This window comes from Micromonospora sp. DT4 (assembly GCF_049841675.1).
Taxonomy (GTDB): domain Bacteria; phylum Actinomycetota; class Actinomycetes; order Mycobacteriales; family Micromonosporaceae; genus Micromonospora.
In genome coordinates this window covers 1-57,671 of sequence record NZ_JBNCKT010000019.1, presented here as the reverse complement: position 1 = coordinate 57,671, position 57,671 = coordinate 1, and the positions used below count along the sequence as shown (strand labels likewise).

General features: G+C 70.1%; 38 protein-coding genes and 4 pseudogenes. 22 read left to right on the top strand and 20 right to left on the bottom strand.

Annotation, left to right across the window (positions count from 1 at the left end; all coding sequences use genetic code 11):
• The first annotated feature begins 51 nt into the window (after nt 1-51).
• Nucleotides 52-4,122, top strand: coding sequence for an ATP-dependent RNA helicase HrpA (gene hrpA / locus ACLQ24_RS08865; protein ID WP_425890296.1), 4,071 nt, complete (start codon nt 52-54; stop codon nt 4,120-4,122).
• A gap of 50 nt (nt 4,123-4,172) precedes the next feature.
• Here hrpA and ACLQ24_RS08860 read toward each other — a convergent pair whose 3' ends face one another.
• Complete coding sequence (locus ACLQ24_RS08860) at nt 4,173-5,105, bottom strand: LysR family transcriptional regulator (RefSeq protein ID WP_425890294.1); 933 nt, start codon at nt 5,103-5,105, stop codon at nt 4,173-4,175.
• Nucleotides 5,106-5,188: 83 nt separating this feature from the next.
• On the opposite strand from ACLQ24_RS08860, the gene ACLQ24_RS08855 reads away from it, so the two are divergent.
• From ACLQ24_RS08855 to ACLQ24_RS08825, 7 genes and pseudogenes are all read left to right on the top strand, one after another.
• A complete protein-coding gene (locus ACLQ24_RS08855) occupies nt 5,189-5,872 on the top strand; it encodes a succinate dehydrogenase cytochrome b subunit (protein ID WP_425890293.1) in 684 nt (227 codons plus the stop codon).
• Nucleotide 5,873: 1 nt separating this feature from the next.
• Nucleotides 5,874-7,811 (top strand): fumarate reductase/succinate dehydrogenase flavoprotein subunit, encoded by a 1,938-nt coding sequence (locus ACLQ24_RS08850; RefSeq protein WP_425890291.1) that lies wholly within the window; start codon nt 5,874-5,876, stop codon nt 7,809-7,811.
• A complete protein-coding gene (locus ACLQ24_RS08845) occupies nt 7,808-8,569 on the top strand; it encodes a succinate dehydrogenase/fumarate reductase iron-sulfur subunit (RefSeq protein WP_425890289.1) in 762 nt (253 codons plus the stop codon). Before ACLQ24_RS08850 ends, ACLQ24_RS08845 begins: the two co-directional genes overlap by 4 nt.
• Before the next feature lie 218 nt (nt 8,570-8,787).
• Complete coding sequence (locus ACLQ24_RS08840) at nt 8,788-9,972, top strand: zinc-dependent alcohol dehydrogenase (RefSeq protein ID WP_425890287.1); 1,185 nt, start codon at nt 8,788-8,790, stop codon at nt 9,970-9,972.
• Nucleotides 9,973-10,236: 264 nt separating this feature from the next.
• Nucleotides 10,237-10,875, top strand: a pseudogene (locus tag ACLQ24_RS08835) (serine hydrolase); the annotation flags it as partial.
• 115 nt (nt 10,876-10,990) lie between these two features.
• A complete protein-coding gene (locus ACLQ24_RS08830) occupies nt 10,991-11,299 on the top strand; it encodes a hypothetical protein (RefSeq protein WP_425890285.1) in 309 nt (102 codons plus the stop codon).
• A gap of 117 nt (nt 11,300-11,416) precedes the next feature.
• Nucleotides 11,417-12,514, top strand: coding sequence for an MBL fold metallo-hydrolase (locus ACLQ24_RS08825; RefSeq protein WP_425890284.1), 1,098 nt, complete (start codon nt 11,417-11,419; stop codon nt 12,512-12,514).
• Between the two features lie 20 nt (nt 12,515-12,534).
• Here the strand turns inward: ACLQ24_RS08825 and ACLQ24_RS08820 are convergent, their stop codons facing one another.
• Nucleotides 12,535-14,046: a deoxyguanosinetriphosphate triphosphohydrolase family protein gene (locus ACLQ24_RS08820; protein ID WP_425890283.1), complete on the bottom strand. Its 1,512-nt coding sequence runs from the start codon at nt 14,044-14,046 to the stop codon at nt 12,535-12,537.
• Nucleotides 14,047-14,211: 165 nt separating this feature from the next.
• On the opposite strand from ACLQ24_RS08820, the gene ACLQ24_RS08815 reads away from it, so the two are divergent.
• The 7 genes from ACLQ24_RS08815 to ACLQ24_RS08785 all read left to right on the top strand — a co-directional run bounded on the left by ACLQ24_RS08815 (nt 14,212) and on the right by ACLQ24_RS08785 (nt 23,453).
• The gene (locus tag ACLQ24_RS08815; RefSeq protein ID WP_425890282.1) at nt 14,212-16,767 is read left to right on the top strand and encodes a Tex family protein; all 2,556 of its coding nucleotides are present in this window, start codon (nt 14,212-14,214) and stop codon (nt 16,765-16,767) included.
• Between the two features lie 406 nt (nt 16,768-17,173).
• On the top strand, nt 17,174-17,527 hold the full coding sequence (locus ACLQ24_RS08810; RefSeq protein WP_425890281.1) for a hypothetical protein: 354 nt from the start codon (nt 17,174-17,176) through the stop codon (nt 17,525-17,527).
• A 349-nt stretch (nt 17,528-17,876) separates the two neighbouring features.
• A complete protein-coding gene (locus tag ACLQ24_RS08805) occupies nt 17,877-19,004 on the top strand; it encodes a DegT/DnrJ/EryC1/StrS family aminotransferase (RefSeq protein WP_425890279.1) in 1,128 nt (375 codons plus the stop codon).
• Nucleotides 19,001-20,056, top strand: a complete 1,056-nt coding sequence (locus ACLQ24_RS08800; protein ID WP_425890277.1) for a lipid II:glycine glycyltransferase FemX — start codon at nt 19,001-19,003, stop codon at nt 20,054-20,056. Before ACLQ24_RS08805 ends, ACLQ24_RS08800 begins: the two co-directional genes overlap by 4 nt.
• Nucleotides 20,053-20,685 (top strand): sugar transferase, encoded by a 633-nt coding sequence (locus ACLQ24_RS08795; protein WP_425890275.1) that lies wholly within the window; start codon nt 20,053-20,055, stop codon nt 20,683-20,685. The genes ACLQ24_RS08800 and ACLQ24_RS08795 overlap by 4 nt, the downstream gene beginning before the upstream one ends.
• Nucleotides 20,682-21,455 carry a GNAT family N-acetyltransferase gene (locus tag ACLQ24_RS08790; RefSeq protein WP_425890273.1) on the top strand — a complete coding sequence of 258 codons (774 nt, stop codon included), beginning with the start codon at nt 20,682-20,684 and terminating at the stop codon, nt 21,453-21,455. Before ACLQ24_RS08795 ends, ACLQ24_RS08790 begins: the two co-directional genes overlap by 4 nt.
• A gap of 183 nt (nt 21,456-21,638) precedes the next feature.
• On the top strand, nt 21,639-23,453 hold the full coding sequence (locus tag ACLQ24_RS08785; RefSeq protein ID WP_425890272.1) for a polysaccharide biosynthesis protein: 1,815 nt from the start codon (nt 21,639-21,641) through the stop codon (nt 23,451-23,453).
• Between the two features lie 119 nt (nt 23,454-23,572).
• Here ACLQ24_RS08785 and wecB read toward each other — a convergent pair whose 3' ends face one another.
• The 7 genes from wecB to ACLQ24_RS08750 all read right to left on the bottom strand — a co-directional run bounded on the left by wecB (nt 23,573) and on the right by ACLQ24_RS08750 (nt 32,450).
• Nucleotides 23,573-24,697: a non-hydrolyzing UDP-N-acetylglucosamine 2-epimerase gene (gene wecB / locus ACLQ24_RS08780; RefSeq protein WP_425890270.1), complete on the bottom strand. Its 1,125-nt coding sequence runs from the start codon at nt 24,695-24,697 to the stop codon at nt 23,573-23,575.
• A complete protein-coding gene (locus tag ACLQ24_RS08775) occupies nt 24,694-25,932 on the bottom strand; it encodes a glycosyltransferase family 4 protein (RefSeq protein WP_425890268.1) in 1,239 nt (412 codons plus the stop codon). The genes wecB and ACLQ24_RS08775 overlap by 4 nt, the downstream gene beginning before the upstream one ends.
• Nucleotides 25,929-27,056 carry a capsular biosynthesis protein gene (locus ACLQ24_RS08770; protein ID WP_425890267.1) on the bottom strand — a complete coding sequence of 376 codons (1,128 nt, stop codon included), beginning with the start codon at nt 27,054-27,056 and terminating at the stop codon, nt 25,929-25,931. Before ACLQ24_RS08770 ends, ACLQ24_RS08775 begins: the two co-directional genes overlap by 4 nt.
• A complete protein-coding gene (locus ACLQ24_RS08765) occupies nt 27,050-28,090 on the bottom strand; it encodes an SDR family NAD(P)-dependent oxidoreductase (RefSeq protein ID WP_425890266.1) in 1,041 nt (346 codons plus the stop codon). Before ACLQ24_RS08765 ends, ACLQ24_RS08770 begins: the two co-directional genes overlap by 7 nt.
• 309 nt (nt 28,091-28,399) lie before the next feature.
• Nucleotides 28,400-29,677 (bottom strand): O-antigen ligase family protein, encoded by a 1,278-nt coding sequence (locus ACLQ24_RS08760; protein ID WP_425890264.1) that lies wholly within the window; start codon nt 29,675-29,677, stop codon nt 28,400-28,402.
• Between the two features lie 365 nt (nt 29,678-30,042).
• Nucleotides 30,043-31,323 carry a glycosyltransferase gene (locus ACLQ24_RS08755; protein ID WP_425890263.1) on the bottom strand — a complete coding sequence of 427 codons (1,281 nt, stop codon included), beginning with the start codon at nt 31,321-31,323 and terminating at the stop codon, nt 30,043-30,045.
• Nucleotides 31,320-32,450, bottom strand: a complete 1,131-nt coding sequence (locus ACLQ24_RS08750) for a glycosyltransferase (RefSeq protein WP_425890261.1) — start codon at nt 32,448-32,450, stop codon at nt 31,320-31,322. Before ACLQ24_RS08750 ends, ACLQ24_RS08755 begins: the two co-directional genes overlap by 4 nt.
• Nucleotides 32,451-32,577: 127 nt before the next feature.
• Here ACLQ24_RS08750 and ACLQ24_RS08745 point away from each other — a divergent pair, with 127 nt between their 5' ends.
• Nucleotides 32,578-33,873 (top strand): glycosyltransferase family 4 protein, encoded by a 1,296-nt coding sequence (locus ACLQ24_RS08745; protein WP_425890260.1) that lies wholly within the window; start codon nt 32,578-32,580, stop codon nt 33,871-33,873.
• Between the two features lie 11 nt (nt 33,874-33,884).
• Here the strand turns inward: ACLQ24_RS08745 and ACLQ24_RS08740 are convergent, their stop codons facing one another.
• From ACLQ24_RS08740 to ACLQ24_RS08725, 4 genes are all read right to left on the bottom strand, one after another.
• Nucleotides 33,885-34,484: a DapH/DapD/GlmU-related protein gene (locus ACLQ24_RS08740; RefSeq protein WP_425890258.1), complete on the bottom strand. Its 600-nt coding sequence runs from the start codon at nt 34,482-34,484 to the stop codon at nt 33,885-33,887.
• Complete coding sequence (locus ACLQ24_RS08735) at nt 34,456-35,958, bottom strand: lipopolysaccharide biosynthesis protein (protein WP_425890257.1); 1,503 nt, start codon at nt 35,956-35,958, stop codon at nt 34,456-34,458. The genes ACLQ24_RS08740 and ACLQ24_RS08735 overlap by 29 nt, the downstream gene beginning before the upstream one ends.
• Complete coding sequence (locus ACLQ24_RS08730; RefSeq protein ID WP_425890255.1) at nt 35,958-36,938, bottom strand: NAD-dependent epimerase/dehydratase family protein; 981 nt, start codon at nt 36,936-36,938, stop codon at nt 35,958-35,960. The genes ACLQ24_RS08735 and ACLQ24_RS08730 overlap by 1 nt, the downstream gene beginning before the upstream one ends.
• An 84-nt stretch (nt 36,939-37,022) precedes the next feature.
• Entirely contained in the window at nt 37,023-37,667 is a 645-nt protein-coding gene (locus ACLQ24_RS08725) for an acyltransferase (protein ID WP_425890253.1), read from the bottom strand.
• Between the two features lie 383 nt (nt 37,668-38,050).
• On the opposite strand from ACLQ24_RS08725, the gene ACLQ24_RS08720 reads away from it, so the two are divergent.
• The gene (locus tag ACLQ24_RS08720) at nt 38,051-41,152 is read left to right on the top strand and encodes a M14 family zinc carboxypeptidase (protein WP_425890251.1); all 3,102 of its coding nucleotides are present in this window, start codon (nt 38,051-38,053) and stop codon (nt 41,150-41,152) included.
• A gap of 90 nt (nt 41,153-41,242) precedes the next feature.
• A pseudogene (locus ACLQ24_RS08715) lies at nt 41,243-41,885 on the top strand (NAD(+)/NADH kinase); the annotation flags it as partial.
• A 109-nt stretch (nt 41,886-41,994) separates the two neighbouring features.
• On the opposite strand, the gene pgm reads toward ACLQ24_RS08715, so the two are convergent.
• Nucleotides 41,995-43,641 carry a phosphoglucomutase (alpha-D-glucose-1,6-bisphosphate-dependent) gene (gene pgm / locus ACLQ24_RS08710; protein ID WP_425890249.1) on the bottom strand — a complete coding sequence of 549 codons (1,647 nt, stop codon included), beginning with the start codon at nt 43,639-43,641 and terminating at the stop codon, nt 41,995-41,997.
• A gap of 31 nt (nt 43,642-43,672) precedes the next feature.
• Nucleotides 43,673-44,905 (bottom strand): glucose-1-phosphate adenylyltransferase, encoded by a 1,233-nt coding sequence (gene glgC, locus ACLQ24_RS08705; protein ID WP_278138510.1) that lies wholly within the window; start codon nt 44,903-44,905, stop codon nt 43,673-43,675.
• Nucleotides 44,906-44,977: 72 nt separating this feature from the next.
• Here glgC and glgA point away from each other — a divergent pair, with 72 nt between their 5' ends.
• Nucleotides 44,978-46,183 (top strand): glycogen synthase, encoded by a 1,206-nt coding sequence (glgA, locus tag ACLQ24_RS08700; RefSeq protein ID WP_425890247.1) that lies wholly within the window; start codon nt 44,978-44,980, stop codon nt 46,181-46,183.
• A gap of 256 nt (nt 46,184-46,439) precedes the next feature.
• Here glgA and ACLQ24_RS08695 read toward each other — a convergent pair.
• Together ACLQ24_RS08695 and ACLQ24_RS08690 are read right to left on the bottom strand one after the other, a co-directional pair.
• Nucleotides 46,440-47,051: pseudogene (locus ACLQ24_RS08695) on the bottom strand (IS5 family transposase); the annotation flags it as partial.
• Between the two features lie 420 nt (nt 47,052-47,471).
• Nucleotides 47,472-48,695 (bottom strand): helix-turn-helix domain-containing protein, encoded by a 1,224-nt coding sequence (locus ACLQ24_RS08690; protein WP_425890245.1) that lies wholly within the window; start codon nt 48,693-48,695, stop codon nt 47,472-47,474.
• A gap of 469 nt (nt 48,696-49,164) precedes the next feature.
• Here ACLQ24_RS08690 and ACLQ24_RS08685 point away from each other — a divergent pair, with 469 nt between their 5' ends.
• Nucleotides 49,165-49,377 (top strand): winged helix-turn-helix domain-containing protein, encoded by a 213-nt coding sequence (locus ACLQ24_RS08685; RefSeq protein ID WP_425890244.1) that lies wholly within the window; start codon nt 49,165-49,167, stop codon nt 49,375-49,377.
• A 309-nt stretch (nt 49,378-49,686) separates the two neighbouring features.
• Here the strand turns inward: ACLQ24_RS08685 and ACLQ24_RS08680 are convergent.
• A pseudogene (locus ACLQ24_RS08680) lies at nt 49,687-49,872 on the bottom strand (ACP synthase); the annotation flags it as partial.
• Between the two features lie 2 nt (nt 49,873-49,874).
• Between ACLQ24_RS08680 and ACLQ24_RS08675 the strand changes: the two are divergent.
• A complete protein-coding gene (locus ACLQ24_RS08675) occupies nt 49,875-50,180 on the top strand; it encodes an alpha amylase C-terminal domain-containing protein (RefSeq protein ID WP_425890243.1) in 306 nt (101 codons plus the stop codon).
• Here ACLQ24_RS08675 and ACLQ24_RS08670 read toward each other — a convergent pair.
• Nucleotides 50,075-50,635 carry a hypothetical protein gene (locus ACLQ24_RS08670; protein ID WP_425890308.1) on the bottom strand — a complete coding sequence of 187 codons (561 nt, stop codon included), beginning with the start codon at nt 50,633-50,635 and terminating at the stop codon, nt 50,075-50,077. The genes ACLQ24_RS08675 and ACLQ24_RS08670 overlap by 106 nt on opposite strands.
• A 42-nt stretch (nt 50,636-50,677) precedes the next feature.
• Nucleotides 50,678-56,788: an RHS repeat-associated core domain-containing protein gene (locus ACLQ24_RS08665; RefSeq protein WP_425890242.1), complete on the bottom strand. Its 6,111-nt coding sequence runs from the start codon at nt 56,786-56,788 to the stop codon at nt 50,678-50,680.
• A gap of 676 nt (nt 56,789-57,464) precedes the next feature.
• Between ACLQ24_RS08665 and ACLQ24_RS08660 the strand changes: the two genes are divergently transcribed.
• Complete coding sequence (locus ACLQ24_RS08660) at nt 57,465-57,617, top strand: hypothetical protein (RefSeq protein WP_425890241.1); 153 nt, start codon at nt 57,465-57,467, stop codon at nt 57,615-57,617.
• Nucleotides 57,618-57,671 lie beyond the last annotated feature (54 nt).

Genomic DNA, 57,671 nt, shown 5'->3' with positions numbered 1-57,671 from the left:
GCGGTAACCCAGGGGCGGCCCGCCGCCGGGCTGCCTATCCTTGGGCACGACATGCAGAATCCAGCCTCCTCCGCCGCGACCGATCCCGTCCGCGACCTGCACCGCCGCCTCAGTCCCCTGATGTTCCGTGACCAGCGCCGGCTCCAGCGGCGGCTGGACGGTGCCCGCAAGCTGCGTGACCCGCAGCGCCGGGAGGCGGCCCTGACCGAGATCACCGCCGAGCTGGCCCGGGCCGAGCAGCGGCTGGCCGCCCGGCAGGCGGCGGTGCCGGTGATCACGTACCCGGCGGGTTTGCCGGTCAGTGAGCGCAAGGACGACATCGCCGCCGCCATCCGCGATCACCAGGTGGTGATCGTGGCCGGCGAGACCGGTTCCGGTAAGACGACCCAGCTCCCCAAGATCTGCCTGGAGCTGGGGCGCGGCATCAACGGCCTGATCGGGCACACCCAGCCCCGGCGGCTGGCCGCCCGGACGGTGGCCGACCGCATCGCCGACGAGCTGGGCACCGAGCTGGGTGACGTGGTCGGCTACAAGGTGCGCTTCACCGACCAGGTGAGCGAGCGCAGCCTGGTCAAGCTGATGACCGACGGCATCCTGCTGGCTGAGTTGCAGACCGACCGGATGCTGCGCCAGTACGACACGCTGATCATCGACGAGGCGCACGAGCGCAGCCTCAACATCGACTTCATCCTCGGGTACCTGCGGGAGCTGCTGCCCCGGCGACCGGACCTCAAGGTGATCATCACCTCGGCGACCATCGAGACCGACCGCTTCGCCCGGCACTTCGCCGGGCCGCCCACGGCGGACGAGCCGGCGGGCGTACCGGCGCCGGTCGTCGAGGTCTCCGGACGCACCTACCCCGTGGAGGTGCGCTACCGGCCGCTGGTCGAGGTGGCCGAGGGTGAGGAGGACGGCGACGCCGACGAGGAGAACGTCCGCGACCAGATCCAGGCGATCGGCGACGCCGTCGAGGAGTTGTCGGCCGAGGGGCCGGGCGACATCCTGGTCTTCCTCAGTGGTGAACGGGAGATCCGCGACACCGCCGACGCCCTCGGCAAGCTGGTGCAGAAGAAGCGGTCCCTGCTCGGCACCGAGATCCTGCCGCTGTACGCGCGGTTGTCCTCCGCCGAGCAGCACCGCGTCTTCGCCGCGCACAGCTCGCGCCGGGTGGTGCTCGCCACCAACGTCGCGGAGACCTCGCTGACCGTGCCGGGGATCAAGTACGTGGTGGACCCGGGCACCGCCCGCATCTCCCGCTACTCCAGCCGGCTCAAGGTGCAGCGGCTGCCGATCGAGCCGGTCTCGCAGGCGTCGGCCAACCAGCGCAAGGGACGCTGCGGTCGTACCTCGGACGGCATCTGCATCCGCCTCTACGACGAGCAGGACTTCCTGTCCCGGCCCGAGTTCACCGACCCGGAGATCCTGCGCACCAACCTGGCGTCGGTCATCCTCCAGATGACCGCGATCGGGCTGGGCGACCTGGCCGCGTTCCCGTTCATCGACCCGCCGGACAAGCGCAACATCACCGACGGCGTCAGCCTGCTGCACGAGCTGGGCGCGCTGGACCCGACCGAGGCCGACCCGGCGAAGCGCCTCACCGCGCTGGGCCGGCGGCTGGCCCAGCTACCGGTCGACCCGCGGTTGGCCCGGATGGTGGTCGAGGGCGAGCGCAACGGCTGCGCCACCGAGATCCTGGTGATCGCCGCCGCGCTCTCCATCCAGGACCCCCGCGAGCGCCCGGCGGAGAAGCAGGCCCAGGCCGACCAGGCGCACGCCCGGTTCGCCGACAAGGAGTCCGACTTTGTCGCGTACCTCAATCTGTGGCGTTACCTGCGGGAGCAGCAGCGGGAGCTGTCCTCCAGCGCGTTCCGCCGGATGTGCAGGGCGGAGTACCTGAACTACCTGCGGATTCGCGAGTGGCAGGACATCGTCAGCCAACTGCGCCAGGTGCTGCGTACCCCGGCCGAGGGCGACCGACGCGGTGGGCGGCCGGCGCGCGACTCCTCGGCCGACGCGGACGCCGGCGGGAGTGCGGGCCGCCGAGGTGGCGCGGACCTGCCGGAGGAGATCGACATCCCGAATGTGCACCAGTCCCTGCTGCCCGGCCTGCTGTCGCACATCGGCCTCAAGGACGCCCAGAAGCACGAGTACCTGGGCGCGCGGGGCGCGAAGTTCGCACTGTTCCCCGGCTCGGCGCTGTTCAAGAAGCCGCCGCGCTGGGTGATGGCCGCCGAACTGGTGGAGACCTCCCGGCTGTGGGGACGCATCGCCGGGCGGGTCGAGCCGGAGTGGGTCGAACCGCTCGCGCAGCACCTGGTCAAGCGCAGCTACAGCGAGCCGCACTGGGAGAAGACGCAGGCTGCGGTGATGGCCTACGAGAAGGTCACCCTGTACGGCATCCCGCTGGTCAGCTCTCGGAAGGTCAACTTCGGGCGGATCGACCCGACGCTGAGCCGGGAACTGTTCATCCGGCACGCCCTCGTCGAGGGCGACTGGCAGACCCACCACCGGTTCTGGGTCGACAACAAGCGGCTGCTGGGCGAGATCGAGGAGTTGGAGAGCCGGGCCCGCCGCCGGGACATCCTGGTCGACGACGAAACCATCTTCGGCTTCTACGATCAGCGGATCCCCGCCGACGTGGTCTCCGGCCGGCACTTCGACACCTGGTGGAAGACGACCCGCCGGGAGCAGCCCGACCTGCTCACCTTCACCCGCGACGTGCTGATCAACGACGGCCGGGCCGGGGTGGACGAGAGCGACTACCCCGACGAGTGGCGGGCCGACGGGGTGCGTCTGCCGCTGACCTACCGCTTCGAGCCGGGGACGCCGACCGACGGCGTCACCGTGGACATCCCGCTGCCGCTGCTCAACCAGGTGCCGGCCGAGAGCTTCGACTGGCAGGTGCCGGGGCTGCGCGAGGAGACGGTGATCGCGCTGATCCGCTCGCTGCCCAAGGCGATCCGACGCAACTTCGTGCCGGTGCCGGACTACGCGCGGGCCGCGCTCGCCGCGATCACCCCCGGGGAGACGTCGCTGTTGGACGCGCTCACCCGTGAGTTGCGGCGGATGACCGGGGTCACCGTGCCCCGCGACGCGTGGGAGCCGGGCAAGCTACCGGCGCACCTGCGGGTGACCTTCCGAATCCTCGGCGACGACGAGAAGCCGGTCGCCGAGGGCAAGGATCTGCCGGCCCTGCAACGTCAACTACGTCAGGAGGTACGCCAGGTCGTGGCGGCCGCCGCGCCCGAGGTCGCCCGCACCGGCCTGCGTGAGTGGAGCATCGGCACGCTGCCCCGGACCATCGAGCAGGTCCGCGCCGGCTACGCGGTGACCGCGTACCCGGCGCTGGTCGACGAGGGTGCCACGGTCGGGGTGAAGATCTTCGACTCCCCCGCCGAGGCGGAGGCGGCGCACTGGGCGGGCACCCGCCGGCTCCTGCGGCTCACCGTGCCGTCCCCGGCCCGGTTCCTGCAGAGGCGGTTGAGCAACGAGGCGAAGCTCGCGCTGAGCCGCAACCCGCACGGCGGCGTGCAGGAGTTGATCGAGGACGCGGCCGGCGCGGCCATCGACCGGCTCATCGACGCCGCCGGTGGGCCGGCGTGGGACGCCGACGGCTTCGCCGCGCTGCGCGAGAAGGTCCGTGCCGACCTGGTCGACACCGTCGTCGAGGTGATGGACCGGGTCCGCAGGGTCCTCGCCGCCGCGTACGCGGTGGAGCAGCGGCTCGGCGCGACACGTAACCTGGCCGTGGTGGCGGCGCTGGCCGACATCCGCAAGCAGCTCGCCGGCCTGGTGCACGCCGGTTTCATCACCGAGACCGGGTACGCCCGCCTGCCCGACCTGCTCCGCTACCTCACCGCCGTCGAACGCCGACTCGACCGCCTCGGCGGCAACCCGCAGCGGGACCGTCAACAGCAGGACCGGATCGCGGTGGTGCAGAAGGAGTACGACGACCTGCTCGCCGCCCTGCCGTCCGCGCGTCGACAGGAGGCAGCCGTACGACAGATCCGCTGGATGATCGAGGAGTTGCGGGTGAACGTCTTCGCCCAGGCGGTGGGCACCCCGTACCCCGTCTCGGAGCAGCGGATCTACCGGGCGATGGACGACGCCGAGGGGCGCTGAGCCGGCACGACGTGGCCCGGTCGCAGCGGCAGCCGGGCCCTGGGGCTGGCTCAGCCCAGTGGCTCCACGCCGGGCGGCAGCTCGCCCCGGTCGCTCGCGGACTGGACGTAGTCGAGCAGGATGCGCCGGAGTTCCCGGCCGGCGTGCGTCGGCACGACGTCGCGGCGGCGGGCCACCGCGATGGTCCGCCGCACCCCGGGGGGCGCCAGCGGCGTGATGCGGACGCCGGGCCGGCGGGCCAGCACGATGCCCGGCACCAGGGCGATGCCGAGCCCCGCCTCGACGAAGCTGAGGACGGCGTCCATCTCGCCGCCGTCCACCGCGAAGCTCGGTTCGAAGCCCGCCGCCCGGCACGCCTGGATGGTGGCGTCGCGCAGGTCGTAGCCCTCCCGGAACATCACCATCGGCTGGTCCCGCAGGTCGGTGATGCGCAGCTCCCCGGTGCTCGACGCGGTCGGCACCTCGCCCACCGAGGCCACCACCAGGCTCTCGCGCAGGATCGGGTCGACACGCAGGCCCGGGTCGGCGCCCTGCGACGGCATGATGATCAGGGCCAGGTCGAGGTCACCGCGCAGCAGGTTACGGACGAGATCCTGGGATCCACCCTCCTCGACGCGGAGGTCGACGGTGGGGTGCGCGTCGCGGAACCGGCGCAGCACCGGCGGGGCGAGCGAGGTGGCCAGGCTCGGGGTGGCCCCGAGCCGTACCCGCCCTCGGCGCAGCCCGACCAGCTCCTGCACCTCCCGGGTCGCGGTCTCCACGTCGGCGAGGATCCGGGTCGCCAACGGCAGGAGCACCTCCCCGGCTGCGGTGAGGGCGATGTTGCCCCTTAGCCGTTCGAACAGCGGGGCGCCGAGGTCGGTCTCCAAGGCGTGAATTTGCTTACTCAATGAGGGCTGGGTTATGCCAACGATGTCGGCGGCTTGGGTGAAATGTCGTACTTCGGCCACCGCGACGAAGTACCGGAGCTGATGGAGCTGCATCTACATAGCCTACGGCTATCAACGCTACGAGTTCGATGCATTGGACGACTGATCAAAGTGCTCCTAGCGTCGGTTCCGTGGTAATGACGAAAACTCGGTCGCCCATCCGCTCGAACGTCGGCCTCAAGGCCGTCATGGCGGTGACGGGCATCCTGCTGGTGCTGTTCCTGATCGCGCACATGCTCGGGAACCTGAAGGTGTTCACGGGGGAGACCTCGTTCGACCACTATGCGCACTGGCTGCGCGACATCGGCAAGCCGCTGCTGCCCGGCGTCTGGTTCCTGTGGATCCTGCGCACCGTCCTCGTGGTGGCCGTCGTCGCCCACATCTGGGCCGCCACCGTGCTGGCGCTGCGGGCCCGCGCCGCCCGCCCGGTGAAGTACGCCCACCGCAAGAAGGTCCGGGGCAGCTACGCGGCCCGCACCATGCGCTGGGGTGGCGTGATCATCCTGCTGTTCGTGATCTACCACCTCCTGGACCTGACCACCGGCACGCTCAACCCGGTCGGCACCGAGGGCAAGCCCTACGGCAACGTCGTCGCCGACTTCGCGCCGGAGCGCTGGTACGTCACGCTCTTCTACGCCCTGGCGATCGTCACGCTCGGCTTCCACCTGCGGCACGGCGCGTTCAGCGCGTTCCGCAGCCTCGGCCAGCAGACGCCCCGGGGCGAGCGCCGGGCGCGCAGCGCCGCGCTCGTCTTCGCCGTGGCGCTCTGCGCCGGATACCTGGTGGTCCCGTTCGCCGTACTCACCGGATTGGTGTCCTGACATGGAACTCTTCACCGAAGGCGACCCGATCGCCGACACGAAGGCGCCCACCGGCCCGGTCGAGAAGCGCTGGGAGACCCGGCGCTTCGAGGCCAAGCTGGTCAACCCGGCCAACCGCCGCAAGATGACGGTGATCGTGGTCGGCACCGGCCTGGCCGGCGGATCGGCCGCGGCGACACTGGCCGAGCAGGGCTACCACGTCAAGTCCTACTGCTACCAGGACAGCCCGCGCCGGGCGCACTCGATCGCCGCGCAGGGCGGCATCAACGCCGCGAAGAACTACCGCAACGACGGCGACTCGGTGCACCGGCTCTTCTACGACACCGTCAAGGGCGGCGACTTCCGCTCCCGGGAGTCGAACGTGCACCGCCTGGCCGAGGTGTCGGTCAACATCATCGACCAGTGCGTCGCCCAGGGCGTGCCGTTCGCCCGCGAGTACGGCGGCCTGCTGGACACCCGCTCCTTCGGTGGCGCCCAGGTGCAGCGCACCTTCTACGCCCGGGGTCAGACGGGTCAGCAGCTGCTGCTCGGCGCGTACCAGGCCCTGGAGCGGCAGATCGGCCTGGGCACCGTGGAGATGAACGCCCGGCACGAGATGCTGGAGCTGGTCATCGTCGACGGCAAGGCCCGCGGCATCGTCGTCCGGGACCTGGTCACCGGCGAGATCAGCACCGAGATGGCCGACGCGGTCGTGCTCGCCTCCGGCGGTTACGGCAACGTCTTCTACCTCTCCACCAACGCCAAGGGCTGCAACGTCACCGCCACCTGGCGGGCGCACCGCAAGGGCGCGTACTTCGCCAACCCCTGCTACACGCAGATCCACCCGACCTGCATCCCCGTCTCCGGCGACCACCAGTCGAAGCTGACCCTGATGAGCGAGTCGCTGCGCAACGACGGCCGGGTGTGGGTGCCCAAGAGCAAGGGCGACGACCGCAACCCGCGCGACATTCCGGAGGACGAGCGGGACTACTACCTGGAGCGGATCTACCCCTCCTTCGGCAACCTGGTCCCCCGCGACATCGCCTCCCGCGCCGCCAAGAACGTGTGCGACGAGGGCCGGGGCGTCGGTCCGACCAAGCTCGGCGTCTACCTCGACTTCGCCGACGCCATCGACCGGCTGGGCCGCAAGGCCATCGAGGCCAAGTACGGCAACCTCTTCGAGATGTACGAGCGGATCACCGGCGAGGACCCGTACGAGGTGCCGATGCGCATCTACCCCGCCGTGCACTACACGATGGGTGGCCTGTGGGTCGACTACGACCTCCAGTCGAGCATCCCGGGCCTGTTCGTGATCGGCGAGGCCAACTTCTCGGACCACGGCGCGAACCGGCTCGGCGCCTCGGCGCTGATGCAGGGCCTCGCCGACGGCTACTTCGTGCTGCCCACCACCATCGCCAACTACCTGGCCTCGGGCCCCCTGGAGAAGGTCGACGCCAGCCACCCGTCGGCGGTCGAGGCGCGTACCGACGTCGAGGACCGGATCCAGCGGCTGCTGGCCGTCGACGGCGACCGGACCGTGGACTCGTTCCACCGCGAGCTGGGCCAGATCATGTGGGAGCACTGCGGCATGGAGCGCAGTGAGGCCGGACTGCGCAAGGCGATCGGTGAGATCCGCGACCTGCGTGAGCAGTTCTGGCAGCGGGTCAAGGTGTCCGGCACCGGCGAGGAGCTGAACCAGTCGCTGGAGAAGGCCGGCCGGGTGGCCGACTTCTTCGAGCTGGCCGAGCTGATGTGCATCGACGCCCTGCACCGCGAGGAGTCCTGCGGCGGCCACTTCCGGGCCGAGCACCAGACCCCCGACGGGGAGGCGCAGCGCGACGACGACCGGTTCGCGTACGTGGCGGCCTGGGAGTTCACCGCCACCGGTGAGCCGTCGGTGCTGCACAAGGAAGACCTGAAGTTCGAATACGTCCACCCCACGCAGCGGAGCTACAAGTGAACCTGACCCTGCGCATCTGGCGCCAGAAGGGCCCTGAGGACAAGGGTCGGATGGTGACCTACCCGGTCGACGACGTGTCCCCGGACATGTCGTTCCTGGAGATGCTCGACGTGCTCAACGAGCGGCTGATCCTCGACGGCGAGGACCCGGTGGCGTTCGACCACGACTGCCGCGAGGGCATCTGCGGCATGTGCGGCCTCATGATCAACGGGGACGCGCACGGGCCGCGGCGCGGCACCACGGCGTGCCAGTTGCACATGCGGCAGTTCAAGGACGGCGAGACGATCGACATCGAGCCGTGGCGGGCGAGCGCCTTCCCGGTCATCAAGGACCTGGTGGTCAACCGGGGCGCCTTCGACAAGATCATCGCCGCCGGTGGCTACATCACCGCACCGACCGGCAGCGCGCCCGAGGCACACTCCACCCCGGTCGCCAAGGCCAACGCGGACGCCGCCTTCGAGTCGGCGGCCTGCATCGGCTGCGGCGCGTGCGTGGCGGCCTGCCCGAACGGCTCGGGCATGCTCTTCACCGCCGCCAAGCTCACCCAACTCTCGCTGCTGCCGCAGGGCCAGCCGGAGCGCTACACCCGGGTGATCGGCATGGTCGACGCGCACGACGAGGCCGGCTTCGGCGGCTGCACCAACGCCGGCGAGTGCACGGTGGCCTGCCCGAAGGGCATCCCGCTGAACACGATCGGCCGCCTCAACCGCGACTACCTGTCGGCCACCACGAAGGGCGGCAACACCCCCGGCTCCTGACGCGGCAGATCGACCCCGTTTCGCCGAAGTGGCGGTGTCCGAGCGCGCGGATGCCGCCGCATCGGCGAAACGGGGTCGATCATGTGTGGCCGAGCCCCTCGGCGTACCTGCCGATGCAGTCCCGCACGCCGATCGAGTGACGCGCCCGCTGGTCGCCGCCGGTTCAACTCCTCCTCCCCGGGTAGCAGTCAGACAGGACCGAGGGAGGGCAGCCGGACATGAAGGCGTTGACCTGGCAGGGCAAGCGGGACGTACGGGTCGAGGACGTGCCCGATCCTCGGATCGAAAAGCCGACCGACGCGATCGTCAAGATCACGTCGACGGCGATCTGCGGCTCGGATCTGCACCTGTACGAGGTGCTGGGGCCGTACCTGAAGCCCGGCGACATCCTGGGGCACGAGCCGATGGGAATCGTCGAGGAGGTCGGGTCGGAGGTGACCGGACTCAAGCCCGGCGACCGGGTAGTGGTGCCGTTCAACATCTCGTGCGGTAGCTGCTGGATGTGCCGACGTCAGCTCTACGCCCAGTGCGAGACGACCCAGGTGACCAGCGAGGGCAAGGGCGCGGCGCTGTTCGGCTACACCTCCCTCTACGGTTCGGTGCCCGGCGCCCAGGCCGAGTACCTGCGCGTTCCGCAGGCCCAGTTCGGGCCGATCAGGATCCCGCAGACCGGCCCGGACGAGCGCTACCTCTACCTCTCCGACATCCTGCCCACCGCCTGGCAGGCGGTGAAGTACGCCGACACCCCACCCGGCGGCACCCTGGCCGTCTTCGGGCTGGGCCCGGTCGGCCAGTTCTGCGCCCGCATCGGCCGCCATCTCGGCGCCAAGCGGGTGATCGGGCTGGACCTGGTGCCCGAGCGGCTGGAGCTGGCCCGCCGGCACGGCATCGAGGTGCTCGACGTACGCGAGTTGTCCGACGTGCCGGGCGCACTGATCGACCTGGTCGACGGGCGTGGTCCGGACGCCGTCATCGACGCCGTCGGCATGGAGGCGCACGGCTCCCCGGTCGGCAAGCTGGCCCACGCGGCCGTCGGCCTGCTGCCGGACAAGCTCGCCCAGACGATGACGGACCGGGTCGGCACGGACCGGCTCGCCGTCCTGCACGCCGCCGTCAAGGCGGTCCGTCGCGGCGGCACCGTCTCGCTCTCCGGGGTGTACGGGGGCGAGGCCGACCCGATGCCGATGATGGAAATGTTCGACCGGGGCATCCAACTGCGCATGGGGCAGTGCCACGTGCGCCGCTGGGTCGACGAGCTCATGCCGCTGCTCTCCGGCGACGACGACCCGCTGGGCGTGGAGGATCTGCGCACCCACCGGCTGCCGCTGAGCGACGCGCCGCGCGCGTACGACATGTTCCAGAAGAAGGAGGACGGCTGCATCAAGGTGGTCCTGGCTCCGTGAGCCGGGTGGTGGTGGTCGCGGGCGCGAGCAGCGGGATCGGCCGGGCGACCGCCCGGGCATTCGGTGGGCCGGCTGAACGTGGTGCTGCGGGCGGGCTTCACGGTGCTGCCGGGCGTCTACGACGTCCTCGTCGGACCGTTGATGCGGCTCGCGGGCCTGACGCGGCGCGGTCGGCGCCGTGCTGCGCCGACGGCTCGGATGACACTGTTCGGGACTGTTCGGAACCTTTCCCGGAGGCATCGTGAATAGATCAACTCGCCTAGGGTGGTGGGCCGGCAAGCGCTCCGGCGCCCCCGACGGGAGAGACGATTGACCATCCGACCGAACCGCAGGACAGCACTCGGACTGGGCACAGTGGCCACCGCCGGTACGGTGCTCGGCGCTGCCGCTGCCACCCAGGCCAGCGCAACCGAGAGCACCGAGGGCACGCCGACCACCCCGGCTCGGGCTGCCAACCGGGTCGCTGCCGCCTTCACCCGGCACCGCACCAAGGCCGGCGGCAACTGGCAGGCGTACGTCAGCGTGGCCGACCCGGCGGGCGCGCCGGTCGTCGCGGTGGCGGCGGACGCGGACCGGACGATCGAGGCGTACAGCGTCAACAAGATCGCGGTGGCCACGGCGGTGTTGGACAAGGTCGACCGTGGGCTGCTGACGCTGGACCAGCGGGTCGAGGTGACCGCCGCGATCGTGGTGCCGGGTGGTGACGGCATCTTCAGCCTGGACGGCGCGTACCCGAGCAGCGTGACGCTGGGGCACGTGCTGGCGAACCTGCTGACCGTCTCGGACGACACGGCGGTACGGCTGTGCGGGCTGGTCGCCCCGGCCGCCCAGATCAACTCGATCCTGGTCGCCAAGGGTTTCCCGAACACCCAGGTCGAGCCGGTCGCCAACCCGAACCGGTTCCTCCTCGGCACCAGCACTCCCCGGGAGACGCACGACCTGCTCCGCGCCCTGGTCGGCGGCACGCCTGCTCTCGCCGTCCTCGACGGCGCACCTGCTCGGGCTGCTGCGTTCCCCGGTGGCCTTCACGGACGGCATCCGGCGCACCATGTCCTCCGACGAGCGGGCCCGCATCGCCACCAAGGCCGGCTGGTTCGCCGACGCCCGGCACGAGGCCGGGGTGATCTTCGACCGGTCCGGCGCGGCGGTGCTCACCTACGCCCTCTTCGCCGACGGGCAGGCCGACGCGGACAACTTCGGCGCGACCCATCCGGCGGTGCGGGCCCGGGCCGCCATGGGTCCGAAGTTCCTCGCCGCGGTGGACCGCCTCGGCGGCACGGGCACCGCGTACCGGACAACCGTCCAACGGCCCAGCAACGGCGGCTGACCTCGCCCCGGGGGCGGGAGTCGTCCGGGGGAACTACCGTGTACTGCGGGACTCGGCGGAGGGACGGCGATGGCGCCAGCGGGACGCACGGACGGGCAAGGGTCACTCGGGCGACGGATGCGGGCGACGGCGGGGTTGGCCGCGCTGGCCGGCCTGGCCTGGGTGGCCCGGGACGTGCCGGCGGCGCTGGGCGGCCGGCTCGCCGGGGCCCGCGCCGAGCGCGCGGCCCGCTCGCCCCAGTTCCGCGACGGCACCTTCCACAACCAGGCCGACGTTCGCACGATGGTCGCCGCCGAGCCGGGTCGCAACCTGGTCCGCGAACTGATCTTCGGCAAGCAGAAGCGGCGGCCCACCACGTCCGTGCCGCTCGTGCGGCCCGAAGCATCGCCCGCCGCCGACACCGCCGACGAGCTGAACATCGTCTGGTACGGCCACGCGTCGGCGCTCATCGAGATCGAGGGCCGGCGGGTCCTGCTCGACCCGGTGTGGAGCGACCGCTGCTCGCCGTCCGGCATGGTCGGCCCGCGCCGTCTGCACGAGCCGCCGGTACGCCTGGACGAGCTACCCCCACTGGACGCCATCCTGATCTCCCACGACCACTACGACCACCTCGACATGTCCACCGTGCGGGCGCTGGTGGCCGGGCAGTCGGCACCGTTCGTGGTGCCGCTGGGTGTGGGCGCCCACCTGGACCGGTGGGGGGTGCCCGCCGAACGGATCATCGAGCTGGACTGGTCCGAGTCGCACCGGGTCGACGGTTTGGAGATCACGGCCACCGCCGCGCAGCACTTCTCCGGTCGCGGACTGCGCCGCGACGGCACGCTCTGGAGCTCCTGGGTGGTCGCCGGGGCACGACGCAGGGTCTTCTACACCGGCGACTCCGGCTACTTCTCCGGGTACGCGGCGATCGGCGCCCAGCACGGGCCGTTCGACGTGACGCTGATGCAGATCGGCGCGTACGACCGGGCGTGGCCGACGATCCACATGTTCCCCGAGGAGGCGGTCGACGCCCACCTGGACCTGCGCGGCGGACTGTTCATCCCGGTGCACTGGGCGACGTTCAACCTGGCCCTGCACGACTGGTCGGAGCCGGTGAACCGGCTGTGGGCCGAGGCGAAGGCCCGGGACGTACGACTCGCCGTGCCCCGCCCGGGCGAGCGGGTCGTGGTCGACGACCCGCCCGCCGTCGACGGGTGGTGGCAGTCCGTCGCCTGAGCGGTTCGGCCTGAGCTGGATCAGAGCACGAAGGCGTCGGTCCAGAGCGCGCCGGAGCGACCGGAGAGCGCGTCCAGCATGGCGACCGCCTGGCCGTCGGTGAGCTGCGCGACGAAGTCCACGATGGCGCGTCCCCGGGCGCGGCCGATCCGGTGCGGGGTGCGCGGGTGCAGTTCGGCCTCGGCCAGCTCGACCAGGTCGTGCAGCCGGCGGGGCAGGCGGGACTCCTCCTCCGGGTCGAGCAGCCACTCCCACAGCGCCTCGACGAGGGTGCCCAGCAGCCGGGCCTGACCACGCTGGTGCAGGGCCAGATCGGGGCGGGCCAGCACGAACCGGTGGTGGACGAACTTGAGCACCTGCACCTCGTGCCACTGCGCGCAGCCCAACAGCACGTGCCCGGAGCGCACCGACGGCTGGTCGGACACGGTGATCGCCTCGACGAAGCGGGCGGACCAGCGGGCGGAGAACCGCGCCACGTACTGCTCCGCCTCGATCGAACCGTCGAACGGCATCGCGAGCAGCCCGTCCACCAGTTCCTCGCGGACATGCTCGACGGCAGCCGCGAACGCGTCGTCGTCGGCGATCCAGGCGTCCTTGCGGTGCAGTTGCCGGCGTAGCCGCTCGATGGCCGCGCCGGGCCGGCGGGCCGAGGTGGCCAGCGCCGCGTCGGTGATCGCCCGGAAGTGCCCGCTCTCGCGCTGCCAGGCCATCAGCTCGGCGGACACCGCGCCCTGCTGGAGCACACCGACCCGGTAGAAGTCCTCCACGTCGTGGATCGCGTACGCGATGTCGTCGGCAGTGTCCATGACGGACGCCTCGACGGTCTGCTGCCAGTCCGGAATGCGGCCGACGAACGGCTCCCGGGCCTGCCGCAGGTCGTCCAGCTCGGTCCGGTACGCCCCGAACTTCAACGAGCCGCTCTCCGGGTCGTCGGGTGGCGGGGTGGCGCCGCGCGGCGGCGGATCGAGCAGGCGCGGGTGGGGGTCGGGGTAGTCCAGCCGCGTCCACGGGTACTTCAGCATCGCCGCGCGGACCGCAGCGGTCAGATCCAACCCGGTGGTGGCCGCGCCACGGATCTCGGTGCTCGTGGCGATCCGGTACGACTGCGCGTTGCCCTCGAACCCGTCGGCGAGGCCGAGGCGCTGGCGGGCCAGCCGGTCGAGCACCCGCTCCCCCAGGTGGCCGAACGGCGGGTGGCCGAGGTCGTGGGCGAGAGCGGCGGCCTCCACCACGTCGGGGTCGCAGCCACCGAGCTTGTCCAGCAGGCCGCGCCACCTGTCGTCGGCCGTCAGTCGCTCGGCGATGGCCCGGGCCACCTGGGCGACCTTGAGGCTGTGCGTGAGCCGGTTGTGCACCAGCAACCCGGAGCCGACTGGGCTGATCACCTGGGTGACCCCGCCGAGTCGGGCGAAGAACGGCGAGCCGACGATCCGGTCCCGGTCGGCGCGGAACGGGTTGGCCGTGAGGTCGCCGAGGGCCCGAGCGCTACCGCCGAAGAGCCGCCGGGCGCGCGGCTCCGCAGGTGATTCCATGATCGCCACGCTAGCGCAGGCCCGGCGGGGCCCGTCGACGGATCGACCCGGCACGGGCGCGGAGGCGCGACGGCGCGACGGCGCGACCGGCCGGGCGCGGCGACAGCGGTCGGGGACGCCCGGCAGAATGCAGGCGGTACCCACTTTCGAAGGCGGATCGAGATCGTGACCCAGTCTGTTCATCAGCGGATCGCCGACGAGCTCGGCGTGGCCGAGCGTCAGGTGCGGGCGGCCGTGGAGCTGCTCGACGGCGGCGCCACCGTGCCGTTCATCGCCCGCTACCGCAAGGAGGCCACCGGCCTGCTCGACGACACCCAGCTGCGCACCCTGGAGGAGCGGCTGCGCTACCTGCGGGAGCTGGACGAGCGGCGGGCCGCCGTACTGGAGTCGATCCGCGGCCAGGGCAAGCTGGACGAGGCGCTGGAAGCGCAGATCATGGCCGCCGACTCGAAGTCGCGGCTGGAGGACATCTACCTGCCGTACAAGCCGAAGCGGCGGACCCGGGCGCAGATCGCCCGCGAGGCCGGCCTCGCCCCGCTGGCCGAGACGCTGCTGGCCGACCCGATCCAGGACCCGAAGGCCACGGCCGCCGGGTTCGTCGACGCGGAGAAGGGCGTCGCCGACGCCGCCGCCGCGCTGGAGGGCGCGCGGGCGATCCTGATCGAAATCTTCGCCGAGGACGCCGACCTGATCGGCACGCTGCGCGAGCAGATGTGGTCGCGGGGCCGCCTGGTGTCCCGGGTACGCGATGGTCAGGAGACGGCCGGCGCGAAGTTCGCCGACTACTTCGACTTCTCCGAGCCGTACCCGAAGCTGCCCTCGCACCGGATCCTGGCGATGTTCCGGGGCGAGAAGGAAGGTGTGCTCGACCTGACCATGGAGCCCGAGGAGGCCGGCGAGGCCGACGCCGTGCCGACGGGCCCGAGCCGGTACGAGGCGGTGATCGCCGGCCGGTTCGGTGTGTCCGACGCCGGCCGCCCCGCCGACCGCTGGCTGGCCGACACGGTCCGCTGGGCGTGGCGTACCCGGATCCTCATCCACCTCGGGGCCGACCTGCGGATGCGGCTGTGGCAGGCCGCCGAGGAGGAGGCCGTACGGGTCTTCGCGACCAACCTGCGCGACCTGCTGCTCGCCGCGCCGGCCGGTACCCGACCCACGATGGGTCTGGACCCGGGCCTGCGGACCGGGGTGAAGGTGGCCGTGGTCGACGCCACCGGCAAGGTCCTCACCACCGACACCATCTACCCGCACGAGCCGCGCCGGCAGTGGGACGCGTCGATCGAGACCCTCGCCCGACTGGCCGGGGCGCACGGGGTGGAGCTGATCGCGATCGGCAACGGCACCGCCTCCCGCGAGACCGACAAGCTGGCCGCTGACCTGATCAAGCGGCACCCGCAGCTCAACCTGACGAAGGTGATGGTCTCCGAGGCCGGCGCGTCGGTCTACTCCGCCTCCGCGTACGCCTCGCAGGAGCTGCCCGGGATGGACGTGTCGCTGCGCGGCGCGGTATCCATCGCCCGCCGCCTCCAGGACCCGCTCGCCGAGCTGGTCAAGATCGACCCACGGTCGATCGGCGTCGGCCAGTACCAGCACGACCTGTCCGAGGTGAAGCTGTCCCGGTCGCTGGACGCGGTCGTGGAGGACTGCGTCAACGCGGTCGGGGTGGACGTCAACACCGCGTCCGCGCCGCTGCTGACCCGGGTCTCCGGGATCGGGGCCGGGCTGGCCGAGAACATCGTGCTGCACCGGGACGCCAACGGGCCGTTCCGGTCACGGACCGAGCTGAAGAAGGTGGCCCGGCTCGGGCCGAAGGCGTTCGAGCAGTGCGCCGGCTTCCTGCGCATCCCCGACGGGGACGACCCGCTGGACTCGTCCAGCGTGCACCCCGAGGCGTACCCGGTGGTGCGGCGCATCCTCGCCAGCACCGGGCAGGACCTGCGCGCGGTGATCGGCAGGAGCGCCATCCTGCGCGGGCTGCGCGCCACCGACTTCGTCGACGACCGGTTCGGCCTGCCCACCGTCACCGACATCCTCGCCGAGCTGGAGAAGCCGGGCCGTGACCCCCGCCCGGAATTCCGCACTGCGACCTTCGTCGAGGGCGTGGAGAAGATCAGCGACCTGACGCCGGGCATGGTGCTGGAGGGCGTGGTCACCAACGTGGCCGCCTTCGGCGCGTTCGTGGACGTCGGGGTGCACCAGGACGGCCTCGTGCACGTGTCGGCGATGTCTCGGACGTTCGTGAAGGACCCCCGTGAGGTGGTGAAGTCCGGCGACGTGGTCAAGGTCCGGGTCCTCGACGTGGACGTACCCCGGAAGCGGATCTCGCTGACCCTGCGCCTGGAGGACGAGCCGGCCGCCGGTGGTCGGACGAGCCAGGAGGTGCGCGGCGGCCCGGCGCAGCGCGGACCGCAGGCTGGTCGCGGCGGACAGGGCGGTCACGGCGGGCCCGGTGGCGGTCACGGCGGGCCCGGTGGCGGTCACGGCGGGCCCGGTGGCGGTCACGGCGGGCCCGGTGGCGGCCAGGGCGGGTCCGGTGGTCGCGGCGGGCAGGGCGGGTCCGGTGGCCAGGGCGGATCGGGCGGTCCGAGCGGATCGGGCGGCCAGGGCAGGTCCGGCGGTCGGGGCGGGTCCGGCGGTCGCGGCGGGCAGCAGCGGCAGGGCGGGCCGGCGCCGGCGAACGACGCGATGGCGGAGGCTCTGCGCCGCGCTGGACTGGCCTGATCCCTCAGCCGGCGCGACGAGCGCCCGGGATGCGCACCGCAGGGCGGTTGTCCTCGGCGCCTCCCGCGCTTCGGACGCGCGGAGACCGACTCGCCGGACCATCGGCGGGCACTGTCGAGCTGCCCCATTCGGGGGCGGTGCAGATCTTGGACAGTTTCCGTTCGGCACGGACGGAAACTGTCCAAGATCTGGAGTTGTCGCCCACTCCCGGCGAGCCTGCCCCAGATCTGGGGCAGTTCGACAGGGGGCGGTCGAAGCTCGGGGCCAAGCGCGACCGTCCGGGACCGTGTCACCCCACGGCGAACGGACGGCGGGCGAGCACGTCGACACCAACCCGGTGATGGCCGACACCGCCCGGCACACCCTGCGAGCCGTGCTCGACTGAGTCGGGGCGTACCGTCGGCTCGTGGGTGAGGACGACGGCCGCGAGTGGCGGGAGCGGCAGCAGCGCGCGGTGCGGGCGCACGCCGACGCGGACGCGCGGCGGCGGGCCGCCGAGCAGGCGCAGGCCGCGGAACTGGTGGCCTGGTTCGTGGCCGAGGCCGCCCGGCGCGGGCTGCCCACCACGCGCCTGGTCGCGTTCCATCTGCTGACCGTGCCGGGCGGCCTGCGGGCCCGGCTCCTCGGCGTCGACCCGCAACCCAGCCCGCCACCGCTGGTGGTGGGTGCGGGCGGACGCGACGGCGAGTCGATCCCGTTGCGGACGCTGCTCACCCGGCTGCTCGACGGCGGGACCGACGAGCCAGGTTCCACCACCTGAGCGGCTGCACCACGAGGGTGAGCAGGCCGACGGCGTCGGCGCCACTACCAGTGCGTCCTGGGCCGCGCGGTCGGCCGCCGCCTCCGACTGGTCCTTTCGGAGCGATCACCCTCAGTTGCAGCACCCAGAGGCTCCCTTCGCGCGTTGAGCCCACCGGTGGGCGCGGTTCGCAGCACTGTAGCCGCCGCCGACGAGGGCTCGACGTGAAGAGTCTTCCGGGATCGGCACCCCGCAGCGAGTGGTATATCCCGGAATCGGCATTGAAGAGCCAAAACGCGTGTATGGGAGCCATGCTGGTGGTACAACCGGTTTGTCAGTTTGACCCGGCGACGGCGGGAGTCATCCGAGCATGAGCAAGGTCTACCTCTCCCCGCCCGACGTCGGTCAGCTTGAGGAGTCGTACGCGCTGGCCGCCATCCGCTCCGGGTGGGTCGCGCCGCTGGGTCCGGATGTCGACGCCTTCGAGGCCGAGCTGGCGGAGCGGATCGGGACGTCGTACGCCGTGGCCACCAGCTCCGGGACGGCCGCCCTGCACCTGGCGCTGCTGGCTGTCGGCGCCGGCCCCGGACAGGTGGTCGTCATGCCGACCCTGACCTTCGCGGCCACCGCCAACGCCGCCGTCTACACCGGCGCCGAGCCGATCTTCGTCGATTGCGACCCGACGACCGGCAACATCGACGTGGACCTGCTCGAGTCGCTGCTCGACCGACTCGGCGCCGAGCAACGACGGGTCGCGGCGGTCGTGCCGGTGGACATGTTCGGCGTCTGCGCCGACTACGACCGCCTGCTTCCGGTGTGCGCTCGCGCCGGCCATCCGGTCATCGAGGACGCCGCCGAGGCGCTCGGCGCCACCCGCTCCGGCCGGGCCGCCGGGTCGTTCGGCCGCGCCGGGGTGCTGTCCTTCAACGGCAACAAGATCATGACCACGTCGGGCGGCGGCATGCTGCTCACCGACGACGCCGAGCTCGCGGCCCGCGCCCGATACCTGGCGACCCAGGCGCGACAGCCCGTCGTGCACTACGAACACACCGACATCGGCTACAACTACCGCCTGAGCAACGTGCTCGCGGCGATCGGGAGGGCGCAGCTGTCCCGGCTGGACGGCATGATCCGCCGCCGCCACGAGCTGCGCGACCAGTACGCCAAGCTGTTCGCTGCGGTTCCGGGGGTTCGGCTGCTCGGCGACGGCGATCCGGGCGCGAACTGCTGGCTGACCACCATCGTCGTGGAGCCGGAGATCTCCGGCTGGTGGCCCGGGGAGTTGGCCGCCCACCTCGCCGCACAGGACATCGAGACGCGCCCGGTGTGGAAGCCGATGCACCTGCAACCGGTGCACGCCGGGGCGGAGGCGGTGCTCACCGGCGCGGCGGAGCGGCTCTTCGCCACCGGCCTCACCCTGCCCAGCGGCTCGGCGATGGCCGAACACGAGGGCGAGCGGGTCCGCCGGGTCATCGACGAGTTCCTGGGCCGCCGGTGACCAACGGATTCGCGGTGACCGGCTCCGGCGCCCCGGCCGCCCTGCTGGACGCCTCCTGCCCCGACGTGTACTTCACCGCCGGCTACGGCCGGGCGGCCGCCGAGACCGAGTCGGGCAACTGGCAGACCATCCACGAGCACGACCGACTCATGCTGCCCCACGTGCTGCGGCAGGTGAGCGACACCGACGCCGACGCCGCGAGCCCGTACGGTTACTCAGGTCTGCACGTCGACGTCGGGTGCACCCCCGCTGACCTGGCCCGCTTCTGGTCCCGTGCGGTCGCCCACTGGCGGGACTTCGCCGTCGTCACGCTCTTCCTCCGCTTCTCGCCGCTGGATCCCACCTCGGTCGAGGCGGTCCGAGGGCTCAGCTCCGTCGAGCTGACCCGCCGGGCCGACACCGTCACCGTCGACGTGTCGCAGGGGCCGGACGAGGTGTGGAACGGCATGGAGGGTCGATCCCGCACCGCCATCCGCAAGGCCCGCAGGAGTGGTCTGACCGGCACCGTCCGCCCTGCCCGGCAGGAGGATCTGCTTCCCGGCACGCCGTTCCGCCGGCTCTACGAGTCGACAATGGCCCGGCTGGGCAGCCAGCCCTGGTATCTGTTCCCGGACCGCTACTACCGCCAACTGGCCGCCGGGCTGGACAAGGCGCTGTCCATCGCGGAGATCCGCGACCCGGACGCCACGGTGGTGGCGGCCGCACTCGTACTGCGGCACCGGGACCGGGCCCACTACCACCTGGCCGGGTCCGACCCGCTCGCCGCGCGCGCCGGCGCCAACAACCTGCTGGTCTGGAGCATCCTGGAGTGGGCCGCAGAGCACGGGTGCCGGCTGGTCCATCTCGGCGGCGGCGTCCGTGCCGACGACGGACTCTTCCAGTTCAAGCGCTCCTTCGGCGGTGCCCGCACCCCGTTCTGGACGGGCTCCGCGGTCATCGCCCCGGACCGCTACCGGGAACTGGTCGCCGCGCGGGCCCGACGGCTGGGCCGTACGGCCGAGGACCTGGAGTCCAGCGGCTACTTCCCGGCGTACCGGGCGGGTGGCGCATGAGCACCGCGACACTGGACACGCAACGTCGGGTCAAACGGCTCATCGACGTCGTGGTGAGCCTGACCATCCTGGTCGCGCTCTCTCCGGTGCTGGCCCTGGCCGCAGTCCTGATCCGCCTGCGGCTGGGCGGGCCGGTCCTGTTCCGCCAGCAACGAACCGGCCGGGCGGGCCGCCCGTTCACCGTCTACAAGCTGCGCACGATGACCGACGAGCGCGACGCGCACGGCGTGCTCCTGCCGGACGGCGAACGGTGCAAGGGCATCGGTCTGCTGCTGCGGCGGGCGAGCATCGACGAGCTGCCCCAGCTGGTCAACGTACTGAAGGGTGAGCTCAGCCTGGTCGGGCCACGCCCGCTGCTGCCACGGTACGACCCGTTCTACACCGAACGGGAGCGGCTGCGCTTCGAGGTGCCCCCGGGGATCACCGGGCTGGCGCAGATCCACGGGCGCAACGGGCTGGCCTGGAACGAACGTCTCGAACTGGACGTCGTCTACGTCACGAACTGGTCGCTCGGGCTGGAGCTGCGGATCATCGCCCGCACCGTCCGCGCGGTCCTCACCGGCGCCGGCGTCGCGACGGACCCGTCGGCGCAGATGCTGGACCTCGACCGGGAGCGGATGCTGGCGTGACCGTCCTGATGCCGCGGACCGGCATCGGCACCGTCGACGAGCCGACTGATCCGCACCTCGACGGGATCGTGGAGCTGCTCCGCCAGTGCATACCCGCCGAGTGCGCGGGTCTGACGCCGTACCACGCGGCCACCTTCGCCGCCTTCCTCGGCGCCGCCGTCGCCCCGCCCAGTGCCCTCCGCACGGTCGTGCTCCGCTGCGTCCGCGACTCCTCCCGGGTACGCGCGGTCGCCGACTGGCGGGTGCTGGGCGGGCGACTCTTCCTCAACGGCATAGCGGTCGCCGCCGGGCAGCGGGGACGGGGGTGGGGCGGGCTGCTGCTCGACGACGGGTACGACCTGGCACGGCAACTCGGGTGCGCCGATCTCGCGCTGGACGTCTCGTTGGGAAACCCACTGGCGCGTCGCCTCTACCAGCGACGCGGCTTCACCGACGAGTCGTACGCGCAGTGGACCGAGGTGCGGCTCGATGGAGTCGCCCCTGACCCCACCGTCCGCCTGCTCGACTGGCCGTCGTTCGCGGCGCACCACTCGGCGTACGGCTTCGGTGATCTTCGGATCGGGTCGGCGAACGGCACGACGAGCGTCCGTGTCGTCGGCGCCTCCCTGCGTCTCCCCGCGGACGCACCCGGCCCGGGTCTCGCGGCCGCCCTGGCCGAGGTCGTGCCGACCACCCGCTGCTATCGGATCGGCCCGACCGTCGAGGGCGGAACGACCGACGGCTTCGCTCGTTTCGCCCGGATGTCGCGTCCGGTCGAGCTCCGGGGCTGAGCACAGCGGTCGGCGAGGCGGTACGTGAAAAAGACAAGTGATCAATAAATAGGAGGTATCACTACATAAGGCGTAAAAGCCGCCGATCCCGGCGGCCGAACGATTGGGACGAGGACACATATGCCGCAGCGGCACATCGAAAGAGAACGACGCTCGGAGAGGGCCGGAGCGCGATGGGGGGCGGTGTCTCGGGCGTGTGCTCTCCTCGGCACGGACGCCGGCGCCTGGATCGTCGGGGTTGTGCTGGCCACCTGGGCGCGTTACGAGTTCGACCTCACCACGGGCCAATTGACGCGCGCGGTGACCCTCGGCGGCATCGCGGCGGTCCTGCACGCGGGGTTGGTTCCCGTGCGACGGCTCCGCTCGGGCCGGCACCCCGTCGGCAGCCTCCACGAGGTCCAGCACGTCGCCGGCACGGCGATCATGATCGCGAGCATCCTGACGGTGGGTCTGTTGCCGCTCGCCGAGCGACCGGTACCCGCCAGCACCCCCCTCATCGGCGGCGCCCTGGCAGTGCTGTTCATGCTCGCCGCGCGGTTCGCCTACCGGCACCGCCACGATCTCGCCATGCGCCCCGACGTCCACTCGGCGACGCCGGTGCTGCTGTTCGGCATGGGTGACGCTGGCCAGGGCCTGCTGCGGGCCATGCTCGGCGACCCGCGCGGACGGTACCTGCCGGTCGGCGCGCTGGACGACGATCCGGAAAAACGCGACCTGCGCATCGGCGGGGTACGGGTGCTGGGCGGCCGACACGACGTCGGCGCTGCCGTCCGACGCACCGGCGCCGGCGCCGTGATCTTCTCGGTCGCCAACGCCGACGCCGCCCTGATCCGTCAGATCCGCGAGGCGACCCTCGAGACGGGCGCTGCCTTCAAGGTTCTGCCGCCCGTCCGGGACCTGGTGGACCACCGGATCACCGTCACCGACGTCCGCGACGTGCAGATCAGTGACCTGCTCGGCCGTCGCCAGGTCGTCGCCGACCTGCCGCTGAGCGGCAACAGCCTGACCGGCCTGCGAATCCTGGTCACCGGCGCCGGTGGCTCGATCGGCTCGGAACTCTGCCGACAGGTCATGAAGGCCGACCCGGGTGAGGTGATGATGCTGGACCGCGACGAGACGGCCCTGCACAGCCTCCAGATGTCGCTGGCCGGGCGTGCCCTGCTCGACGGCCCGGAGCTGATCCTCGCCGACCTCCGCGACGACGAGGGCATCCGCCGGATCATCCGGGAACGCCGGCCGGACGTCATCTTCCACGCGGCGGCGCTCAAGCACCTCACCCTGCTCCAGCGGCATCCCGGCGAGGCGGTCAAGACGAACGTCTGGGGCACCCTGTCGGTGCTCGACGCCTGTCGGGACGTGGCCAAGTTCGTGAACATCTCCACGGACAAGGCGGCCAACCCGATCAGCGTCCTCGGTTACTCGAAGCGGATCACCGAGCTGCTGACCGCGCACGCCGCGTCACGGTTTCCGGGCACGTTCCTCAGTGTTCGGTTCGGCAACGTGTTGAGCAGCCGGGGCTCGGTGGTGACAGCATTCCAACGGCAGATCGAGGCCGGGAACCCTCTGACCGTCACCCACCCGGACGTGACCCGCTATCTCATGACCGTCCAGGAAGCCGTCCATCTGGTCCTCCAGGCCACCGAGATCGGTCGGAACGGGGAGGCTCTGGTACTGGACATGGGCGAGCCGGTGCGGATCGCCGACCTGGCCCGGCAGATGGCCGACCACGCCACCAGCAGCGTTCCGATCGTCTACACCGGCCTGCGGGCGGGCGAGAAGCTGCACGAGGACCTGCTCGGGGCCGGCGAGATCGACACCCGGCCGCTGCATCCTCTGGTGTCGCACGTGACGGTGCCGACGCTGGACCCGATGGAGGTGCGCGGGCTCGACCCGTACGCCGAGCCGACGAAGGTCGTCGAGCAACTCGCCCTGCTCTGCGCCCAGCCAACGCCTCCGGTGGTGAACGGTCCGCTGGGCGTACCGCTGCAGTCACGCTGACGATGGCCACAGGGCCGGCCACTGCGGTTCGCGGTGACCGGCCCTGTCGGCTGTCTGGCTCGGCGCTGCCTGACTCAGCGCTGCCTGACTCAGCGCTGTCTGGCTCGGCGCTGTCTGGTTCAGCGGCGGATGCCCGCCCAGTCGTGGTGCCGGCGGACGGTGGAGAGGATGAAGTCGACGACCCGCCGGGAGGTGTCCGGCACCTGGTAGTCCAGCGGGCAGGGAACCCCCTGCGCGGCGACCTGGGCAACGGTCACCTCGACCGCCTCGACCACGCCCTGCGGGTCGAGACCGGTCATGATGATGCCGCCGACGTCGAGCGCCTCCGGCCGTTCGATCGACTCGCGCAACGTCACCGCAGGGAAGCCGAGGATGGCCGCCTCCTCGCTGACGGTCCCGCTGTCCGACAGGGTGCAGTACGCCATGGTCTGCAGGTGCACGTAGTCGAGCAGGCCGAACGGCTCGTGGAAGGCGATGCCGTCCAGCGCGGTGGCGTCCGGGGCCAGCGCCTCCAGCCGTTTGCGGGTCCGGGGGTGGGTGGAGACCAACACCGGCAGGCCCCACCTGTCGCGCACCGCGACCAGGCAGTCCAGCAGCCGGCGGAGCCGGTCGGGGCGGTCCACGTTCTCCTCCCGGTGCGCGCTGACCAGGAAGTACCCGCCCGGATCAAGCTCCAACTGCCGGAGGACGGTCGAGCTGACGATCGACGCCCGGTAGTGCTCCAGCACCTCCCGCATCGGCGACCCGGTGTGCAGGATGCGGCGCGGGTGCAGACCCTCGGCGAGCAGATTGCGCCGGGCGTGTTCGGTGTAGACCAGGTTGAAGTCCGCCACATGGTCGACCAGCCGACGGTTGGTCTCCTCCGGCACGTTCAGGTCGAAACAGCGGTTCCCGGCCTCCATGTGATACACCGGCACCCGCATCCGCCGCGCCATCAGCGCGGCGATGCAGCTGTTGGTGTCGCCCAGCACGAGCAGCGCGTCCGGCCACAGCTCGGCGATCGCCTGCTCCATGCCGACCAGCACACCCCCGAGGACCCGGCCGAGCGACGAGGTGTCGACCTCCAGGAACCGGTCGGGCTGGCGCAGCCGCAGCTCGGTGAAGAACACGTCGGACAACGCCGGGTCCCAGTTCTGGCCGGTGTGGACCAGAACGTGGTCGACCGTGTCGTCGAGCCGGGCGAGCACCCGGGACAGCCGAATGATCTCCGGTCGAGTGCCGACCACAGTCATGATCCTGGTCATGCCCGTCCCTTCTGCGCAGCAACCTTGGTCAGGATGTCCTCGAACTGGTCGACGCCCACCCGCAGGGACATCCGCTCCTGGTAGACGTGCCGGGCCCGGCGACCCATCTCGCGCCGGGCGTCGGCAGGCAGATCGGCTGCCGCCACGAACTGGTCGGCGAGCGCCCGCCAGTCCTCCGGCGGGCTGACGAGACCGATCCCGGCCGAGCGGACGAGGGCCGCGGTGTCGCCGCCCGCTGCGGCGACCACCGGCATGCCGCAGGCCAACGCGGCCTGGAGCTTCGACGGGACGGCGGCCCGCAGGGCTGGCACGTCACGCAGGCACACCAACTGCCAGTCCGCCGCCGCGGACAGCTGCGCCATCTGATCGGGCGGGTGCCGACCGACGAACCGCACATTGTCGGCGCCCAGGTCGGCCGCGAGTCGACGGGCCGCGTCCTCGCCCGCGCCGGAACCGACGAGCACCAGGTCCAAACGGTCCCGGGCCGCGGCAGCCGCCCGGATGGCCGTGTCCAGGCCCTGCAGGAGCCCGAGGTTGCCGGCGAACATCACTGTGCAGCGCCCGCGATGACCCAGCACCGCACGGGCCTCGGCGGTGACCGGCACCGGCCGGAACAGGGCGTCATCGGTCCAGTTCCAGACCACGCGCACCCGGTCCGGGTCGGCGCCTCCCGCCACCACCCGCTCGGCCATGGTCGGCGAGATCACCACGATGGTGTCCGCCAACCGGTACGTCGCACGCATCAGTGCGCCGACGGCCCCCTCCAGGGAGCGGCCGGCCCGGCCGGTGGGTGCCATGCCGGAATGCGTCACCGAATCGGGCCACAGATCCTGCACGTGTAGCACGATCGGTGTGCCCCGGGTGGCGCGCAGCAGCGCCGCGGCGGCGACGGCCGTGGGCGGCGGGTGATAGACGTACGTGACGTCGACGTCGGCGAGCCACCGTGCCCCGGGCAGCGCGCTGCTGGCACCGAAGGACAGGAGACTCAACGCCCGACGAAGGGCGGAGGCGTCATGACTCGGATAGGCCGGGACTCGCCGGACCGCCACCGGCCCCTCGGTTTCCCGGTACCCCCAGCTCTGCCGCCAGCCGGGATAGATCCGGCCGTACGGATAGCTCGGAAAGGTGGTGAGCACCCGCACCTGGTGGCCCCGGTCGGCGAGCCCGCTCGCCAGGTTGCCGGGGATGAACGCACCCTCGGGGGGATACCACTGGCTGATCAGGCCAACCTTCACGCGCCGACCGCCACCGGCGCCGTCCGGGTCGCCTCCACCGGCTCGGGCCAGGTGTCCGGTCGGTCCGGGTCGAACAGCTCGTTGGTCCAGAACATCGTCACCAGGTCGTCCGAGCCGGTGTTGACCAGCTTGTGCACCCACATCGTGGGCATGTCCACCAGCACCGGCTCGTCGCCGCTGACCCGGAACCGCAGCACCTCGGTGTCGTCCACCCGGCGCAGACTGATCTCGGCCGAGCCGCGCAGCACCACGAACCGTTCCACCTTCGCCAGGTGGAAGTGCTCACCTCGGGTGATGCCGGGACGGGTGGTGGAGCAGAACGTCTGCCCGCCGCCCCCGTGCGCCTTGACCGTCTCGACCAGCTCGCCCCGGGCGTCGGCCCGCCGGGGCAGCGCGAGCGGGTAGTGCGCCGGGAAGCAGTGCGACCGGTAGGTGTTGAACAGCCGCACGTCGTGCCGGCCCACCAGGGACGGGAACTCCCCGGTCCGGTACGTCGCGGCCATGCCGGTCAGCAGGCTGGCCAGAGCCTGCACGCCGATCCGCGCCGGCGGCATGGCCGGATCCCACGAGCCACCGGCCGGCACACCGATGAGCCGGGCGGCCGCATCGGTGACGTGCACGAGGCTCAGCTCGCGGTCGGCGTGCACCTCCGGCCGGTCGCCCTCGGCGAGCACCCGGCAGAACGTCGCCACGGCCGAGTTGTAGTACGGACGCCCGTGCTCGCCGTACAAATTCGGCAGCAACACGTCGTCGACCTCGATGCCGGTGGCCGCCAGCACCCGCGCGGCCGTGGCCTTGGCGTCTCCGTACGGGGTGCCGTTGCCGGCCTGCACCGAGTTCGCGTAGATCACCCGTGCCGGCGGGTTCGCACACCGCTTGAGGCCCTCGGCGAGCTGCGCGGCGAGTTGGACGTTCCCGGCCGCGACATCGGCCGGCTCGCCCCGGTTGACGCCGGCCAGGTGCAGCACGCGGTCGACCCCGGCCACCTTCGCGGCGACCACGGCGGGATCGGTGAGGTCGGCCCGGGTGAGCACGACCGGTTCCGGCCAGTCCAGCGCCCGCAGCAGCACCCGCACGTGCCAGCTGAGGAACCCTCCGGCTCCGGTGACGGCGAGCCTCAGCACGCCAGCACCGGATCCCGCAGCGCCAGCTCCGCGCGTACCTCGGGCAGTGTCTTCAACAACGCGATGATCTCGGGTACGCCGAGCTGCGGCGCGTTCGCCGAGTTGAAGTCCTGGCTCGGACCGTCAGCGAGGTCACCCTCGGAGACGTACAGCGCGTAGTTGAGGTCGCGGGCGTCCAGCGGCACCCGGAGGAAGTCGCCGAAGTCCTCGGCCTGGGCGAGTTCCTCCCTGCTGGCAAGGGTCTCGGCCTGCTTCTCTCCGTGCCGCACGCCGATCACGTCGAGCTTGGTGGGCACGTCGAAGAGCTGACACACCGCCTCGGCCAGGTCGCCGACGGTGCAGGCGACGGCCTTGCGGATGAAGATGTCACCGGGCCGCGCGTGGTGGAAGGCGTGCTCGACCAGCTCGACCGAGTCGGCGAGCGACATCAGGAACCGGGTCATCCCCGCGTCGGTCACTGTCGGCGCCCGGCCGGCCTTGATCTGCTCGATGAACAGTGGGATGACCGATCCACGCGAGTACATGACGTTGCCGTACCGCACGCAGGAGACCGTGGTCGAGCTGTTCGGGTTGTTCCGGGCGTGCGCCTGGGCCACCTTCTCCATCAGGGCCTTGCTCATGCCCATCGCGTTCACCGGGTAGACGGCCTTGTCGGTGCTGAGCACGACGACCGATCCGACGCCGTTGCGCTCGGCGGCCTCGATGACGTTGCTGCTGCCCAGGACGTTGGTCCGCACCGCCTCCAGCGGGAAGAACTCACACGACGGCACCTGCTTGAGGGCGGCGGCGTGGAAGACATAGTCGATGCCCCGACTGGCCTTGAGCACCGAGTCGTAGTCGCGCACGTCCCCGACGTAGTAGCGGACCCGCTCGTCGCCGAGCAGGCGACGCATGGAGTCCTGCTTGGCCTCGTCCCGGCTGAGCACCCGGACCTCGCCGGCCCCACGGTCGAGGAGCCGGCGCACCATGGTCTGGCCGAAGGAACCCGTACCGCCGGTGATGAGAACACGGCGTCCGGTGGTTGCGAAATTCATTGATTCTCCCGTGTCGTCGCTGCGCCGGTCCGCAACCCGACGACTCGACGAGAGAGTCACGGGGCGCCCGCGCACCCGTCCCGGAGCAAGGGCCAAATCGGCCGGTTTCAGCATCCGGGATAACGAGAGGCGACCTCCACAGATACGCTCTCCGTCACGATTTGACCGCAAGGCATGACCAGTAGCGAATTGATCCGGACGTACAATATGAATCGGGCACTCGTCGCGGCGCAACCCAAGACGAATTGTGTTCGCGGACTAAAGCCCACTGCGCTTCCGGTCTATTCGGAAAACATCTCGCACCCAGCGTTACGACGAGCCAGCGCGGACGGGGAAGCTCGAACTGCCCGAAAGGACTACGGGCGGCACGTCCTCGTCGGCCCTGTGCCGTCCGGCCAGCTGTCCTGACCTTGGCAATATGGACGCCCCCTTGGTCGCCCACCGCCACGTCCCTGGCGAGAGCCGCGACCATAGCGCCGCCGCCAACCAACCCGCGGGGGACAGTTCCCAGTGACCGGACAGCAGGATCGGCAGCCACGCCACGATCAGCACGCCGGCGAAGTATTTTCCGACCTTGCCCGAGCCCGCCGGCCCGACCAGCACCGCCACCCCGAGCACGGCGAACAGTGCCAGCCCGACAGCGCCCAACTCCACGGCGATAGTCAACGGAACGCTGTGCGCCCCGACGCCGGTGACGGTCGGAAACATGCCCGGCCCGATGCCCGTCCAGATGTGGCCCTCCCACAGCTGCCGGGCCAGCGCCCAAAGATCGAGCCGCCCCGACATGTTGTCGTCCTTGCGGGCGAAGAACTCCTGCAACCACAGCAGCCGCGAGTCCCCGTACACCCCGAAGGGGATGGCGATGAGCAGGGCCGGGGCCGCTACCGCGACACTTGTCCACGCGACCCGGGGCGCGGCCCAACCTGCGAGCATGTATCCGCCGACCAACACCAGGGCCATGAGGGCGCCCCGGGTGCCATTCCACACCACCGCGTACACCAGCAGCGGGACTGCCGCCAGCACAGCGAGCCGCAGCCGCCGGGAGAGCCCTCCGGCCCGCGCCACCGCGATCGCTACGACCACCCCGGTCACCAGCGCATACGCGGTGTAGTTCGGGTTCACCGCGCCGACCCCGACGCGGATCAGCGCCGGGTCGATCGTGGGGTCGACCCCACGGGCGCTGCTGACCACCTCAACGGCCGCCCACACGCACCCACCGAGGTAGGAGCAGCCCACCAGAGCGAAATGCCACGCGTTGGTCACCGCCCCACGCGCCGCGATGAACAGCGTGCACATTCCCCAGTACGCCCACAACGCGTCGGCAGACGAGGGCAACCAGGTCACACCGATCGCCGCTGCGCTCACCCAGAGGGCCAACGCGACCGCGAGGAGATCTGGCCACCCGAAACGGCGCCACGCCGACGGCACAACCAGCAGCACCGCTATCCACACATGCCGTCCCTGCACCATGGCCGGCGCAACCGGAGCCACCGCGGCAAGCACGCAGACGATGACCAGACGCAGCCCGGCCATCACATTCACCTCCGGCACCTGGCGGTCCCGCCGGTAGCCGAGCTGTGCCTCCATGGTCCGCACCACGTGATCTCTTCCCCTTCTCGTGGCGGCCCCCTTCCCGCTGCTGCGGCCGGACCGATGCCCCCTTCATCGTCCAACGCCACCCGGAGCCATTTGGAAACTGTCGGATTTCGCCCAATAAGGCGAACTCTGGCGGCCGACCCGGTTCTGAAGACGCGGTGACGGCGTCGTCGGCGAGAGTCCCGACGACGCTGAATTGGTCGCAATCGGCGTCGGCTTCAATATCGGTGGATAAAGCCGACTACGCGTGCCACAACGCAGGCGAGGGCAACAGTCTTCGCCGAAAACCTGCTTGTCGGCAATCACTTTGCCACGAACGCCGGCCTGGAGAGAACAAACTCCACCAACCCACGCCATCATCGAATGTGAGACAGCGGCGTTCGTTCTGCAATTTCGCGGAGGGGGGCGACCGACAGGCCGGCCAGGAACGACCGGATGCGTCGGCCCTGCGGTGCCGGACCGCGGGTCTCCCGCACGAAGGCGGCGCCGGCAGCGCCGAGGGCGACTCTCTCGCCGGGAGGCATCGCCAGCAGTTGCAGCAGCGCTTCGCGCAGCCCATCGGCCGTGTCCGTCTCGGCGAAGCGCAGGTACGGCTCGTAGTCGGGCGGAATGCCCGGCAACCGTGTGGTCACCACGGGAACGCCTGTGGACAGGTACTCGATGAGCTTCGACGGAAACGAGTAGCGGACGAACGACTGATCCACCGGCCGCGGGTTCACCAGCACCGACGCGCCGGCGAGGCGTTGCACCAACGCGGCGCGGTCCAGCAGCTCCGGCGGGGAGATCCGGGGATCGGCCTGCGCCTGCGTCCGCGACCACTCCTCCAGCTCGCCCCGCCCGAACAGGAGCAGGCGCAGATCCGGGTCGGCCATACCGCGGAACGCCTCGACGAGGCGGTCCACACCGTACGCGCGGGTCAGCCCACCCGCGTAGACGATGTCGCGGGTGGCGGCGTCCGGCCGGGAGGGGACGGCGTCGAGTCCCCCCGGTGACGCCCCGGCGGCGGGTGGATCGCAGATCCCCTCCATGACCAGGCGGGGAATCGACGGCGCGAAGTCCTCGCCGAGCGCCGCGGTGAGCACCACGACGCCGGAGGAGCGGCGCAGCGCCATGCGGACCAGCGCGTGATCCAGCCGGCGCAGCGCGCGGACGATCCGCCCGTCGGAGGGGAGGACCACACCGGGGGGATCGGTCAGCACCGGCACCACCCGCGCCGAGCCCCGCCACGCGACCAGGACGCCGAACCACAGGAACGGCGTGTGGACGCCGTGGATGAGCAGGACGTCGTCGCCGTGTCGGCGCAGGGTCCGCGAACCCGCGCGCACGGCTGCCACGAACCGGGTCAGGTGCTTCAGGCCGAGCAGATTGACGAAGCCGAGCAGTTCCCCGTGCACGCCGTCCTGCTGGAACTGCTCCGACCGGAAGCGGATCTGCCGGTTGCGCGGGAACGTCGACGCGGGTGCCGCCGAGAGCAGACGTACCGGACAGCCCGCCGCGCGCAGGCTCCGGACCAGGCTCCAGGCGAACGTGTGCGTCTGGGTGGGCAGGACGGCATCTCGCGCCACGATCTCTCGGAACACGTCGTCGTCGACAGTGAAGCCGAGCAGCAGTACCCGGGGACAGTGCTCGTCGGTCACGCCGCTCCTCGCAGGATGCGCTGGTAGACGTCGTCGAGGGACCGCAGCATCACCGGCAGGCTGTACGCGTCGTGCACGACCTTGCGGCCGGTCTCCCCCAGGTGCCGACGTTCGGCGGCGTCGTGGAGCAACGGCTCAAGGGCGGCGGCGAATGCGGCCGGGTCACCCGCCGGCACGAGATGACCGCCACCCTGGCGCAGCACCTCGACGTTGCCGCCGACGGCGGAGGCGACGACGGGCAGCGCGTGGGCCATCGCCTCCAGCAGAGCGTTGGACAGGTTCTCGTGCAGGGTGGGGAAGACGAAGATGTCGGCGGCCGAGAGGAGGTCCGGCACGTCGAGCCGATTGCCGAGCAGCCGCACCTCGGTGCCGTGCGCGCCGGCCAGGGCTTCGGCGATGCCAGCCCGGTCCGGTCCGTCGCCAGCGACCAGCAGCACCCGGCGGCCCGGTCGCGGTGGCAGTCGCCGCAGCGCGTCCGCCAGCACCCCGAAGCCCTTGTCCCAGTTCAGTCGCGCCACCGCGATCATGGCCACGTCCTCGCGGCCCAGGCCGAGGGCGGCACGTCGACTGCTCCGTACGGCGCCGACGTCGGCAGGTAGCGGAACCCCGTTGGGGATCACGCCGACGAACGTGCCGGCGTGTGCCCGTACGAAGTCCCGGTCCGCGGCGTACTCACACACCGTGGCGACGTGGCTGGCCATCCGCAGGGTGGCCGGTTCCGCGCAGCTGGCCAGCAGCGCTCTACGCCAGGTGTGGCCGCCGTGCCTCAGGTCCCGCACGGTGCCGTGCACGGTGACCAGGATTCTGGGGCAGCCGGCCAACCGGGCGGCGAGCACGCCGTGAAAGCCCTCGTTCTGCAGGCCGCGCACGTGCACCAGGTCGGGGCGTACCCGCCGCAGGAGTCGGACCCACTCGCGCAACAACGGCACGTTGAGGCCACCGTTGCCGCCGACCTGATGCATGCGGACGAACTCGTATCGCTCGCTGAGCGCGGAATCCAGCACCCGCCCCACGGCGGTCAGTGGCCCGTTGGCGCCGGGCGTGCCGGCGGAGTGCTGCACGACGACCGGCCGTGCGCGCGCCGGTGGGGCGCTCGGACCATGGCCGTCCCGGCTGACTGGCTGCACTGACACTCCATCGTCGACCGCGGGCCACCGACGGCGCGCCCTGATCCCCGGTAACCGCATCGGCGCGTACAGTAACACCGGCAATAGCCGTCAAACGTTTGAGACACGCTTTATACGAACGGAACGTATGAAAAGCGACGAGACCCTCACCTCTCCAGCTCAGTCGTCAATCGCCTCGGGCGAGCCGGTGCCACGAGTGGTCATGGTGGCGGCGTACCGGTTCCCGCACGGTGACGCCATGTCGAACCGGCTGCTCCAACTGGCCCGCTCCGCGACTCCCCCGGGCGCGACAACCGTGATCGTGAACGACTGGCCCGGCACCGAACGCCCACCCGAGCCGGTCACCCTGCCACCCGAACTGCGACTGATCACGCTGTTCACCACCGACGGGGGCGGCCGAGTCCGGCGCTGGGTACGCCGGCAGAGCCGTCCACTGCGCGTACTCGGGGCCCTGCGTCAGGCGGGGGTGCCCACCGGTGAGGTCACCGGCATCTGCCTTCCGCTGGGACTGTGGAACCTGAGCACCTGGATCGTGTTGCGGCTGACGATGCGCTGCCCGTTGACGGTGGACGTGCTCGAACGGCACGAGCCCGGACAGTTCCGCCACGGACGCCTGACGCCCTACTTCATCCGGCACCGGTGGCACTCCCTCCTCGCGGGACGGCTGGCTGATCGGGTCATCGCGATCTCCACGACGTTGCAACGACGCCTCGCCCGGCCGAACCGCCCGATCCTGGTGGTGCCGCCCCAGGTCGACTGCGCCGACTATCGCCAACCGGCGCCGTCGTCGCTGACGAACGGCCTGCGGCTGCTGTACGCCGGCACCGCAGGGCCCAAGGACCGCCTCGCCGCGGTGCTGGAGGGCATTCGCCGGCTGCCGGAGCCTGAGCGCCAGCGGGTGCGGCTGACCGTGGCCGGGATGACCCAGGAGCAGGCCGCCGCCATGTCCGACCTGGACGACACAGTCATGGCGGACCTCACCGATCAGATCGTCTTTCTGGGCCGGGTGTCGCGCAACCGCGTTCTGGCGGAGTTGCGCACGGCGCACTACTCGGTGCTGGTCCGACCCACTGGGGGCTACGCCGATGCGGGCTTTCCGTCGAAGGTGCCCGAGAGTCTGGCCGCCGGCTGCCCGGTCCTGCTCAACCACACCAGTGACCTGGCGACGTACATCGACGACGGGCGAGAGGGCATCGTGCTGACGGGGCCCGACGCGGACGACGTCCGGGACGGCCTCCGGCGGGCACTCACCCTCGACGACGCGCAGTGGTGGCAGATGAGTCGCCGCGCCCGGGAGCGGGCGTCAGCGTTCGACTACCGCGCCTGGATGCCCACGGTCAGCGCATTCGTGGCCGGTCGGCCAACAGGCCAGGACCAGGTGAGCACGCAGGGTCGCCTCCACACCCCGCGACGGGAGCAGTGAACACCCCGCGATCATCCCACCGGGCCCGCCGGTGCCCGCGGCTTGCGGTCCTTGGCGCCGGCCGCTGAGGTCGTCCCCTTCTCCGGGAGCCCCGACACTCCGTAGATCTCGCGGATCACCGCGGCCTTCTCCTGAGCCGGCAGGTGGCCACAGCCGAGCGACTTGGCCCTCATCGCGGCGAGATACTCGTCGGTGGTGCGCAGAACGCGGGCGGGTACGCCAGCGGCGACGCTGCCATCCGGGACGTCACGGGTCACGACCGAACCAGCCCCGATGACACACCGACTTCCGATCCGCACCCCCGGCATGATGATCGACCGAATGCCGATGTAGACATCGTCGCCGATGGTGATCGGCGCGGTCCACTCGAGATCGGGGTGCTCCCTGCGCAGAATGAGAGTGCCACCGTCGTGCGTGAGGAACTGCACCCCCGCCGTGATGTAGACGTTGTCGCCCATCGTGATCAGCCATGGCTCAGAGCCGAACATGCTCCGGTCGATGCCGTAGAAGCGCACCCGTCCGCGCAGATTCACCCCGATCGAACGCGCGAACTTCTCCGGGTCGCGGGCCGCCATACGTCGATCACGCAGGGCAGCGACGATGCTGCTCACCATCATTCTCCATTACCTTCGTATTCGACTCTTTCGCTGGAACGCTCGCCAGCGCCCTTCGATAACCGACGACGGCGGCGGGAAGCACGGTCACCCCGTACGAGATAGCCGAGGCGAGGGCGACGCCGGGCAGGCCACCGCTGTCCGCCAGAAGGATCTTCAGCGGTACGGCGACGACCAGGCAGGCCCCCCAGCCGAGGAACTGCGGCCCCAGCAGCCCGACGCTGTTCTGCACCATGAGGAGCGGTGACGCGACGGCGACGGACACCGACCACACGGCGAGCGCGACGAACAGGGGGATCGGAACCCGCGCGAGGTCGTCGGACCGTACCCAGATCCGCAGGATGTCGTTGCCACCCACCACGAGGCACAGCGCGGGCAGCGCCACCCCCGCGGCGGACAGGTAGACCATCCGTCGGGTGCTGCGCCGGACCCAGCTCACGTCGCCCCGGGCGAGGGCCTCGCCATTGGCGGGCCAGAGCGGCAGGTTGACCAAAGTGACGAAGAGTGCCAGCACGGCGAACATCCGCAGGATCACCGCGTAGTTCGCGGCCGCGTGCAGACCGAGCACCCGACCGACGAGGAAGCCGTCGATGTTGAGGGCGAGGGACGTGAGCACGGAGAGCCCGAAGAACCGGGACCCCAACCTCAGGAGGCCCCGCACCTTCGTGGCGCGTACGGCCTTGAGGCGCGGTCGGAGGTCGGGCTGCTGCCAGCCGAAGAACCAGACGGAGTTGGCCAGGCTCATCAGGGGCACGGCAAGCACCGCGGCCGCGATCACCAGGACCGGGTCGGCCTTCGCGCCGGCGGCAACCACCACCAGGCCCGCCGAGATCAGGCTGCCGGCAGCCTGCCAGAGGTTGCTCGCTCCGACCTGCTGGTGGGCGTACTGCACCCGCTGGATGAGGGCCAGCGGAATGTTGACGATGAAGGCGCCGAAGCAGAGCAGCACGACTACTCGGGCGTCCCGGGCGACCACCGGGTCGGCGACGTTCAGCAGCGCCGGCCAGGCCACCAGCCGGATGGTCGCCACCAGCACCAGTACCAGCGTCACCGCCAGGGAGCCGAGCAGGGCGTACGCGCTCGCGATCTCCCGGACCGCCGCGCCGCGATCACCTGTGGCGTAGAGCCGGGAGAGCCGGGTGAGCAGGCCGTTTCCGAGGCCGAAATCGGCGAACAACGCCATCGCGGTCAGTGACGTGATCGCCATCCACATGCCGTACCGCTCGGGGCCGAGATAGCGGAAGGCGATCGGGGTGATCAGCAGTGGCGCGACCAGGCCGACGGCCTTGCCGGCGAGTGACGAAGCGATGCCGGCGACCAGTGCCCGGCCACGCGAGCGTCGCGCCACCGACAGGTCGTCCTCGCCTACCGCCGACTCCGCCGTCGTGGCCCGTACCGTCGGCGCGGTGTCCACGAGCGTGTCGACCAGGGTGGGTGAGGCCGCCCCGGCCTCCGGAGGCCTGTCGACCATCAGACGGGCTGCTTCAACACATGCGCCTCGAACCATTCGACGGTGGCCCGCAGGCCGTCGACCCGGGGAGTTGGCACCACGTCCGGAAAGAGTGAGCGGAGCACCCGGTTGTCGGCCTCGGAGTGGCGGACGTCCCCAGGGCGCGCCGCCACGTGTCGCCGGATGATCGGGCGGCTGATGATCTGCTCCAGTTCGGACACCACCGTGTGCAGCTCGGCACGGGCGCCGAAGGCGAGATTGACCGGCTGAGGATGGGAGACCGAACGCTCCACCGCGTCGAGCAGCACCGCGCAGACCGTCTCGACATAGGTGAAGTCACGGGACTGCCGACCGTCCCCGTGCAGCTCGACGGGTTCACCGCGCAGTGCCGCGTAGACGAAACGGGGGATGACAGCCGCGTAGCCGTGATCGTGTCGCTGACCCGGGCCGTAGACGTTGAAGAACCGGAACGCGAGCGTGGGAAGGCCGAAGGACGCCTGGTACGCCAGCGCGTAGGCCTCGGTGGCCAGTTTGCTCACCGCGTACGGACTGAGCGGACGGGTCCAGGCGAGCTCGGTCTTGGGCAGCACCGGGTTCGCGCCGTAGACCGAGGAGGACGAGGCGACGACGACGTGGCCCACCTCATGGCGGCGAGCGGCCTCCAGCACCCGAAGTGTGCCGGTGGCATTGGCGTGGTGCGACGCGATCGGGTCACGCAGCGAACGCGGCACGCTGGGCAGCGCCGCCAGGTGCACCACCGCGTCTCGGCCGGCCATCGCCCGGTCCAGCGCCTCGTCGTCGAGCATCGATCCCGGAATGGTGTCGACGTCGAGACCGTCGAGGTTGCTCATCCGCCCCGTTGCGAGATCATCGAGGATTCGGATGTCAGTGACGGTGCGGCGCAGGACCGCGACACGGGCCAGATTGGAGCCGATGAATCCCGCGCCGCCGGTGATGAGTAGTCGCATGCGTTCCGCCTTCACGCCCCGTTGAGTGGTCATCCGGTCCAACGACTCTCCCCGGAGGCTGTCACGCTTCGCCATCGTGCGGCTACGAGATGGCACTGACGGGCCGGTCGAGCGACATCAACGGGCGGCAGTCCCGGATGAGACCGGCCGTGCCTCCGACCCCGCAAGGTCCGACAACGCCGCCAGCTCCGCCGGGGCCAGCCGGCGTTCCGGCGGGTAGAGCTGCTGTTCGTGCGCGAGGATCGTCTCCACCGGCCAGCGCAGCCGGATGACTCGTGCCGGGTTGCCGGCGGCGACCGCGTAGGGCGGCACCGGACGGGTCACCACCGCGCCGGCGCCGACCACGGCACCCCGACCGATCGTCACCCCGTGCAGGATGACGGCACGGGTGCCCACCCACACGTCGTCGCCGATCGTCACTCCCCGGTCGAGAGCCCAGTCCGAGGGAGACTTCTCGACCGAGATCATCGGGACGCCGACCCGGTCGATCCGATGATTGCCGCCCCGGATCGTGACCTCGGGGCCGAACATGACGTTGTCACCGATTCGGATCCGGGATCGAGCGGCCATGATGACCGGACGGTGACCGAGGTCGACGTTGTGGCCGACCTCGATCGTCTCGTAGGTGTAGATGCCATCCGGATCAAAGGAGAAGTTGTCACCCCGGGCGGCGAACCGGCCGGCGGTCGCCACGCCGCGGACGGCCCTACGAACCCTCGTGCCGCTGACCCAGATCAGGTCCAGAAGGCGGGCGACCCTCACGACCACACGCGGGGGGCGGTGCGACGACAGGCGCATCAGGCTCCGCACCGCCCGACAACTGCCGATTCACGCTGGGCCACTCCGTGGATCTGACGCATCGAACCCCTCCCTCGCCAGGTTCCGGCGACACCACTTCGGACGCTGAACAGCGTACGGGCCATTGGCGGCTTTCATGGCCTAATGCGCGTTTCACTGTGACTGGCGGGATTCATCATCCTTCGTACCACGCACCGGCACTTCGCGGCACCTGGCCGCGCCGCGTCGACCGGCACCGGAGGCTGCTATACCGACACGTTCGGCGACCTCGCACCCATCGACCTATTGACACCGGCCACGCCGCACCGAAGGCTCGCGCCTACAGGTCCTTCACCCAAGGAGGCGCGATGAGACCGAGACGACTGGCGATCGCCGGCGTGGTCACCCTGCTCGGCGCCCTGGCGCTGGCCCTACCGGCGAGCGCGCGGCCACCGTCGGACCCCGGTGCCCGCGAGGGCCTGGAGGTGTACGTCGGCACAGTGGACGGCAAGCAGCGGGACCTGCTGCGCGAAGCCGGTGTGGACCTCGGTCACGACGCGACGGCGGACTCCACCGGACGCACGGCCGTCGAGACGGTCCTCACCCCGCGGCAGGCGAAGCGGCTGATCGACAAGGGCGTACCCCTGCGGGTGAAGAAGGTCCGCGGCAAGGACGCCTCGCAGGCGCTGCGGGAGCAGGCGGCAGCGGGCTGGTCGGCGTTTCGCCCGTACAGCGAGCCGGGCGGTCTGCGCGACGAGATCAGCGCCACGGCGGCGCGGTTCCCGACATTGGCCAAGCTGGAGACGATCGGCAGGACCCAGCAGGGCAAGCCGATCCTCGCCGTCAAGGTGACCAGGGACGCGAGGAAGGTCCGCGACGGCCAGCGACCGGCGGTGCTCTACGCCGGCGCCCAGCACGCCCGCGAGTGGATCACGCCGGAGATGACCCGCCGGCTGATGCACCACGTGCTCGACAGCTACGGGACGAACCGGGAGATCACCCGCCTGCTGGACACGACCGAGCTGTGGTTCCTGCCGGTGGCCAACCCGGACGGCTACGACTACACCTTCACCCCCGGCAACCGGCTGTGGCGCAAGAACCTGCGCGACAACGACGGCGACGGCCAGATCGGCCCCGGCGACGGCGTCGACCTCAACCGCAACTTCGCCTACAAGTGGGGGTACGACAACGAGGGCTCCTCGCCCGACGCCAACAGCGAAACCTACCGGGGCCCCCGCCCGGCCTCCGAGCCGGAGACGAAGGCGCTGGACGGGCTGCTGCGCCGGGTCGGCTTCGAGTTCTTCGTCAACTACCACTCGGCGGCCCAACTGCTGCTCTACGGCGTCGGCTGGCAGGTGAGCACTCCAACACCGGACGACGTGATCTACGAGGCGATGGTCGGTGACGACGCCCACCCGGCCGTTCCCGGCTACGACCCGGACATCTCCGCCGAGCTCTACACCACCAACGGCGACACCGACAGCCACGCCACCGTCCAGTACGGCACGTTGGGCTTCACCCCGGAGATGTCGACCTGTGACTCCGCCGCGAACGTCGACCCGGACGACCAGTGGCGCCCGGAGGACTGCGTCAGCGACTTCATCTTCCCCGACGACGAGACGCTGATCGCCGGCGAGGTGAGCAAGAACCTGCCGTTCGCGCTGGCCGTCGCCAGATCCGCGGCCGACCCGGACGACCCGGTGTCGGTGGTGGGCCGCAGCACCCCGGACTTCGTGGTGGACGCCTTCGACACCTCGTACGGGCGCACCCAGCAGGTCGCCTCGATCACCCGCCGGGCGCTGAAGAACGTGCGGATGCACTACGTCGTCAACGGTGGCCGGCCGAAGACCGTCGGAGTCCGTGAGTGGCGCGGCGGCGAGCGGTACGGCGACACCAACGACGACTACTACGCCGAACTGCGCGGCACGGTCACCGGCACGAAGCCCGGCGACCGGGTGGAGGTGTGGTTCACCGGCGTCAAGCCGCGCGCCGGGGTGGTGGCCAGCGAGCACTTCACCTACCGGGTGCACACCGACATCGGCGGTGACGTGCTCGTCCTCGCCATGGAGGACGTCACCGGGTTGAGCCCGGCGCAGACCGGCACCACCGCGAAGTACGCCGACGAGGTAGCCGCGTCGCTGGCCGCCGCCGGGCGCAGCAGTGACGTGTACGACTTCGACGCCATGCGGCGCACGGCCCCGCACCCGCTCGGTGTGCTGTCGCACTACAAGACGGTGGTCTGGGAGACCGGCGACGACGTCATCCTGCGCTCCCCCGGCCAGGTGGCCGGCACCACGGCCAAGGCGGCGCTGGACACCGAACTTGCCGTGCGGGACTACCTCAACGAGGGCGGCAAGCTCCTCGTCAGCGGCCAGTACGCCCTCTACGCTCAAGGCGCCAACGGGTCGTACGTGTACCACCCGGACGCGCCCCCGGAGTGCACCGACGGCGAGGATCCCACCTGCCTGCCACTGCTGAACGATTTCCAGCAGTACTGGCTGGGCGCCCACACCTACGTCAGTGACGGCGGCACCGGAGCGGACGGCCCGTACCCGGTCCGGGGCTCCGAGGGGGCGTTCACCGGCTTCGACGGCGCCCTCAACGCGGCCGGGTCGGCGGGCAACCAGGGGCACACGGCCTCGTTCCTGACCACGTCGAGCTTCCTGCCGGTCGATCAGTTCCCGCAGTTCGCCAGCTCCGCGCCGGTGGGCTGGGTCCGCCCGGGGTCGGCGCCGTTCGACCCGCGCACCGGTGACTGGTACCTGTGGAGCGGGCAGGCCGACGAGTCGTTCAAGCGCCTCACCCGCACCGTGGACCTCTCCGGGGCCACCAGCGGTGAGTTGCAATTCGCCGCCTCCTACGACATCGAGACGAACTGGGACTTCCTGATCGTCGAGGCGCACGAGGTGGGCACCGACAACTGGACGACGCTGCCCGACGCCAACGGTCACACCGGCCAGGAGACCGGGGACAGCTGCGAGTCGGGTTGGCAGACCCTGCACCCGTTCCTCGGGCACTACCAGGGCGCGGACTGCTCGCCCACCGGCAGCACCGGTGCGTGGCACGCGGTCACCGGTGCGTCCGGCGGCTGGCAGGACTTCTCGATCGACCTGTCGGCGTACGCCGGCAAGCAGGTCGAGGTGTCGATCTCGTACGTCTCGGACTGGGGCACCCAGGGCTTGGGTGTCTTCCTGGACGACGCCCGGGTACTCGTCGACGGGGCCACGATCGCCGAGACCTCATTCGAGACCGAGGACCTCGGTGGTTGGGCGGTGGCCGGGCCGCCCGCGGGTTCCGGGGGCAACGCGACCGACTGGTCACGCAGCCAGCAGGCATTCGAGGAGGGGTCGGTGGTGGTCACCGCGGACACCGTGTACCTGGGCTTCGGGCTGGAGGGCCTGCCGCCGGCGGCCCGCAACGACCTGGTCGCCCGCTCGCTGACCCACCTGAGCGGCCGGCCGCGCCGCTGACGCCACGACGGTGCGCCGGCGGTCCGTGGACCGTCGGCGCACCTTCCCCGGTACGCCGGACGCGTCCGACGCCGGTGGTGAGCTCTACGGGTGGCGGGGCTGGGTCTGGTACTGCACCCCACCCGGGATGTCACCGGGGTGGTCGGGATCATCGAACGGTGGGCGACGCACCACCACAAGCCGCTCTTCGTGCGCGTGGAGGACAAGCACCGCGCCCCGGGCCAACGTCGAGCCCTTGCCGGAGGACGAGGTCGCCGTCCGTGCCGACGCGTTGATCAGCATTGGCGGCGACGGCACCATGCTGGGCGCGCTGCGCTCTGCCATCCGCGATCCGAAGCCGGTGCTCGGCGTGCACCTGGGCCGGCTGGGTTTCCTCGTCGGAATCGAGCCGCCGGCGCTGCCCGAGGCGCTGAGCCGGCTGCTGTCGGAGGACTTCACGATCGAGTCGCACGCCTGCCTGGCCTGCGACGTGTGCGGCGACGACGTGGTGGCGTTCAACGACATCGCGCTGGTCCGGCGGCCCGGCTCGGGCTTCGTCACCGCCACCCTGGCCGTCGACGGGCAGCAGTACGGCTACTACCGCGCCGACGCCATCGTGGTGAGCACGCCGATCGGCTCCACCGCGTACAGCTATGCCGCCAGCGGTCCGCTGATCTCCCCGGCGGCGGACGCGGTGGTCGTCACCCCGTCGGCTCCGATGGCCGGCATCTCCCGCTCGAAATCCCCCTCCCCACCCACCCCCTCCCCTGGTGTTGATCATGAGGTTGGCGAGACGTTTCGAGATCAACAGCCCCGCCAATCTCATGATCAACACCAGGGGGTGGGGGGGTGGGGGTGGGGGGTTAGGGGGTTTGGGTTAGGGCTTGGTCTACCAGGGTTTTGGCTTCTTCCTGGATCTTCTTGAGGTGGTCGGGGCCTTGGAAGGACTCGGCGTAGATCTTGTAGACGTCTTCCGTGCCCGAGGGCCTTGCGGCGAACCAGCCGGACTCCGTGCTGACCTTCAGGCCGCCGATCGGGGCGTTGTTGCCGGGGGCGGTGGTCAGAGTCGCGGTGATCGGCTCGCCGGCCAACTCCGTGGCGGTGACCTGGTCCGGGGAGAGCTTGGCCAGCACGGCCTTCTGCTCCCGGGTGGCCGGGGCGTCGATGCGGGCGTACGCGGGCGCGCCGAAACGCTCGGCCAACTCCGCCCAGTGCTCGCTCGGACTACGACCGGTGGTGGCCAGGATCTCGGAGGCCAGGAGACAGAGCAGGATGCCGTCCTTGTCGGTGGTCCACGTGGAGCCGTCGCGGCGCAGGAACGACGCCCCGGCGCTCTCCTCCCCACCGAAGCCGACCGCCCCGTCGAGCAGGCCGGGCACGAACCACTTGAAGCCGACGGGCACCTCCAGCAGCGGCCGGCCCAGGTCGGCGGCCACCCGGTCGATCATCGATGACGACACCAGGGTCTTGCCGACGGCGGCGGCCGGCCCCCAGTCGGCGCGCGTGCGGAACAGGTGCCCGATCGCCACCGCGAGGAAGTGGTTGGGGTTCATGAGGCCACCGTCTGGGGTGACGATGCCGTGCCGATCGGCGTCCGCGTCGTTACCGGTGGAGATCTGGTAGTCGGCCCGCGCGGCGATCAGCGATGCCATCGCGTTCGGCGAGGAGCAGTCCATCCGGATCTTGCCGTCACCGTCGAGGGTCATGAACCGCCAGGTCGGGTCGACGGTCGGGTTGACCACCGTCAGGTCCAGCCGGTGCCGCTCGGCGATTTCCCCCCAGTACGCCACGCTGGCACCGCCCAGCGGGTCCGCGCCGATGCGGATGCCGGCGTCGCGGATGGCGTCGATGTCGATCGCCGCCGGCAGGTCGTCGACGTAGTGGGCGAGGAAGTCGTACTCCCCGGTGGTGTCGGCGGCCCGGGCCCGCGCGTACGTGATCCGCTGGACCTCCTTGAGCCCGGCGGCCAGGATCGCGTTGGCCCGGTCCTGGATCCACCGGGTGACGTCGGTGTCGGCGGGCCCGCCGTTGGTCGGGTTGTACTTGAAGCCGCCGTCGTCCGGCGGGTTGTGCGACGGGGTGATGACGATGCCGTCGGCGAGCCCGCTGGTACGACCCCGGTTGTGGGTGAGGATCGCGTGCGACAACGCCGGGGTGGGGGTGTAGCCGTCACGGCTGTCCACCAGCACGGTGACACCGTTGGCGGCGAGGACCTCCAGCGCGTCCACGGCGGCCGGCGCGGAGAGCGCGTGGGTGTCCCGGGCGAGGAACAGTGGCCCGTCCAGGCCCTGCTCCCGCCGGTAGTCGCAGAGCGCCTGGGTGACCGCGACGATGTGGTCGGAGTTGAACGCGTTGCGCAGGCTGGAGCCCCGGTGACCGGAGGTGCCGAAGGAGACCTGCTGCGCCGGGTCCGCGGGGTCCGGATGCTCGGCGTAGTAGGCGGTCACCAGGCGCGGCACGTCGACCAGGTCGGCGGGCTCGGCGGGCTGGCCGGCACGGGGGTGGGTCACTGCGGGATCCTCCTCGATGAGTGCGGGTCCGTCACGGCTCGACCTTCTGGCCCTTGCCGATCACCACGATGCCGTTGTCGGAGACGGTGTAGCGCTGGCGGTCCTTCTCCAGGTCGACGCCGATCTCGACGCCCTCGGGGACGAACACGTTCTTGTCCAGGATCGCCCGTCGGACCACCGCGTGTCGGCCGATCTCGACGCCCTCCATCAGCACCGAGCCCTCGACGTGCGCCCACGAGTGCACCCGCACCTTCGGCGACACGATCGAGTTCTCCACCAGCGAGCCGGAGATCACCACACCCGGCGAAACCATCGAGCCGACCGCCCGGCCGACCCGCTCACCCCACTGGTGGACGAACTTCGCCGGCGGCCACGGCGGCTGCTCGGTGTAGATCGGCCAGTCGAAGTTGTAGAGGTTGAACACGGGGTGCACGTTGATCAGATCCATGTGCGCGTCGTAGAACGAGTCGAGCGTCCCCACGTCACGCCAGTAGCCACGGTCCCGATCGGTGCTGCCCGGCACCTCGTTGTCGCGGAAGTCGTAGACGTTCGCCTCACCCCGCTCGACGAGCATCGGGATGATGCTGCCGCCCATGTCGTGCTTGCTGCTCTTGTCGGCGGCGTCGCGTTCGACCGCCTCGCAGAGCGCCCGGGTGGTGAAGACGTAGTTGCCCATCGAGGCGTAGATCTCGTCCGGCGCGTCCGGCAGGCCGACCGCGTCGGTGGGCTTCTCGCGGAACGCTCGGATCTTCCGGCCGTCCTCGCCGACCTCGATGACGCCGAACTGGTCGGCCATCGACAGCGGCTGGCGGATGCCCGCGACGGTCACCGCCGCGCCGGAGGCGATGTGGTCCTCCACCATCTGCCGTGGGTCCATCCGGTAGATGTGGTCGGCGCCGAAGACGATCACGTAGTCGGGCTGCTCGTCGTTGATCAGGTTGAAGCTCTGGTAGATGGCGTCGGCCGAGCCGGCGAACCACCACGGGCCACGACGCTGCTGCGCGGGCACCGGGGTGACGTAGTTGCCGAGCAGCGTGGACATCCGCCAGGTCTTGGTGATGTGCCGGTCGAGGGAATGGGACTTGTACTGGGTCAACACGACGATCTTGAGATAGCCGGCGTTGGCCAGGTTGGAGAGGACGAAGTCGACCATGCGGTACATCCCGCCGAACGGGACGGCCGGTTTGGCCCGGTCCGTGGTGAGTGGCATCAGGCGCTTGCCCTCCCCACCCGCCAGGACGATCGCGAGCACCTTGGCAGCCATGCCCCGACGCTATCCACCCGCGTGCCACTTCACCACTCGTACGGGGAGTCTTCTGCACTAGGGTGCGGGGTCATGACGGAACCCACCCCGCTGCGCATCGACCTGCTCACCCGCGAGTACCCGCCGGAGGTCTACGGCGGCGCGGGCGTGCACGTCGAGTACCTGGCCCGGGAGCTGCGTCGCCTCGCCGACGTCCGCGTGCACTGCTTCGGCCTGCCGCGCACCGAACCGGGGGTCACGGCGTACGCCGATCCACCCGGCCTGACCGGCGCGAACGCCGCGCTGCGGACGATGGGCGTGGACCTGGAGATGGCCGCCGGCGCCGCCGGCACCGACGTGGTGCACAGCCACACGTGGTACGCGAACCTCGCCGGGCACACCGCGAAGCTGCTGCACGGGGTGCCGCACGTGGTCACCGCGCACAGCCTGGAGCCGCTGCGACCGTGGAAGGCCGAGCAGCTCGGCGGCGGCTACGCGCTCTCCTCGTGGATCGAGCGCACCGCGATGGAGGCCGCCGACACCGTGATCGCGGTCAGCGAGGGCATGCGCAGCGACGTGCTGACCGCGTACCCGCAGATCGACCCGTCGAAGGTCCAGGTGGTCTACAACGGCATCGACACCGTGCAGTACGCCCCGGACTCCGGCACCGACGTGCTCGACCGGCTCGGCATCGACCCGGCGCTGCCCAGCGTGGTGTACGTGGGCCGGATCACCCGGCAGAAGGGCCTGCCCTACCTGCTGCGGGCCGCCCGGGAGCTGCCGGCGGACACGCAGCTCGTGCTGCTCGCCGGCGCGCCGGACACGGCCGAGATCGCCGCCGAAGTGGAAGAGCTGGTCGCGGAGCTGCGCGCCAACCGCTCCGGCGTGGTCTGGGTGGCCGAGATGCTGCCCAAGCCCGAGGTCATCCAGGTGCTCACGCACGCCACTGTCTTCGTCTGCCCGTCCGTGTACGAGCCGATGGGCATCGTCAACCTGGAGGCGATGGCCTGCGAGACGGCCGTGGTGGCGACCGCCACCGGCGGCATCCCCGAGGTGGTGGCCGACGGCTCCACGGGCCTGCTGGTGCCGATCGAGCAGGCCACCGACGGGTCCGGGACGCCGCTGAAGCCGGAGACGTTCGTGGCCAACCTGGCGGCGGCGATCAACACGCTGCTCGCCGACCCGGCGCGTACCGAGCGGTTCGGGCTGGCCGGCCGGCAGCGGGCGGTCGAGCACTTCTCCTGGGAGTCCATCGCACAGCAGACCCTGGACGTGTACCGCGCGGTCATCGCACGCTGAGGGAGCCGGGCGTCATGCGGTACGACGAGCTCGAAGCGGCCATCCTCGAGCTGATCGTCGCGGCGGGCGAGGACGAGCCGCGTGCCCTGCTGACGCGGATCGACAAGGGCATCCGCGCGGTCGACGACCTGGACCAGGGGCTCCTGACCGTCAATCACCGCGCTGGAGGCCGAGGACCGTGTCGAGGTGCACCGTGGCCTACCGGTGTCGCCAGGTCCGGGTGTTGGTGTCGGTCAACCGGCGGACGATGGTCGCCATCGACGCCCATAAGGACCGCGCCATGCACGGCGAAGTCCTGTTTGAAGCCCGCGTCGACCCAGGCGTGGGTCACCGTCGGGGTATGCTCGGCGACCTTGTCGAGCAGTGTGATCCCGATCGCGTTGTCGGTGGCCGACGCTGCGGTGACCACGACCGCGATGACCAGCCCCAACGCGTCCACGGCCAGTCCTCGCTTGCGGCCCGGTATCCATTTACCCGCGTCTTTGCCGGTCGTGGCGGCAGGGACGTGGTTCGCAGCCCGGATCGACTGAGTGTCGACCGCGAGCGCGCACGGGTCCTCGCGACGGCCGGCCCTCTCCCGGGCCTGGCAACGCAGCAGGTCATGAATCGCGGCATCGGTGCCGTCGTCGCGCCACGCGGCGAAGTAGTAGTAGGTCACCGGCTTCTGTGGCAGGTCGTGCGGCAGGTACGCCCACTGGCAGCCGGTCCGGTTCTGGTAAAAGATCGCGTTCACGATCTCCCGGAGATCCTGTTCGCCGTGGCGGCCCGCGACCGAGACCCGCTTGGCTAGCCAGGCGTCCAGGAACGGGCCGATCAACGCCCACTGCTCATCGCTGACATCACTCGGGTACGGCTTGCGCTGACTCATGCCGACCCAACGCCGAAGCCCACGAGTAGGACACGACCGCTACTCATATCCACACCATCGAGCGATAGCTATTTATCGCGAACTCGCAGACCATCCCCAAACGGACCAAGTGCATAGATCTCACTAAACGTCTGCAACTAGGAATATGACCAAAGGGCTGCAGACCATTGCCGTGCTGCGCTGGTTCCGGCCCACGCTTCATAAACCCATGGGACTACGTAACTTTCCGTGTGTGGCCTGGGCATGGTCCACGCCACGGTGACGACGAGGACATTGAAAAGGCGGCGGATCTCGGCGATGGTCGACGCGATGATCTCCGGGCCGGCATGGGGTTGCTGCGTGATACAGATCTTCGCGAATCAGCTATTACCGGCCTGAAGATGAGACGAACGTCCAGTAAGGCGTTCGGGCGGACGCGGGTCAGGTGAGGCGGAGGGTTGCGGCGAGTTGGGTTAGTTCGGCGGGCGCGTCGGCGGACCGCCACACGACGGCGACCAGCCTTCGCATCGCGGGCCGGTCGTGCACCTCGCTGTGGGCGGCGCGTTCCGCGGCGAGCAGCGTCCGGCCCGCCCGGAGCATGTCGCCGGCCAGGGCGTGCACGCGCGCCACGTCGAGGAGGTACGCCGCCCGGTGCTCGGGCGGCAGCCACCGCCACTCGTCGCCGGCCACCAGCCGCTCGTGCCGGGCCGTGGCCGTGGCGACATCTCCGAGGGCCGCTTCGACGACCACCCGGGCCGCTTCGACCGCGGCATGACCGAAACTCCCGCCACCGCCACTGTGTGCTGTCTCGCCAGCGCGGTCGAGCGACTGCCGGGCGACGGGTGCGTCTCCTCCGCCTGCGGCGGCGAGAGCGGCCTGGACGAACAGCGTCCCGCGCAGCGACAGGCCGGCCGCGGACTCACCGCCGACTCCGTGCGCGCCCACACGGTCAGCGGCGACGAGCGCGGCATCCACGGCGGATCGCCGTCGACCACGGGACCGCAGGGCCTGACTCAGTGACACGGTGGCGACGGCGGTCAGCTCGGCGACAGACCCGACAGGGCCGGGTTGGCGAGGAAGACCGCCGCGCTGAAGAACACCGCGGCCGGGATCGTCAGCCGCCAGGGCGCCGGCCATCGCACGGTCGGCGGCCAGCCAGGCCAACTCCCCCTGGTCGACCTTCACCAGCACGAGGGCGGTGAGCACGTACGCCCGCACCAGCAAATCGTCGACCAGCCCGTCGGCGCGGACCGGGTGCGCCGCGCGGACGGCGTCGAGCAGGCCAGGCAGCAGGGCCAGCAACGCCGCGTACCGGGCGTGCCGATAACTCTGCTCGGCGTGCTCCAGTCGGGCACGCAACTCGACCAGCGGCGGGTCGGTCGTGCCCTCCAGGTGGTACCGGGCCAGCGCCGTCCGTATCCCGTCCACCCCGGCGGCGACCGGATTCGGCCGCAGAGGCCGGGTGGCCAGCAGGACCTCCACGTCGATGCGCAGCGTCTCGGCGATCTCCCGGAGGTTCGACACCCGTTCCAGCCGGCGTACCCCACGCTCGACCTTGTCCACCCAGCTCTTCGACTTGCCGAGCCGGTCCGCGAACTGCTGCTGCGTCATGTTGCGCCGCACCCGCCACTGGGCGACCCGGCGACCCACCGGCAGCTCGTTCATCGCCGGCCCGTCGCGCTCACCGCACGACCCCGCGAACAAACAACAGGAGTACGACCACAGCGATCACGAGTCCGTAGAGGTACTGCCGTCGGGTGACCGCCGCCCGCGCCGGCAGCGGCGGACAGGGCACCTGATCCCCGTCCGGCAGCCGAGGGCGCGCACCGGCAACCGGATTGGCGGGCGGCAACGGCCCATCCGGCGAACGTTCACACATCGTGCCTCCTGAACAGCGCGATCGGTTGGCGAGACTCGGGGAACGGCGGCTGATCGGGCGATCGGCCCGGGGCGGAAGCGACCTGGGGGCACTCCCGCCCCGGCTGGGGGCACTCCGTTGCTGACGAGAGAACCCCTACCTACCCCAACTTAGAGTGCAGTGTGTACAGAGTCAACACAGGATGCACAGAGTGTCATGTGCGGTGGCATGCTCGGAGGGCTGACGAGAGGTGGCCCCGCCATGCCCAGGCAACCCGTGTACGAGCAGGTCATTGACGACGTGATCCGCTCGATTCAGTCCGGTTCCCTGCGACCCGGGGACAAGTTGCCGTCGATCGCGGAACTCGGCGAGCAGTACCAGGCCAGCGCGACGCCGATCAGATTTGCACTGCGCATCCTGGATGAACGGGGCTGGATCGAGGTGCACCAGGGCAAAGGCTCTTTCGTGGCCCCCAACCCGCCCGCCTGATCCTCGCGTCAGCCCGGCTTGGGGGCGTTTTCTTGATCGTTGACTGCTGAGCGGTACGACACGCCGAGCGTGGTGCTGCTGAGGCGCCAACGATCATCGGCCGCCCGACTGAGACCCCATGGAGATCCGCGCAACTTCGGGGCTTCGGGGAAACTGCTGCCTCAACGCGCCCCGATGCAGCAGTTTCCCCGAAAGTGAGCGGATCTTGGGTCGCGTGCCCATCGGGCAGAGAGTGACCGGGGTGCTTGGCCGGGCGAGGCTTGTCCTTGAAGACGTGTTCGACGGCCCGTAGCCCGGCAGGGGCCGTCGTCAGACCATCTCGGGGTCTCGCAGCAGTTGCCACAGGCCGGCGCCGTCGGGCGCGGAGAGCGACTTCTGCCCCTACCGGCCCCGAGGACGGCCGGTAGGGGCGGGCAAGCTAGCGGCCAACACCGACTGGGTCGGGGACGATCGGCGGATCGCCACCTCGGCGACGTTCTCCGGGTGGGCGGCGGCTCATGGGCTCCGAGCTGGCCGGGTTCCGCTGGATCGCCGGAGCCGACGTCGCCAACAACACCGTCTCCTTCGTCCGGATCGCCCCGGACGGCTCAACGCTGGTGTGCGTGGCGAACTTCTCCGCCCAGCCGCTGCACGACTACCGAGTCAGCCTACCGGCCGACGACACCCGGACATCTGGCTCCGGCCGAGCTGATGACGTTCAGCTCGTCTCTCGCCCCTGGCGGTTCCGCCAGGCGTTGAGGTGCCCGTTCAACCCTTCGACTGCCACCTGCGCTGGTGTCGCATTGTGTCGAAAAAGTCCGTAGCCGCCAAGAGCGTTCAACTCGATGGTCGTTTCCTTTCCGCCCTTGCCCCGTCGTCGAATCATCGGCGCCGTCGGGGTTGGACCACCTCCGCCGCTGGCCATGTCGATTCCGACGACCTCTGCCCAACAAACCTTCGTGGTGCGGGTGAACTCCCGCACCACCACACCATGAGGCTTGGCGTAGACGCCGAGGGTTGGTGCCCGAAGGGCCCCTATCCAGCTCAACAGAGCAACGAACCCGAAGCCGACTGCCGAAACCGAGTTCTTCTGCGAGATCGCAACGCCGCTGAGGATTGCAGCCATCACCGTCATGACAACAGTCAGGACAACATTCCAGAACCACGACCGCCAGGCTGTCCTCATCTCGCCCTCCCGCATCCTGATCTTCGCTCCCCGAACAGGCGGTGGGAGCGCACTTGTTGAGATCCTAGTGCGCTCCCACCGGTTCGTGATCATGCCCGTATCAACTCCATGAGGCGCTTCGCCACGGTGAAGATATCAGCATGCCTGTTGCACAAAACACTTGTTGATGCCGAAGGCGGGGCCGGACCAGGCCATCGTCTTCGCGATGGTGGGCCCGAAGCGCCAGGGCATCTTCATCGTGGTGGCGGCGTTCCAGCCAGCAGTTGACGCCTTTTGGTACGCGGCGTTGTTGGACGCCGAGATGAACTTCGGCAGCGGCACCAATGGAACGTTTTTGACGCCCCCCAGCTTGCCGTACTGCGCCATCCGGAAGGCGCTCCCGACGCCAAGAGTTCCCGCAGTCAGTACGCCATCGACCATGATCTGCTCTTTGTTATCTTCCCATCCACCCTGCTCGCTGATTGTCTGCTCAGTACGCACCGCATAAGCGGCGGCCTGAAGCCCGGCACATGCCACCATTCCGACGGCCGGAATAAAACACCCGGCGGTGGCAGCTAGTGTCGCAAGCATTCCTCGGTTGTCCTTAGCCCACTCGTAGGTGGCGTCCCACGCTTGGACGGTAACTCGGCCAACGGTGCCGACGACCTGACGCGCGTCGTCCACCGCCGCCTTGGCCCGATCGCACAGCGAGGCGAGGAATCCGCACTTCTCCGGCTTCGGCGTCTGTCGTGGCGGCGGCACGTACTTTCCGCGCTTCAGCTTAGTGCTGGTCAGCTTGTTCTTCTTGCCATAGGTCACGTTGTCGGTGGAGCCACATCCGCCTGGGCAGCCCTTCTTGACGTCGTACCCGTAGCAGTCGAAGTACTTGCAGTCGTCGGGGATCATTCCGGTCGGGTCGCTTGACGTCACCGGGGTGTTGTTGGCGTACGAATATCCATTCCACTGCTGCGGCTGTGCTGCATCTTGCAGTGGATCGACGGATGAAAATCGCCCTAAGGTCGGGTCATACGAGCGGGCGCCGACGACGGTAAGACCCGTCGGGCTCATAGGCTTGTCCAAAAAGCCGTGGTTGTCCGGTGCGGTGAAGCTCGCGCCTCGCGGTGCACCGTACGGGGTGTACTGCCGCCAGGTGGGGTTCTGGGCGGTGTTGTCGAGGTAGAGCGATGGGGTGCCCTGGTGGTCGGCGATGGCGAAGGTGTATGCCGTGCCGCTGCCGGTGCGGATGCAGGTGCCGCCGCCGGGGAGGGCGTAGTAGCGGCTGCCGGTGACGACGGTGGACGTGGTGTTGAGGGTGTGTTGCTGCCCCGGCAGGTAGAGGGTGTTCTTGCCGGGCTCTTTCTGTATCAGCAGGTTGCCGTCGGCGTCGTAGATGAAGGTGTTGTCGCCGCTGGTGCCTCCGGTCACCGTGGCGAGTTTGCCGGCGTCGTCCCAGGTGAGGCTTTGGTTGCCCTGGGCGGCGTTGCGACCGGTGGTGTTGCCGGCGTCGTCGTAGGAGTACGACGTGGTGCCCGTTGCCCCGCCGGTTGTCGTGGTGGAGGTCAGGGTGTGGGGCTTGTTCTGACCGTTGCCGTTGTAGGCGTAGACGGTCTTGGTGTCGGCGCCGCCGGTGAGGCTGTGCTCGGTCTGTTGGGTGCGGTTGCCGATCAGGTCGATCTGCCAGCTGGTCCAGTAGGCGCTACCGGCGCCGATGGTGTTGCCGACCATGGACTTGTTGGCGTCCGTGGGCGTGGCGGCGCAGGCGTCGGTGCCGGTCCAGGCTTCGGTGAGTCGGGCCAGGCCGTCGTAGCCGTAGCACTGGGTCTCCGCCGGGATGGTGGCGCCCAACCTCTTGCTGGTCTCGCGGGTGATGTTGCCAGCCAGGTCGTACTCGTACTCCTGCTCGTCGACGTTCGTGGGCGTGGCCGTCGAGCGGGTGACGAGTTGGTTTTTCAGCTGGCTCGTGTGGGGATCGTAGGTGTTGGTGACGTAGGCATGGCTGGTCGACGAGCCGATCTTCTGTTGGTCGACCCGGCCGTAGGCGTCGTAGCTGACGCTCTGGCTGTATCCAGCGAGACCACCGAGGGTGGTGGGCAGGTCAAGCACTCCGGAGTAGCCGTGCAGCACCGTCTCGGAGGGCAAGCCGCCCTTGGCGGGGTAGGTGTCGGACAGCGGCAGGCCGAGCACCGAGGTATAGGTGTGCCCGAACACGTACGACCCCCCGAGGGCGCCTTCGCTGTCCGGGATGGTGACCGTCGTGCCGAGGGAGCTACCGAAGACGTTGAACGCCTTCTCCTGGCTGGTGTAGGCCTGCCCACCCCCGTAGGCGGTTGTGGTGGTCAGCTTCCCGAGCGCGTTGGTGACCCCCGAGACGCCGTTGCTGTTGTCGTACACCCACGCCGCGCGCTGGTTCGCCGACGACTGGTTTGCCACCGTGGACGCGTACTCCCCGGTCTTGCGGTCGAGGGAGTCGTAGGTGAACGACAGGGTCTTGCCGCGCCCGTCGATGGACTCTTCGAGGTTGCCGTTGGCGTCGTAGCTCATGCTGCTGCTACCGGCATCCGGGTCCGACTTCGCCACGACCTGACCGAGCAAGTTGTACGTCGAGGTCCACACGTTGTTGCTGGCGTCGGTGAGCGTCGACTGGTTGCCGTGCTCGTCGTAGCCGTACTTGCTGACCGTCGCCGTCCCACCGGAGACGGTGAACATGCCGGTGAACGTGTCCGACGGCGTCGTCACCGTTGGACGGACGCTGTACTCCTGCAGCTCCTTCTTCCGTCCGAGCGGGTCGGTGAGCGTGGCGGAAGCGACGCCACCGGTGGGCGGCACGACGGTGGTGCGATCGCCGCCGTGCACCGTGGTCGTCGTCGAAACGGTCACACCGTTCTTGGCCGCCGTCACGACCACCGCACGGCCAAGGCCGTCGTAGGTGGTGAACGTCTGGCTCGGCACCTGCTTGCTCAGACCCACCGCCGACACCGGTGTGCTGACCGCCGGCGACGAACCGTCGTCCCACCAACCGTTGTACGACGCGCGCGTCCACCCACGCGTGTCGTAGAAGGTGTCCGCGATCATCCGACCGCCCATAGGGGTGACCGACTGGGTCTGGCGGGAGCGCAGCAGCGCGTCGTAGATGGTGATCGACTTCTGATAGCCGTTGGAATTGTTCAGAGTCTCCGTGGTGGTGGCCGATACGCCGGTCTTCGAGACGGCGTAGCTGAACTTGTGGTTCGCTCCGACGCTCGTCGCGCGGGAGTTCAGCCATACCGACGTCGCGCGACCGAGCGCGTCGTACTGCTGGGTGGTGACGACGCTGTTGGCGTCGGTGCTGACCAGCGGGATGCCGCGCTTCGTGTCGAGGGTGACCGTGCCACTGTGCCCGGCAGGGTTGGTGCTGGAGGTGGCGGTGACCAGTTTGACGGCGTTCATGGTGTAGCCGCTGCTGGTCTTGTTGCCCTTGGCGTCGTAGGAGTCGGTCACCCGGCCGTAGCTGTCGTAGGTCGACCGCTCGGTGGTCTGCCAGACGTACGCGCCGGAGGTGTGGTCCTTGGCGGTCTGGCTGAGGGTGACGTCGCCCTGGGACGGGGCGGTCGTCTGCGGGAACGTCGTGGCGAAGGTCTGGTCGTCGTAGAAGGTGCGTTCGGCCTTCACCACTTGGGCGGGTCGGTTGACGCTGCTCGGTGCGATGAGGGTGTTGACGCTACCCGGCTCGGAGGCGGGGCTGCCCTGGGTGAACCCGCCGCAGGCCGCGGAGACGGTTTCGGTCTGGCTGACCAGGCCGGCGAGGTTCTTGCTGGTGTTGGTCGGGGCGTAGGTGTAGGTGGTGCACTGGTTGTACGCCGTGTCGACCGGGACGGTGTAGGTGTAGGTGTTCTTCAGTTCGCCGAACGTGGCGCTGGTGGTGTTCGCGTCGTAGCTGTTGTCGCTGGCGGTGGTGCGCCAGGTCACCGAGCCGCTGCTGGTGACGGCCTGGCGGGTGTACGTCTTGACCGGCGCGACCCACTGCGCCGTCAACGCCGACAACCCGGTCCTGCTGCGGGTGGCGGTGGCCCCGGACAGCCAGTAGGAGGTGATGGTGGAGGAGTCGACGCGGCCGTTCTCGCCGAGGTACTTGGTGGTCTCCAACTCCTTACCGGCGAGTTCGTCGACGTCCTCGTGGGTGCCGCCGACGGAGTCGGTCAGGTTCAGCATGATGCTGTTGTTGTTCTTCGACATGCCGCGGTAGTAGGCGGTCTCGGATTGGGTGCGGCGGTCGTTGACGCCATCGCCGGTGAACGTCTGCACCTTGGCGTAACCGCGGAACTGGCCGTAGCTGCGGTACTTGGCTTTGACGACCTCGTCTTCGTCGTAGTGCCAGGCCGCGCCGCCCAGGTACTGGTAGCTGGTCGACAAAGCCGCCGCACCGCCGGTCGGGTCGGTGGACGTCACGCGGGTGACGGCGTACTTGTTGAACCAGTCCTTAAAGGGGTTCACGTAGCCGTCCGGGGTCCAGTAAACCGGGTAGCAGGAGCTCGTGTTGGCCGCCGGGTCGGTGCTGACCGGGGCGGTGCACGGCACCGGCAACTCGTAGGACGGCGAGATCACCGAACCGGTCTCGGTGGTGATCGTGGCGATGCGCTGCCGGTAGAACGACGGCAGGCCGCCGGTGATGTCGACCCGGTTGGGCAGCTTGATGCCGGTGAACGACACCGACGGCAACGTGATCGCCACGGTGGACCCACCCGCGCTGGTGTCGTGACCGGTGCGGGCGATTTCACTGAGCCACAACGTCGGCGAGGTGCCGTCACCGGTGGCCGGCATGCTGTGTGACAGGGCGTAGGAGTCGACCTTCTCGTACTGGCTGGTGGCCGTGTTGTACTGCTGTGCCTCGATCGAGGTCAGCCGGACGGTGGAGAAGAACGACGGGCTCCAGTCGTCACAGTCGGTTCCCGAGGCGCAGATCAGGTCGAATGGCACGTCCGGCCAGTTCGCCTTGTTAGTCGAGTTCAACGGCTGGCACGTCCCGGACAGACAGCGGTCACCGGTGTTGAAGACCACCCGGTTCGCCACCGTGCCGTACGCGCCGCCGTCGGTGAAGCCGTAGTCGATCCGCGCCAGGTTGCTGTCCCGGACGTAGGACACATCCGAGGCGCCCTTGTTGCGGCCGTAGAAGTTCGTGGCCTGGTTGTAGTAGTACGCCATCGCGTTGCCGTGGGTGTCGGTGACGTAGTCCAGGTTCCACCGGTACGCCATCGTGCACACCGACGAGGTGAACCCCGCCGCGTCATAACACGGGTCGCCCGAGTGCGGGGAGTACACCGGCGTGTGGTCCACCGACTTCGTCTCCGCCTTGCCCGAGGCCCAGCCCGGCAGCCGGTTACGGCCGAACTCGTAGGTCGTGCCGTCGCGCAGCGTCACCCGCCAGTAGTCGGTGTTGTACGTGCCCGAACCGTTGTTGGTGTTCTCGACGTGGGTGACGACCTCGCCGTTGTCCGACTCCGGCTTCCACACGTTCTTGGACGCGTCCCACACCAGCGCCGACGACGACCCATTCAACGACAGCGTCAGCATCGGACCGTCGTAGCAACGGTCCGGCGTCTTCACCGGAGACGCGCTGCCACCCGGATCGTCCATGCACGACGCGAAGGTCTGCTCCACGAACGAGCGCGGCGTGGACCAACCGTCACCGATCCACGAAGCCTGCGCGTTCGTCGACGCCGTCTGCCCGTCCACACTGCCCGAGTCGTACGACAACGCCACCGTCGGCACCAGATCCGACGCCGCCGGGGGCACGCTGATCGGGTACGAGTACGTGAACGACCCCGTGCTCCCGCCACCGGTCCACGAACCCGACGGCTTCAGATCCGTGGCCGCATACGTGCCGCCCTTACCGCCCTCCTCGCCGGCAGCCGCGACCGCCGCCAACACGGTCAGGCCACCCGCCGCCTGGGTCCGGGTGTCCGCCGCCATCGGCACCTCCGCCGACACCGACCTCGCCCCCGTGTCATTCGTCGACGCCAACGGCGACGGCACCCGACACTCATTCGCCGCCGGCGTCGTCAACACACACGACGGCAGACGCACCAGGCGCAACCGCGACCCGTAGTTACCGCCGAACGCCTCGGCGAACCCCGCGTAGTCCACACCGACCCGAACCGCGCCAGAGGCAACGTCCGGAGCCACCGACAGCAGCACACCGTCCACCCCGGCAGCCTCAGCCACCCGACGATCAGCGACCTTCACCGCCAGGCTGCGCGGGCCAGCCTTCTCCCCCACCGGCTGAACCCACACGGGCGCATCCGCCACACGCGCCTCCGCCGCAGCCGCACCCCGGGCACCAACCCCCGAAACAGCCGGCACATCGACCTTCGCCGACACCGACTTCGGCCACGCCGTACGCGTCGGCCGATACGTCGACTTCGCATCATCAGGCGGCGTGACAAACTTCGTCGGCAACGGCTTCACACCCTTGACCGACAGCCCCGGCGACGTCGCCGGGGCCTTCGCCACCTCCGGCCCCTTCGGCTTCGCCACCGCCGGCGCACCCGACAGCAAGCCCGCGGCCACAGACATGGCCACGACAGTCGCGGCCAGACGTCTAGGAGGTGTGAGCAGGCGTAATCCACCGTAGACGGTCATGCAGACCTCACCTCTGCCCGCTGGAATCGAAGCCACGCAGGATGATGGGTCGCGCACCTCCACGGCGTGAACAGTTTTTCACGTCCGACCGCCCACAGGGTCACGACGCGGTAACGATGATCAGCCGCCAAGGCCATCAGCCACGGCGTACCTGGGGAGCGGCCTGGGCACCACGCCCACCATCGCCGTCCAGCAGGCCCAGGGTCTGGTCACCGCGAAGCGCACCTGGCCGCTCAACGACGGCGAGGCGAGGGTCACGGCGGCGACCGCGGCCGACAGCTCCGGTGGCATCACCCTCACCGGCACCGGCACGCGAAGTAGCACGAAGGTGGCCTCTTCAGCCCGGCCCCGCAGGACGAACCTGGACGGCAACCTGACGTTCGACGCCGGCATCGTGGTGTGCGCCAGGTGCCGTAGTTACGACTCGTTCAACATCGCCGACGCCAACAACGACGGTAACGACTTGGTGCGCGATAGCTGAGTGACCCGCGCGGATCATGAAGATGGCCGTGCGGGACGATCATGATTGTGACGT

What these genes read in the sequence shown, in the direction of transcription:
- hrpA (WP_425890296.1), top strand. Translation starts at nt 52, where the DNA reads ATGCAGAATCCAGCCTCCTCCGCCGCGACCGATCCCGTCCGCGACCTG.
- ACLQ24_RS08860 (WP_425890294.1), bottom strand. Translation starts at nt 5,105, where the DNA reads ATGCAGCTCCATCAGCTCCGGTACTTCGTCGCGGTGGCCGAAGTACGA.
- ACLQ24_RS08855 (WP_425890293.1), top strand. Translation starts at nt 5,189, where the DNA reads ATGACGAAAACTCGGTCGCCCATCCGCTCGAACGTCGGCCTCAAGGCC.
- ACLQ24_RS08850 (WP_425890291.1), top strand. Translation starts at nt 5,874, where the DNA reads ATGGAACTCTTCACCGAAGGCGACCCGATCGCCGACACGAAGGCGCCC.
- ACLQ24_RS08840 (WP_425890287.1), top strand. Translation starts at nt 8,788, where the DNA reads ATGAAGGCGTTGACCTGGCAGGGCAAGCGGGACGTACGGGTCGAGGAC.
- ACLQ24_RS08825 (WP_425890284.1), top strand. Translation starts at nt 11,417, where the DNA reads ATGCGGGCGACGGCGGGGTTGGCCGCGCTGGCCGGCCTGGCCTGGGTG.
- ACLQ24_RS08820 (WP_425890283.1), bottom strand. Translation starts at nt 14,046, where the DNA reads ATGGAATCACCTGCGGAGCCGCGCGCCCGGCGGCTCTTCGGCGGTAGC.
- ACLQ24_RS08805 (WP_425890279.1), top strand. Translation starts at nt 17,877, where the DNA reads ATGAGCAAGGTCTACCTCTCCCCGCCCGACGTCGGTCAGCTTGAGGAG.
- ACLQ24_RS08795 (WP_425890275.1), top strand. Translation starts at nt 20,053, where the DNA reads ATGAGCACCGCGACACTGGACACGCAACGTCGGGTCAAACGGCTCATC.
- wecB (WP_425890270.1), bottom strand. Translation starts at nt 24,697, where the DNA reads ATGACCAGGATCATGACTGTGGTCGGCACTCGACCGGAGATCATTCGG.
- ACLQ24_RS08765 (WP_425890266.1), bottom strand. Translation starts at nt 28,090, where the DNA reads ATGAATTTCGCAACCACCGGACGCCGTGTTCTCATCACCGGCGGTACG.
- ACLQ24_RS08760 (WP_425890264.1), bottom strand. Translation starts at nt 29,677, where the DNA reads ATGGAGGCACAGCTCGGCTACCGGCGGGACCGCCAGGTGCCGGAGGTG.
- ACLQ24_RS08745 (WP_425890260.1), top strand. Translation starts at nt 32,578, where the DNA reads ATGAAAAGCGACGAGACCCTCACCTCTCCAGCTCAGTCGTCAATCGCC.
- ACLQ24_RS08735 (WP_425890257.1), bottom strand. Translation starts at nt 35,958, where the DNA reads ATGGTCGACAGGCCTCCGGAGGCCGGGGCGGCCTCACCCACCCTGGTC.
- ACLQ24_RS08730 (WP_425890255.1), bottom strand. Translation starts at nt 36,938, where the DNA reads ATGACCACTCAACGGGGCGTGAAGGCGGAACGCATGCGACTACTCATC.
- ACLQ24_RS08720 (WP_425890251.1), top strand. Translation starts at nt 38,051, where the DNA reads ATGAGACCGAGACGACTGGCGATCGCCGGCGTGGTCACCCTGCTCGGC.
- glgC (WP_278138510.1), bottom strand. Translation starts at nt 44,905, where the DNA reads ATGGCTGCCAAGGTGCTCGCGATCGTCCTGGCGGGTGGGGAGGGCAAG.
- glgA (WP_425890247.1), top strand. Translation starts at nt 44,978, where the DNA reads ATGACGGAACCCACCCCGCTGCGCATCGACCTGCTCACCCGCGAGTAC.
- ACLQ24_RS08690 (WP_425890245.1), bottom strand. Translation starts at nt 48,695, where the DNA reads ATGAACGAGCTGCCGGTGGGTCGCCGGGTCGCCCAGTGGCGGGTGCGG.
- ACLQ24_RS08675 (WP_425890243.1), top strand. Translation starts at nt 49,875, where the DNA reads ATGGGCTCCGAGCTGGCCGGGTTCCGCTGGATCGCCGGAGCCGACGTC.
- ACLQ24_RS08670 (WP_425890308.1), bottom strand. Translation starts at nt 50,635, where the DNA reads ATGATCACGAACCGGTGGGAGCGCACTAGGATCTCAACAAGTGCGCTC.